The organism is uncultured Tyzzerella sp. (assembly GCF_963558545.1).
Classification (GTDB): Bacteria; Bacillota; Clostridia; order Lachnospirales; family CAG-274; genus Tyzzerella.
On the sequence record NZ_CAUWHO010000011.1, the window covers coordinates 1 to 54443 of the forward strand.

Genomic DNA, 54443 nt, shown 5'->3' on the forward strand with positions numbered 1-54443 from the left:
TCATTCGTTGATAATTCTATGGGAATATTGTCTAAAAGTGAATATATTTATCAATTTTATAAAGCTATAACAAATAAGCAACAATATGAAAAAAATAAAATATTAAAAATAAAGCAGGTATTAATAGATAAAGATTATCAAAACAAAGATATTGTTTTATTGCTTAGTTCAGATTATTATTTGGTAATAAATATATCTATAAATGGGGATATTTATTTTACAATAAATGAAAAAGTATTTTTAAACTATATACAAAAATATGGGATTAATGGTACAATATATAATGTGGTTGAAAATGTACTAAAATAAGACTAAAAATTTTATAAACATTACAAAAGATGGAGGGAAAATATGATAGATGAGATATTAATACAGGTAGAAAAACCTGCAAGATATATAGGTAATGAAATAAATATGGTTGTAAAGGACCCTAAAGATGTAGATATACGTTTTGCTTTTTGTTTTCCAGATAGTTATGAGGTTGGTATGAGCTATGTAGGATTACAAATATTATACTTTTTTATGAATAGAAGAGATGATGTATATTGCGAAAGAGTGTTTGCACCTTGGCACGATATGGAGCAAAAAATGAGAGAAAATAATATAGACTTATTTACTCTCGAAACAGGCACTAGTGTAAAAGAATTTGATTTTGTAGGCTTTACACTACAATATGAAATGACATATACAAATATTATAAATATGCTTAATTTAGGTAATATACCTATATGGAGTAAGGATAGAACAGAAGATGACCCTATAATTATAGCAGGAGGGCCTTGTGCATATAACCCAGAGCCTTTAGCAGAAATAATTGATATATTTTATATAGGCGAGGGTGAAGTTAAATATGATGAATTTTTTGATTTATATAAAGAAATAAAAAAACAAGGTGGAACTAAAGAAGATTTTTATATTAAATTATTAAAAATGGACGGTATTTATATACCTAAATTTTATGATGTAGAATATAAAGAAAATGGAGAAATAAAAGAGTTTAAACCTTTACACAAAGATGCATCTAAAAAAATAAAAAAAGTTATAGTTAAGGATATGGACAATGTTTTCTATCCGGATAAACAGCTTGTACCACTAATTGATGTAGTACACGATAGAGTTAGTTTGGAAGTATTTAGAGGGTGTATAAGAGGTTGTAGATTTTGTCAGGCAGGTTATGTTTATAGGCCTGTTAGAGAAAAATCGGCAGATGCTATACTTAAAAAGTCTAAAACATTAGTAGAAACATCAGGACACGAGGAAGTGTCTTTAACAAGCCTTAGCACTGCCGATTATAGCGATTTTAGAAACCTTTCAGAAGGACTTTTAGAACAATTTAAAGATGAAAAAGTAAATATTGCACTTCCATCTTTAAGAATAGATGCTTTTTCTATAGATTTGATGCAAAAAGTACAAGGTGTTAGAAAGTCTAGCTTAACATTTGCACCAGAAGCAGGAACACAAAGGCTTAGAGATGTTATAAACAAAGGTATAACAGAAGAAGAAATATTAAGAGGAAGTAGCCTTGCTTTTGAAGGTGGTTGGGATAGAGTTAAGCTATATTTTATGGTAGGGCTACCAACAGAAACTTATGATGATGTAAAAGGCATAGCAAAATTGGCATCAGATATAGTAGATAAGTTTTATGAGCTACCTAAAGAAAAAAGAAATAGAGGTGTATCTGTTACAGTTAGTTCATCTTGTTTTGTGCCAAAAGCATTTACTCCTTTTCAATGGTCTGCACAAGATACTTGTGAAGAATTTATAAAAAAACAATATTTATTAAAAGATAGTAATGAAAGAAAACAAGTGAAAGTAAACTATCACGAACCTGCAGTTAGCTCAATAGAAGGGATACTTGCTCGTGGGGATAGAAAAGTGGCTAAGCTTATTGTTAAGGCTTGGGAAAATGGAGCAAAATTTGATGGGTGGACAGAAAGCTTTAAATACGATGCGTGGCTTAAAGCATTAGAGCAAACAGGACTAAGCAGAGAGTTTTACGCTAATAGAGAAAGAAGTTATGATGAAATTTTACCTTGGGACCATATATCTATTGGTGTATCTAAAAGATTTTTTATAGAAGAAATGGAAAAAGCTAAAAATGTAACAATTACTCCAAATTGTAGGCAAGATTGTAGTATGTGTGGAGCAAAAGTTTTTGGTGGAGGTGTTTGCTTTGAATAAATATAGGCTTAAGTTTTCTAAAATAGGAAAGATAAAATATACAGGACATTTAGATTTACTAAAAATATTTCAAAGAGCTATAAAAAGGGCAAATTTACCTATATCATATTCTCAGGGTTTTAACCCTCATCAAATAATGAGCTTTGCAATACCTTTACCACTTGGTATGGAAAGTGAAGCAGAGTATATAGATATGCAGTTTGATGAAGATTTGACACCAGAGTATATAAAAGATACTTTAAATAAGGATATGCCAATAGGTATGGAAATTTTAAATGTAGTTAGATTAAAAGAAGGGCAAAAATCTGCACCGTCTATTGTATGTATAGGAGAATATGAAATATTATTAAACACTAGTATTAACAAAAATAATATAGAAGATTTTCTAAGCCAAAAAGAAATAAATATAGAAAGAATTACTAAAAAAAGAGGAAAAGAAATTACAAAAACAGTTAATATTAGGGAAGATATATTTAGTATACAATATTTAGATAGTAATAAAATAAAGGCTACAATATCAACAGGAAGTGCTAAAAACTTAAAGCCAGATGTTTTAATAGAAAGATTGTATAATTTTTTAAACATACCATATGAAAAATATAAAATTAATTATAAAAGAGTTGCTTTATTTGATGAAAATAAAATACAATTAGACTTTTTATAAGTAGGTGTTAAAATGAACAAAACTCTTGTTATAGATGCTCTTTTTAATTATGAAAGGGCAGGACTTTTAGAAAATAATGAGCTTAAAGAAGTTATAATAGAAGAAAAAGATAGTTTTCAAGTAGGGGATATATTTGTAGGAAAAGTAAAAAAAATATTACCTAATAAATTTGCATTTATAGACTTGGGATATAATAAAAATGCTTTTCTAGGGATAACAGATAAAAAGCAAAGAGGCCTATATATTTTTAATGAAAGGTCTAATAAATATGTTTTAGGGTTAAAAGAAGGTCAAGACATATTAGTACAAATAGATAAACAAGGTACAGAAATAAAAGGGGCAAGTGTTACAACAAATTTAACACTTACAGGTAAATATGTTGTTTTATTATTAAATGAAAAAAACATAGCCATATCTAAAAAGATAGACGATAAAGAAAAAAGGGAGTTTTTAAAACAGTTTGCTATTGAAAATTTGCCTAAAGATTATGGGATTATTTTTAGGACAAACTGTTACAATACAGATACAAAAATAATAAAAGATGAAATATTATATCTTATAAAAAAAGCTAAAGATTTAATGGATAAAGCTAATTATATAAAGCCACCTACAAGATTATTTTTTGCAAAAACAGAGATAGAAAAAATAATAATAGATATTTTAGATAAAGATGATAAGGTTATAACCAATAGTAAAGATAGCTATAATAGTTTAAAACAAATATTTGAAAATATAGATATGTATAATGATAAATTGCCAATATTTGAGGCTTATGGTATAGAATCTAAAATAGAAAAAGCTTTTAATAACAAAGTATGGCTTAAAAGTGGTGGTTTTTTAGTAATAGATTTTGCAGAGGCTATGACTATTATAGATGTAAACACAGGTAAAAATATTACAAAATCTTTTGATGATATGATTTTTAAAACTAATAAAGAAGCTTTAGAGCAAATATCTAAAGAAATAAGGATTAGAAATATATCAGGAATTATATTGATAGACCTTATAGATATGAAAAATGAAGAACATAAAAAACAATTGGAATTATATATGAGGCAATTAGCCAAATCGGATAGAATGCCTATAAATATATACCCTATAAATGAGCTTGGTATAATGCAGGTTACTAGAAAGAAATCTTTAAAGCCATTATATGATATAGTATCTAAAGTTTGCCCTATGTGTAATGGTACTGGAAAGGTAAAAAATGAAGTCTATATAGCCAATATTATAAAAAATCAGATATTGTCTATATTTTCAAATACTATTTATAACAAAGTAGTAGTTTCTGCCAATAATAATGTTATACAATGCTTAAAAAACATAGATATTAATAATATTGAGGATAAAAAAATAGAATTTAATATTATTTATCCTATTAGATTTGACTATTTTAATATAGAAAAATTTGTGGACTAAAAAAAGCTATGCTAAGGAAATTTACTTAGCGTAGCTTTTTAATATTTGCATAAAAATTATTTGTTTTTGTATATATTAATTTAATAATTAAACTATTTATATTAAAATTAAAAAATTAAATAGATAGGTGTATATCTTGACAATTTTATATAAAGAAGATACAATATAAATTGAGGTATCTTTATAATTAAAATTTAATGTATCTTAATAGTTTTTATAAATATAAGAAGCGTCTAAATTAAAATTAACTAAGGAGGTGTTTTTTCTGGGCGTTAAATATATAATAACTACTATAATAGTTGGAGCTATTTCAATTATAATTGGTGGTTTAATTGGGTTTGCTATGCGTAAAAAAGTTGCAGAGGCTACTATAGGTTCGGCAGAAAAAGAAGCTGATAATATATTAATAAATGCAAAGAAAGAGGCAGAAGCTAAGAAAAAAGAAATTTTACTAGAGGCTAAAGAGGAAAGCCTTAAAGTAAAAAATGAAATAGAAAAAGAAAGTAAAGAAAGAAAACAAGAAATTCAAAAATTTGAAAAAAGGCTTATACAAAAAGAAGAAGCTCTTGATAAAAGAACTCAAACTCTTGAAAAAAAGGAAGAACTACATCAAGAGAAAATATTAAAACTAGAAGAAGAAAAAGAAAACATAGAGCAAATATCTAGTAAAAAAATAGAAGAACTAGAAAGAATATCTGGTTTTACAACAGACCAAGCTAAAGATTACCTTTTATCATCTTTAGAAGAAGAACTTGTACACGAAAAGGCTGTACGTATAAAAGAAATGGAAGCTAGTGTAAAACAAGAAGCAGATAAAAAGGCTAAACAAATAATAGGTATGGCTATACAAAGATGTGCTGTAGACCACGTTGCAGAAAGCACAGTTTCTGTTGTTTCTTTACCTAATGATGAAATGAAAGGTAGAATAATTGGGCGTGAAGGAAGAAATATTAGAACTATAGAATCCCTTACAGGTATAGATATTATAATAGATGATACGCCAGAAGCTGTTATATTATCGGGCTTTGACCCTATGAAAAGAGAAATTGCTCGTATAGCTTTAGAAAAACTTATTTTAGATGGGAGAGTACATCCTGCTAAAATAGAAGAAATGGTTGATAAAGCTAAAAAAGAAGTAGAAACAATGATTAGAGAAGAAGGCGAGAGTGCTTGTTTTGAAATAGGTGTACACGGTGTCCACCCAGAGCTTATTAGACTACTTGGTAAAATGAAATTTAGAACAAGCTATGGGCAAAATGTTTTAAAACATTCTTTAGAGGTTGCACATCTTACGGGTATTATGGCAGGTGAGCTTGGATTAGACATTACACTTGCTAAAAGAGCAGGGCTTTTACACGATATAGGTAAAGCTATAGATTATGACGAAGAAGGCTCTCACGTTGAGCTTGGCTCAGCTCTTTGCAAAAAATATAAGGAAAATAGTACTGTTATAAATGCAATAGAATCTCACCACGGTGATGTAGAGCCAACATCTTTAATATCGGTGTTAGTTCAGTCAGCAGACGCCATTTCAGCAGCTAGGCCAGGTGCTAGACGAGAAACTTTAGAAACATACATAAAAAGGTTACAAAATCTTGAAAATATAGCAGAGAGTTTTAACGGAGTAGAAAAATCTTTTGCTATACAAGCTGGACGTGAGCTTAGAATAATGATTTCTCCAGAAAGTGTAGACGACGATGGTCTTGTTCTTTTAGCTAGAGAAATATCTAAAAAAATAGAAGAAGAGCTAGAATATCCGGGGCAAATAAAAGTAAATCTTATTAGAGAAACTAGGGCTATAGATTATGCTAAATAAAATTTAGCACATTAATAAAATGTGTTTGTTTACTTTAGATAAGTAGGCAGATACATTTTATTTTTTTAATATATTGTTTATAAAATGTTAATAAAAATAAAAAATAACAATTAATTTATGTTGATAAATAAGAAAGAGGTATATAATGAAAAGATTAGCAATATTTGATTTAGATGGAACTTTAGTAGATTCTATAGGTTCTATTGCAGGTGCTTGTAATGAAGCATTAATAAAAAATGGACTTAAGGAAAGAAGTATACAAGAGTATAAATATTTTGCAGGTGATGGTGCTTTAGAGCTTGTTAAAAGGGCAGTTTATGCCAGTGGAGATGTTAACTATGAAAAATTAGATGATGTTTATAAAGTATATAAAGATATATTTGTAAAAGACTGTACAAGAGGGGTTGTACCTTTTGAAAATATAGATAATATTTTAAAAAATCTTAAAGATAAAGGAATAATATTAGCAGTTTTATCTAATAAGCCTCACGAAAGAACAATAGATGTGGTGGAAAAAATATTTGGTAATGATAAATTTGATATGGTATTAGGATATAAAAGTGAAGAAACTAAAAAGCCAAATCCATACGGTGCATTGTTAATAGCTAATCATTTTAATATAGAGCCTAAAGATTGTGTATATATAGGAGATACAGATACAGATATGCAAACAGGTATAAGAGCAGGTATGTATACAGTAGGTGTTACTTGGGGATTTAGAGATAGAGAAGAGCTTATATCTAATAAAGCAAATGATGTAATTGATACACCTATTGATTTATTAAAATATTTTTAATAAAAGTATATATTACAAATGTCAAAATACATATTATACTTAGATATTATTGTTTAAAATAAATAAATATATGTAAAAATATAAATTATTTTACATAAATAATCATATAAAAAAAGTATTTTATTATTAAGATATACATTATATTAATAAAATACTTATATATATAGCCATTATTATAAACATTTTTTACAATAAATTTAACTTTCAAAAAAATTTGTTGAAATTATTCATATTTATATATATAATTACTTATAAGTTATATTTACAGGGTAGATATAAAGTATCTAAATAATAAATTAGAGGGAGTGGTTCTATGAAATTAAAGAAATTTATAGCCTTATCTACAGCAACAGTAATGGCTTTGTCTATGGTTGCTTGTGGTAACAAAACAAAAACTGAGGAAAATATGGAAAAAATAGTGATTGGTACAATGGGACCACTTACAGGGAGCAATGCTATTTATGGTATTAGCACTGCTAATGGTATAAGACTTGCATTAGAGCAAAGAGAAAATGTACTAGATAAACCAGTTGAGTTAATATCAGTAGATGATAAAGCAGACCAAACAGAAGCTGTTAATGCTTACAATAAATTTGTTAACAACGATGGCGTAGTAGCTGTGGTAGGTGCTACTACAAGTGGAGCAGCTTTAAGCGTTGCTATAACATCAGCAAAGTATAAAACACCAATATTAACACCTACAGGTACAGTGCCAGAGATTACAACATCAGGAGATAATGTATTTAGAGCTTGCTATACAGACCCATTCCAAGGAGAAATGATGGCAAAATTTGCTTTTGAAAATTTAGGACTTAAAAAAATTGCTATTATGGAAAATATAGATTCATCTTATTCTGAAGGGGTAAAAAACAGCTTTGTTACTAAATATGAAGAGCTTGGAGGAGAAATTATCACAGTAGAGGGATATAAAGAATCTGATAACGATTTTAAAGCACAGCTTACAAAAATAGCTTCATCTACACCAGAAGCTTTATTTATACCAGATTACTATACAAAAGCATATTTAATAGCTAGTCAAGCTAAAGATAGTGGACTTAAAGATGTAGTTTTATTAGGTTCTGATGGTTGGGACGGTATGAACACTATTGCAGAAGATACATCAGTAGTAGAAAATTCTTATTTCTCTAGTCATTTTTCATTAGATGACCAAGACCCTAAAGTACAAGACTTTATTAATGCATACAAAACAAAATATGGGGAAGAACCTAACGGTTTTGCTGCTTTAGGCTATGATGGAGCTAACATTATGTTAAATGCTATAGAAACAGCAGGTAGTACAGATTCTAAAGCTATTGTGGAAGCTATAGCAAATATACAATATGAAGGTATTACTGGAAACATTAAGTTTGATGAAAATGGAGACCCTATAAAAAGTGTATCTGTTATTCAGATAAAAGACGGACAGTATAAATTATTTGATAAAATAGAAAAATAATTTATTATATAAAATAAAAATGTAAAAATTAAGGGAGATTATATCTCCCTTAATTTTTATAAATATTTAAGTAAGGAGTTGGCTTATGGATTTTTTTAATCAATTAATAAATGGTATAAGTATAGGAAGTGTCTATGCTCTAGTTGCTCTTGGTTATACTATGGTTTATGGAATAGTTAAGCTTATAAACTTTGCACACGGAGATGTAATAATGCTAGGGTCTTATTTTATATTAATATTTACTAGAAGTATGGGTATGCCTTTTTGGTTATCTGTAATAGCATCTATGCTATTTTGTGCTATATTTGGGATATTAATAGAAAAAGTAGCGTATAAACCGCTTAGAAAAGCACCAAGAATATCTGCTCTTATAACAGCAATAGGCGTTAGTATATTATTACAAAATATAGTTATATTAATAAAACCAGACCCTCTACCTTTTCCTAATGCTTTAGCAGGTAGTGTTAGATTTTTAGGTATAGATATAGGATATGTAAATATTATTACAATTATAGTATCTTTTACTATTATGATTTTTTTAACATTGTTTATTAAATATACAAAATGGGGTAAAGCTATGAGAGCTGTATCTGAAGATGAAGGTGCATCTACATTAATGGGAATAAATGTAAATAATACAATAGCTTTAACGTTTGCTATAGGTTCTGCTTTAGCAGCAGTTGGTGGTGGTTTATATGGCGTATCTTATAAACTTATAGAGCCAACGATAGGTTCTGTTTTTGGACTTAAAGCATTTATAGCAGCAGTAATAGGTGGTATAGGTACAATACCTGGTGCAGTAATAGGTGGGTTAATAATGGGACTTGTAGAAACTTTTACAAAGGCATACATATCTACAAATCTTACAGATGTAATAGTTTTTGCAGTACTTATATTAATACTTCTTATTAAGCCATCAGGATTGCTTGGTAAAAATGTTAAAGAGAAAGTGTAGGTGTATTGTTTGAAGAAATTTAGTAATTATTTAATAAATATTATTTGTGTTTTAGTTTTATATGTAGTAATATTCTCTTTAATAAGCACAGGCGTACTTAATAATTATTACCAAGGTATAATAGTGCTTATAATGATTAGTATAATACTTTCAGTTAGCCTTAACCTTGTTACAGGATTTTTAGGGCAACTTACACTTGGGCACGCAGGTTTTATGGCTATTGGAGCTTATACATCAGCTATTTTTACAAAATATGTAGAGTTGCCAGCTGGTATAGAATTTTTGTTAGCCCTAATATTATCAGGGCTTTTAGCAGGAATTTTTGGTATTATAATAGGTATACCAGCTTTAAGGCTTAGGGGAGATTATATAGCTATTTTAACTCTTGGATTTGGTGAGATGATAAGAGGGATTATTATATATTTTTCTAACATAACAGGTGGTTCTAAAGGATTTATAGGTATAGATTATCATTCTAACTTTACTATTGTATTTATTATAACAGTTTTAACTATATATATATTAAATACATTGATTAATTCTAGACATGGTAGGGCTATATTATCTATTAGAGAAGATGAGATAGCAGCAGAATCATCAGGTATAAATACAGTATATTATAAAATATTTGCATTTTCTGTATCGGCCTTTTTTGCAGGTATTGCAGGAAGTTTATTTGCACACTATCAAATGGTGTTAGACCCAGTTAAATTTAATTATAATTACTCTATAGAAATATTAATAATGGTTGTTCTTGGTGGTATGGGAAGTATGACAGGCTCTATTGTAGCTACTATAGTATTAGTTGCTATACCTCAAATGTTAATAGAATTTTCTCAATATAGAATGCTTATATATTCTTTATTATTAATATTAATAATGATATTTAAACCATCTGGGTTATTTGGCAGATATGAATTTTCTATGACTAAGTTAATATCTAAAATAATTAAAAAAAATAAATAGGAAAGGAGGAATAAATATGTCTTTATTAAAAGCAACAGGTTTGGGTATAACTTTTGGAGGATTAAAAGCAGTATCAGATGTAGATTTTGATATAAAAGAAGGAGAACTGGTAGGACTTATAGGTCCTAATGGTGCAGGTAAAACTACTTTTTTTAACCTTTTAACAGGTGTATACCAACCAACAGAAGGCGATATAGAGTTTAATGGAAAAAGTATTTTAGGTAATAAGCCATATCAAATAAACAATTTGGGGATAGCTAGAACTTTTCAAAATATTAGACTTTTTAAAGATTTATCGGTATTAGATAATGTAAAAATAGCTTATAATTCTAGTATGAAGTATGGTGCATTTACAGGTATATTTAGGCTTCCTAAATATTTTAAAGAAGAAAAGGAAGCAGATGAAAGAGCAATAGAGCTTTTAAAAGTATTTAATTTAGATGGACTTATACACGAAAAAGCATCTAATCTTCCATATGGGAAACAAAGAAAGCTAGAAATAGCTAGAGCTTTAGCAAGTAATCCTAAATTACTTCTTTTAGATGAACCAGCAGCAGGTATGAACCCAAGTGAAACAGCAGAGCTTATGGAAACAATATCTATTATTAGAAAGAATTTTAATACAGCAATACTGTTAATAGAGCACGATATGGGGCTTGTTATGGGGATATGCGAAAGATTATTTGTTTTAGAGTATGGTATGCTAATAGCTAGTGGAGAGCCACAAGAGGTTATAAATAATCCTAGGGTTATAGCAGCTTATTTAGGTGATTAAAAGGGGTGAAATTATGTTAAAAGTAAATGATTTACAAGTTTATTATGGTGCAATACACGCTATTAAAGGTATAACATTTGAAGTTAATGAGGGAGAAATAGTATCATTAATAGGTGCAAATGGTGCAGGTAAAACTACTACTTTACACGCAGTTTCTGGTCTTTTAAAGTCTACTAGTGGAGAAGTTAGCTTTTTATCTAGTAAAATAGATAATCTATCGGCAGACAAAATAGTAAAAAAAGGAATTGCACATGTACCAGAAGGAAGACGTGTTTTTTCTCAACTTTCTGTACAAGAAAATTTAGAGTTAGGTTCTTTCTTAGTAAAAGATAAAAATTTTATAAAAAATGAATATGAGCGAGTTTTGACACTTTTCCCAAGGCTTAAAGAAAGGTTAAAACAAATGGCAGGTACTTTATCTGGTGGAGAGCAACAAATGCTTGCAATAGGTAGAGCTCTTATGAGTAACCCAAAAATGCTTTTAATGGACGAACCGTCTATGGGGCTTGCACCTATACTTGTTAAAGAAATATTTGAAATAATAAAAGAGTGTAATAGACAAGGTATGACTATTTTATTAGTAGAGCAAAATGCTAAAATGGCACTTAATATATCTCATAGAGCGTATGTTTTAGAAACAGGTAAGATTGTTATGTCTGACAATGCTGAAAATCTTTTAGGTAATGAGCAGGTTAAAAAAGCATATTTAGGTGGATAATACAAAATTAGTATAAATGAGGTTGTAGACAAAATCTACAACCTCTCCAAAAAAATAACAAGTTTATTTTTTTTGATATACTGTAAGAAAAAAGCTGATTTCTTCGTACAAGGGCTAAAGCCCTTAGAAATTTAGCTTTTACACAATCCAAGGCAAAGCCTCGTATTGTGATTAAAATTTTTATACCCTATAAATAGGATATAAAAATTAAAAAAATTACTTTAATATTATTTTTTTACATTCTGTATAAATTTATTATTATATAGCTAAAAATGAAAAAGACTATTAACTTTTAACTAATAGTCTTTTTCATTGTTTCATTATATAAAATTTTGTAAAGTTCATATGTAGCTAATACATCAGACATTGCTCTATGTGCATTTGGATTTGATATATTAAAATGATTGCATAAAAAAGCTAAATTATATTTTTTTAGCTCTGGGAATAGTATTTTTGTAGTTGAAACTGTATCTAAAGCAGGGTTATTTATACTAAGTGATAAATTTTTACAGTTATTTATTAAAAATCCCATATCAAATTTTGCATTATGTATAACCAATGGTAAATATTCTAAAAATTTTATAAAATCTTTAAAAATATCTTCGATAAAAGGTTTATCCTTAACCATCTCATTAGTAATATTAATTTTGTTTGATATAAAAGGTGGAATAGGCATTTTAGGATTTATTAATGTATCAAATTTATCTATTATAATATTGTCTTTTACTTTAATAGCTCCTATTTCTATAATTTTATCGTTAATAGGCGATAGCCCAGTAGTTTCAAAGTCTAGTACAATATAATCTTTAAAATTTGCTTTAGATAATTTATTAAATGTTATTTTTTCTACATCGGTAGACTTTTTTGTTTTAGACTGATTATATACAAAATAATCTGTATTTTTTAAGTCAGACTTTTTTATTAAATTGTTTAAAAAATCTTTGTGCATATTAAAAACTCCTAAAAAGACCTATTACTTTACCTAATATGGTGACATTATTAGATTTTATAGGCTCATATAAATCATTTTCTGGTTTTAAAATTATATTATTATCTTCTATAAAAAATCTTTTACAAGTTGTTTCATCATCTATTAGTGCTATAACAATATCTCTATTATTAGCAGTAGATTGTTTATTTACTAAAACTAAATCTCCATCATATATACCAGCATTAATCATACTATCTCCAAAGACTTTTAACATAAAAGCATCATTATTTTTTAAATATGAAATAGGTATAGGAAAATAGCTTTCTATGTTTTCTACTGCAAGAGTAGGTAATCCAGCAGATACATTACCTAATATAGGTATATTAGCTAACTCTTCAAAATTATTGTTGTAAAAATTTTTTTCTAAAATTTCTATATTTCTAGTTTTTGCTTGTTTCCTTCTTATGTATCCTTTTTTTTCTAAAGTTTCTAAATGAAGATGAACAGAAGATGTAGAAGACAGACCAGATGCTTTACAAATTTCTCTAATTGATGGAACAACACCATTTAATTTAACTTGAGTTTTTATATAATCTAGTATAAGTTGTTGTTTTTCTGTTAATGATTCCATATTTCACCTCCGTAAAATGTATAATATATAAACATTTTATCATTATTTATCAAAAAGTAAAGTATTTTATTAAAAAAAGTAAAATTAATGAGTTTAATTTAAGTTGATAAATATGGATATATTAAGTTATTATATATATATAAATAACAAAGGAGGAAATACATTGAAGATAGAATGTAAAAAAATAAATAGAACATTATTAGTTAAATTGTATGGCGAGATAGACCATCATTATACAGAAGATATAAGAGATAAAATAGATAGAGAATTTAATAAACAAGTTTGTAACAACATAATTTTAGATTTTGAAGATGTGGGATTTATGGACAGCTCTGGTATAGGTATGATTATAGGTAGATATAAAATGACACAAGAAAAAAATGGAAAATTATATGCATTTGGACTAAAAGATAATGCTAAAAGGATATTCGATATATCTGGTCTTAATAAATTAATTGTATGTTTTACAACAAAAGAAGAGGCTATAAAGAGTATATAGGAGGAGTTTTAAAATGCAGTATGATAATAAAATAAGCTTAATATTAGATGCTAATTCTAAAAATGAGGCCTTTGCTAGAGTTAGTGTAGCAGCTTTTGCTACACAGCTAGACCCAACTTTAGAGCAATTAGAAGATATAAAAATGGCAGTGTCTGAAGCTGTTACTAATGCTATAATACACGGATATGAAGGGATAGAAAATGGTAAGATATATATAGATTGTAAAATAGCAAGAGATATATTATACATAGATATAGAAGATAAGGGTAGAGGTATAGAAAATTTAGAAAAAGCAATGGAGCCTCTTTACACATCAAAACCACATATGGAACGTTCTGGTATGGGATTTACCGTTATGGAAGCTTTTATGGATAATATTAAGGTAGTATCAGAAGTAGGAAAAGGTACAAAAATTTATTTGGAAAAGAAAATAAATAAAAATTAGTGCAAGGGGGTTACCTAATGAATGGTGATATATTAGAACTAATAAAACTTGCACAGGACGGTGATGAAAAAGCAGTAGAAGCTATAATAGAAGAAAATTCTGGACTTATATGGAGTGTTGTAAGAAGATTTTTAAACAGAGGGTGTGATTTGGAAGATTTATATCAGATAGGTTCTATTGGTCTTTTAAAATGTATAAAAAATTTTGATACAAACTATGATGTTAAATTTTCTACATATGCAGTACCTATGATTATGGGGGAAATAAAAAGGTTTTTAAGAGATGACGGAATTATAAAAATATCTAGGTCTTTAAAAGAAACTGCTACTAAAGCAAAATATATGAAAGATGTTTTAACAAAAAAAAATAACGAAGAACCTACTATTAGTGAACTTGCCATAGCAATAGATGTACCTTTAGAGGATTTAGTATTAGCGCTAGATGCAGATAGAGATGTAGAATCTCTATATAGTACTGTTTATCAAAATGATGGAAAAAGCGTGTATTTAATAGACAAACTAGAGCTTAAAAATGATAATCAAGACAATATAGTAGAAAGTATTGTGCTAAAAGATATAATAAAAAACTTAGAACCAAGAGAAAGAGAAATAATAAATCTTAGATATTTTGAAGATAAAACGCAAAGTCAAGTTGCAAAAATAATAGGTGTATCTCAGGTTCAAGTATCTAGGATAGAAAAGAAGGTATTAGCTAAAATAAGAGAAAAATTTGGATAAAACTATATTAATTTTATATAGCTATAAAATTATAATTAGTCAGTTAGCACATATATTTTAATATATGGTGTGCAAACTAAACAAAAATAAAAAAATATCTTAAAGAAATGTTGACTTTTTACTAATTAAATATTATAGTAAATATAAATTAACAAAGTGTTTAAGTTAATTTTTAACTAAGCTAATGATAGCTGAGGTGAATTTTTTGAATAAGTTCTATGAACAATTTATAACAAAAGATTATGGTACATTGCCAAATACTATTAATATTGTTAGTAAAGCCATATTGTTAATAGGTGTTTTTATACTTGCTATGGCTGGTATATTAGGTATTTTCTTATCTATACCTGTTTTTATAGTTTTTATATTAATAGAAGTTTATACGTCTAAAAAATTTTTAGAATATGAATATGAATACTATGATAAAGACATAACAGTATCTAAAATAATAGGTAAAAAAAGAAGAAAAGTTATATGTAATATAAGAGTTGGTAATATATTAAGTGTATCTAACGTTAATAGTTATTCTAAAGAAGAAAAGGTTATAAGATGTACTATAAAAGGCTTAGACCTTAAAGAAGTTGTTATTTTTATTAATGATAAAAATGGCAAAAAGGTAGGGTATTTATTAGGTATAGATGAAGAATTATTATCTATACTAAAAAAAGATAATCCTACATTATTTAATTATATTTAAAAAGTTAAATCTTTTAGTTAATTTATATATTTTAGGAGGAAGTAAAAATGGCAGGATTAAAACTTAAAAATATTATAAAAAGATATGATAATGGCTTTGAAGCTGTTAAAGATTTTAATTTAAACATTGAAGATAGAGAATTTATCGTTTTTGTAGGTCCATCTGGTTGTGGTAAATCTACTACACTTAGAATGATTGCTGGTCTTGAAGAGATATCTGAAGGTGAATTATACATAGGTGATAGAATTGTAAATGATGTTGCACCTAAAGATAGAAATATTGCAATGGTTTTCCAAAATTATGCTTTATATCCACATATGACAGTTTATGATAATATGGCTTTTGCTCTTAAAATTAGAAAAGTAGCTAAAGATGAAATAGATAAAAAAGTTAAGGCAGCAGCAGCAATATTAGATATCGGACATCTTTTAGACAGAAAGCCAAAAGCTCTCTCTGGAGGACAAAGACAAAGGGTTGCTATGGGTCGTGCTATTGTTCGTAGCCCAGAAGTATTCTTAATGGACGAACCTTTATCAAACCTTGATGCTAAACTTAGAGGTCAAATGCGTATTGAGATTGCTAAACTTTATCACGAACTTAATACAACATTTATATATGTTACTCACGACCAAACAGAAGCTATGACACTTGGTACTAGAATTGTTGTTATGAAAGATGGTATTATACAACAAGTAGATTCTCCAAGAGAAATATATGAAAATCCACAAAATATATTTGTTGCTGGTTTTATTGGTATGCCTCAGATGAACTTCTTAGATGCTAGTATAGTTGAAAAAAATGGAAAAGTATTAGTTAATGTTTTAGGAAAAGATATTGAGCTATCTGCAGAAAAACAATCAGTATTAAAAGAAAGTGGATATATTGGTAAAGAAGTTATTTTAGGTATTAGACCAGAGAATATTAAATGTATTATAAATAATGTTACACCAGAAGGTAATACTGTATTTAAATCTAAAATAGAAGTTTATGAAAACTTAGGTGCGGAAACATACCTTCATATTGAAGAAAATAAAAAACAAATTCAAATTAAAACAGCTACTGTTGATAATGCACCAACAAGTGGAGATATTGAATATATGTTTGACTTAAATAAAGTATATCTTTTTGATAAAGATACAGAAGAAACTATTTTTAATAAAAAATAATATATTAATAAAAAAATGCAAGTGGAATTCTTGCATTTTTTTTATTAATATATTATAATTTTAGTTATAATTATATTGCAAAATTACATAGATAAAGAAAGTTGGAATATTAATATGGCTGATATATATAAACAGGTTATAGGGCATCATAATTTTTATGTGAATTTAGTTGGTGGAAGTAGTTTAGAAAGAAAATTTGATTTATATATGTATGAACCAGATATGGGTATAAATGAAGACACAGGTATACTTTTATTCATTACAGGCTTTGGCGCACATAGCAACAATAATGTATATAAGAAAATGAGAAGAGAGTTTGCAAATAAATACAACCTTTTAACTGTTCAATGTGATTATTTTGGATGGGAATTTATGCAAAGTGAAGTTAAAGAGGAAACTGTATATAATTTTTGCGATATGTCTTTTTTACAAACTATGGATAATATATATGCCACTTTATATGCAATAGACTACGCATTATCTAAAAATAAAAAAATAAATATGAAAAAGATTATTATATATGGGGATTCACATGGAGCATATTTAGCTCATTTATGTAATTTATATAGTGGTATATATACTCATATACTTGATAATTCGTCGTGGATATACCCAGTTTATTTAATAGGATATAGAAATATTACAATAAATGGAATTGATAAAAATTTTAAATATATGGCCAGAGAATTTATAGGGAATACTAAGTTAATAGATATTGGATTTTTATACACATATTTAGAAAATAATTGTTGTATAAAATTATATCATGGTATAGATGATACTCTAGTATTGTTTGAAGATAAAGAAAGGGTTTTTGGAGACGGTAAGGTAAACTTTGCAGAAATAATAAAAATATCTCAGCCAGATAATGAAGTTTTCTTTTCGACAGAACATTCTTTAGATGTAAACTATTTAAAATTATTTGATTTATTTTATAATAGTGTATCTTTTGAAAAAGGGGATAAAATTAACATAGTAGACGCAATTATATTTGAAAATGATGGTCTTATTTTAAAAATAGATTATACTAATTTATTTCCAGTTCTTAATTTTATTAATGTAAATGATAAATAATTATAGGATTTCTCCTTTTTGGTATTTCTTTTTTGTTAAATATACTATACTACAAGGGGAAATCTTTTTTTATTATTTTTGTTACCTATGTATTATACCTCAACAACAATTATTGCAATTTATAAAAATTATATTGACAAATAATAGGAAATGTGATAGAATTAAAAAACGTATCAATAGATATAAACAGTAATGACAAATTATAAAAAATGTACATTATTGCTAAAAAAATAAGTTTAAAACAAACAGAAATTATCAAAATATTAAAATTAGAAAAGGGTGTATTTATTTTATGTACTACAACCATTTGATTTAATTTTATATAATTTATTAGCCGAACACAAAATTTTTAAAAAAAGGTAGTATTCGGTGATTTTTTGTGTTTTAAATACTTATGTAAACAATAGGGCTTTTATATAAGCTTAAAATATATTTAAGGAGTGTAGTGCCGTGGAGAAAAGTAGAATACAGCCAATTAAGCTAGGCGACGTTGTTCGTATGAGCTACTCAAGGATTGACGAAGTTTTAGAAATGCCTAATCTTCTTGCTCTTCAAAAAGATAGCTATGATTGGTTTATTAAAGAAGGTCTTAAAGAAGTGTTTGAAGATATATCACCAATAACAGACCATAGCAACAACCTTATACTTGAATTTATTGGGTTTAAGCTAGATGATGAACCAAGATATGACATTGCAGAATGTAAAGAAAGAGATGCAAACTATGCAACAGCTTTAAGGGTAAAAACAAGGCTTACTAATAAAAAAGATGATGAGATAAAAGAGCAAGAGATATTTATGGGGGATTTTCCATTAATGACAGATACGGGCACATTTATTATAAATGGTGCAGAACGTGTTATAGTTAGTCAGCTTGTTCGTTCTCCTGGTATCTATTATGCTATGGAAAAAGATAAGGTTGGTAAAAACCTTATAAGCTCTACTGTTATACCTAATAGAGGTGCTTGGCTTGAATACGAAACAGATTCCAATGATGTATTTTATGTTAGAGTAGATAGAAACCGTAAATTGCCAGTTACATCTTTAATACGTGCTTTAGGTATTGGTACAGATGAAGAAATTATTAGTTATTTTGGAGAAGAAGGGAAAATATTTGCTACAATAGAAAAAGATATTGCCAAAACATACGAGGAAGGGTTACTGGAAGTATATAAAAAAATAAGACCGGGTGAGCCTCCAACAGTAGAAAGTGCTCAATCGTTACTTGCAAGTATGTTTTATGACCCAAAAAGATATGACCTTGCACGTGTAGGTAGGTATAAATTTAATAAAAAATTATCTTATAAAAATAGAGCTAGAGGTTTTAAACTTGCAGAAAATGTAGTAGATACATCTACAGGTGAAATATTAGCTAATGAAGGAGATAAAATAACTAATGAATTAGCTGATAAAATACAAAATGCAGGTGTACCTTATATTAATATATATGTAGAAGAAGATAAAATCTGTAAAGTTATAGGAAATCTTACTGTTGATGCTACAGATTATTTAAAATCTTATGATATAACAAAAGAAGAAGTTGGTATAAAAGAAGATGTTTATTATCCAGTTTTAATGGAATTATTAGAACTTGCAGATGATAAAGACGATTTAATGTTTAAAATAGAAGCTAATCTCCAAAGATTAATGCCAAAACATATTACCTTTGAAGATATTATGGCTAGTATTAATTATAATATACATTTAGATTATGGAGTTGGTGCTCCAGATGATATAGACCATCTTGGAAATAGACGTATTAGAGCGGTTGGCGAACTTTTACAAAATCAGTTTAGAATAGGGCTTTCTCGTATGGAAAGAGTTGTAAAAGAGAGAATGAACACCCAAGCTTTAGAGATGATAACGCCACAAGCTTTAATAAATATTAAGCCAGTAACAGCTGTTATAAAAGAATTTTTTGGTAGCTCTCAATTATCACAGTTTATGGACCAAAATAACCCTCTTAGTGAAATGACACATAAACGTCGTCTATCTGCTTTAGGTCCTGGAGGTTTATCAAGAGATAGAGCAGGGTTTGAGGTTAGGGACGTACATACATCGCATTATGGACGTATGTGTCCTATTGAAACTCCAGAGGGACCTAACATCGGACTTATAAACTCCCTTGCTACATTTGCTAAAATAAATCAATATGGATTTATAGAAGCTCCTTACAGAAAAATAGACAAATCTGGTGATACACCTAGAGTTGTTAATGAATTTATATATATTACTGCTGATGAAGAAGAAAACTATGTTATAGCACAAGCAAATGAGCCTTTAAATGAAAATGGCGAATTTGTTCACCCTAAAGTTACAGCACGTCTTGGTGAGGATAATGTAGAGATAGAGCCAAAAAAAATTGACCTTATGGACGTATCTCCTAAACAGCTTGTTTCTGTTGCAACAGCTTTAATACCTTTCCTTGAAAATGATGACGTTACAAGAGCCTTAATGGGTTCTAATATGCAACGTCAAGCAGTGCCTCTTTTAACAACAGAAGCACCAGTTGTTGGTACTGGTATGGAACATAAAACAGCCAAAGACTCTGGTGTTGTTATGGTTGCTAAAAATGATGGTATTATAGAAAAAGTTGACGCATCAGAAATTGTTGTAAAAACTAGTGACGGAAGAAAAGATAGGTATAAACTTAGTAAATTTAAAAGAAGTAACCAAAGTAACTGTATGAACCAAAAGCCTATTGTATCTAAAGGACAGGTTGTAAAATCTGGTGATATTATTGCAGACGGCCCTTCTACAAAAGATGGTGAGCTTGCTCTTGGTAAAAACCCTCTTATAGGATTTATGACTTGGGAAGGTTATAACTATGAAGATGCTGTTTTACTTAGTGAAAGACTTGTAGCAGAAGATGTTTATACATCTATTCATATAGAAGAATATGAATGTGAAGCTAGAGATACTAAGCTAGGCTCTGAAGAGATAACAAGAGATATACCAAATGTTGGGGACGATGCTTTAAGGGATTTAACAGAAAGTGGTATTATTAGAATAGGTGCAGAAGTTTCTCCTAATGATATTCTTGTAGGTAAAGTTACACCTAAAGGTGAAACAGAACTTACGGCAGAGGAAAGGCTTTTAAGAGCTATATTTGGAGAAAAAGCACGTGAAGTTAGAGATACATCTTTAAGAGTACCTCACGGCGAATGTGGTATAATTGTAGATGTTAAAATATTTACACGCGAAAATGGAGATGAATTACCACCAGGTGTTAATAAACTTGTGCGTGTTTATATAGCACAAAAAAGAAAAATATCTGTTGGAGATAAAATGGCTGGTCGTCATGGTAATAAAGGGGTTGTATCTCGTGTATTACCAGTAGAAGATATGCCTTTCTTGCCAAATGGTAGACCTCTTGACATAGTTTTAAATCCACTTGGGGTTCCTTCTCGTATGAACATTGGTCAGGTGTTAGAAATACATTTATCATTAGCAGCTAAAGTTTTAGATTGGAAAATAGCTACGCCAGTATTTGATGGTGCTAACGAAGAAGACATTATGGAAACTTTAGAGCTTGCAAATGATTATGCCAATAGCACTTGGGAAGAATTTGAAGCTAAATGGAAAGATAAGATAAATGAGGAAATATTTGAATATTTAGATAAAAATAAGGCTCATAGAGAAGAATGGCGTGGTGTTAAGCTTAACCATACTGGTAAAATAAAACTTAGAGATGGTAGGACAGGTGAGGAGTTTGACAATGCTACAACAGTAGGTTTTATGCACTACCTTAAACTACACCATCTTGTAGATGATAAAATACACGCTCGTTCAACAGGTCCTTACTCTTTAGTTACACAACAACCTCTTGGTGGTAAAGCACAATTTGGTGGACAAAGGTTTGGAGAAATGGAGGTTTGGGCACTTGAGGCTTATGGTGCATCATATACTCTACAAGAAATATTAACAGTTAAGTCTGACGATATAGTTGGACGTGTTAAAACTTACGAGGCTATTGTAAAAGGTGAAAATATACCAGAGCCAGGTATACCAGAATCATTTAAAGTATTATTAAAAGAACTTCAAGCCTTAGGCTTAGATGTTCGTGTTCTTTTAGAGGATTCTACGGAGGTAGAGATAAAAGAATCTATTGAAGAAGGGGATACTATTTCTGTAAATGTAAATATCGAAGGTACTGAAGACGATACAAAAACAGATATTTTAACAAACGTTTTAGAAAATAGCTTTAATATAGATGAAATACCAGATTATGATGAGGTTGACCCAGTAGAAGAAGATATGTTATTAGAAGAAGATATGGATTTAGACTTAGATGATTTTGATAGCGATATTTTTGCAGATTTAGAAAAAGATTTTAATAATGAAGATAATTTTGATGAATAATAGAAAGGAGAAAGGTGTTATATGAGTACACAAAGTAGTGAACAATCTATAATTTTTGATTCTATTAAGATTGGATTAGCATCTCCTGAAAAAATACGTGAATGGTCTAGAGGTGAGGTTAAAAAACCTGAAACTATAAATTATAGAACCTTAAAACCAGAAAAGGACGGTCTTTTTTGTGAAAGAATATTTGGTCCACAAAGAGATTGGGAATGTCATTGTGGAAAATTTAAAAGAGTTAGATATAAAGGTATCGTTTGTGATAGATGTGGTGTTGAAATAACAAAATCTAAAGTAAGACGTGAGAGAATGGGGCATATTGAGCTTGCTGCCCCAGTATCTCATATATGGTATTTTAAAGGTATACCTAGCCGTATGGGTATTATACTTGGTATGAGTCCACGTGCCTTAGAAAAAATATTATATTTTGCAAGTTATGTTGTTTTAGATGCGGGTAATACATCTTTATCTTATAAAGACCTTTTAACTGAAAGTGAATATAGAGAAGCTTATGATAAATTTGGAAATGCTTTTACTGTTGGTATGGGTGCAGAGGCTGTAAAAATTCTATTACAACAAATAGATTTAGAAAAAGAGTCTAAAGAGCTTAAAGCTCAATTAAAAGATAGTACAGGACAAAAAAGAATAAAAATAATAAAAAAATTAGAAGTTATAGAATCGTTTAGAGTTTCTAATAATAAACCAGAATGGATGATATTAGATAACCTACCTGTAATACCTCCAGATATTAGACCTATGGTTCAACTTGATGGTGGTAGATTTGCAACATCAGATTTAAATGACCTTTATAGAAGAGTAATAAATAGAAACAATCGTCTTAAAAGACTTTTAGACCTTGGTGCACCAGATATTATTGTAAGAAATGAAAAAAGAATGTTACAAGAGGCAGTAGATGCTCTTATTGACAATGGTAGAAGGGGTAGACCTGTTACAGGACCTGGGAATAGAAGTTTAAAATCTCTTTCTGACCTTTTAAAAGGTAAACAAGGGCGTTTTAGACAAAATCTTTTAGGTAAACGTGTTGACTATTCTGGACGTTCTGTTATAGTTGTTGGACCTAACCTTAAAATATATCAATGTGGGTTACCAAAAGAAATGGCAATAGAGCTTTTTAAACCTTTTGTTATGAAAAAACTTGTAGAAGATGGAATATCTCACAATATTAAATCTGCTAAACGTATGGTAGAAAGATTACAAAGAGAAGTGTGGGACGTATTAGAAGAAGTTATTAAAGAGCACCCTGTTATGCTTAACCGAGCTCCTACTCTTCATAGACTTGGTATACAGGCATTTGAGCCAGTTTTAGTAGAAGGGCGTGCATTAAAATTACACCCACTTGTTTGTACAGCTTATAATGCTGACTTTGACGGTGACCAAATGGCTGTTCACGTTCCTTTATCCGTAGAGGCACAGGCAGAATGTAGATTTTTATTACTTGCACCTAACAACCTTTTAAAACCATCAGATGGTGAACCAGTTACAGTTCCATCTCAAGATATGGTACTTGGTATTTATTATTTAACTCTTGAAAAAGATGGGGAAATGGGCGAGGATAAGGTATTTAAAGATGAAAATGAGGCTATTTTAGCTTATGATAACCATATTATTAGTTTACACGCTAAAATTAAAGTAAGAAGAACTATTAAAAATGAAGATGGTACTATTGAAAGTAAAATAGTTGGTACTACTGTTGGTAGAATAATATTTAATGAAATAATACCTCAAGATATAGGCTTTGTTGATAGAACAAAAGAAGAAAATAAATTTGATTTTGAAATAGATTTCTTATGTGATAAAAAGGCACTTGGTAAAATAATTAACCGTTGTATAAATAAACATTCTGCAACAGATACGGCAGAAATGTTAGATAATATTAAAAATTTAGGATTTAAATATTCTACAAAAGGTGCTTTAACTGTTTCTGTATCAGATATGGAAATTCCAGCAGAAAAAGAAGGATTCCTTGAAGAAGCAGATAAAGAAGTTGATAAAATTACTAAAATGTTTAGACGTGGTCTTATGACAGATGAGGAAAGACATTTTAAAGTAATTAAAGCTTGGGAAACAGCTGATGATAAAATAACAAATGCACTTTTGGCAGGACTTGGTAAATATAATGATATTTATATGATGGCTCACTCTGGTGCGAGGGGTTCTAATAGACAGATTAAACAGCTTGCAGGTATGCGTGGTCTTATGGCATCTCCTTCTGGAGAAACTATTGAGCTTCCTATTAAAGCTAACTTCCGTGAGGGTCTTACGGTTCAAGAATACTTTATATCTGCCCACGGTGCTAGAAAAGGTCTTTCAGATACAGCACTTAGAACTGCCGATTCTGGTTACTTAACAAGAAGGTTAGTTGATGTATCTCAAGATATTATTATTAGAGAATTTGACTGTGCAGAAGAAACTGGAGAAGTGCCAGGTATGTTAGTTAAAGCATTTATGGACGGTCAAGAAACTATTGAGCCTTTATCAGATAGAATAAGAGGAAGATATTCTGTTGAAGATATTAGAAATCCAGAAAATGGAGAAATAATAGTAGAATCAGATACTATGATTACACCTGACCAAGCAGATTTAGTAGAAAAATTAGGTATTGAAAAAGTGCTTATAAGGAATATTTTATCTTGTAGGTCAAGAAAAGGTGTTTGCTCTAAGTGTTATGGTGCAAATATGGCTAGTGGCCGAGTTGTTAGAATAGGGGAGGCAGTAGGTATTATTGCAGCTCAATCTATTGGTGAACCAGGTACACAGCTTACAATGCGTACATTCCATACAGGTGGTGTTTCTGGTGGTACTGACCTTACACAAGGTCTTCCTCGTGTTGATGAATTATTTGAAGCTAGAAAGCCAAAAGGCCTTGCAATAATAGCAGAGTTTGGTGGAAAAGTTTCTATTACAGAAACTAAAAACAAACGTGAAGTTACAGTTATGGCTGATGATGGGGAAATTAAAGAATATCTTATCCCTTATGGTTCTCGTATAAAAGTATTAAATGGTGATTATATACAAGCTGGTGATGAGCTTACAGAGGGTAGTATAAATCCTCACGATATCCTTAGAATAAAAGGTATTAGAGGCGTTCAAGATTATATGATACAAGAAGTTCAACGTGTATATCGTTTACAAGGGGTTGATATTAACGATAAACATATTGAGGTTATTGTTAGACAAATGCTTAAACGTACTAAAATTGAAGAACCAGGCGACACAGACTTTTTACCGGGTAGCTTAATAGACTGGTTAGAATACGATGAAACTAATAATCGTATGGAAGAAGAAGGCTTAGAAAAAGCTAATGGCTCTCGTGTACTTTTAGGTATAACAAAAGCAGCACTTGCTACAGAATCATTCCTTTCTGCTGCATCTTTCCAAGAAACAACTAAAGTACTTACAGAGGCAGCTATTAAAGGTAAAGTTGACCCACTTATTGGTCTTAAAGAAAATGTTATTATAGGAAAGCTTATACCAGCAGGTACAGGTATGCAAACTTATAGAAAAATAGATTTAAGATTATATAAAGAAAAATATTTAAAAGAAGAGGACGATTTATCAGAAGATATTTATATTGATGATACAATTATATAATAAAGAAAAAGGCTATATATATAGCCTTTTTCTTTATTTGTAAAATAGTTATTATAAATTATTTTATTAAAAAATATATTAATTTTGTGTACGACTTTTATATACGTACATCATTAATGTTAGTATTAAGAAAAATATAAAAACTACAATAGTTGCTTGATAGTTTTGTATAGCTATAAGTATAGCTATAATTGCACTAAATAAGCTAAGTCCATAAAGGATAACAACAGCTTGCTTATGAGAATATCCACTATCTATAAGCCTATGATGTAAATGGCCTCTATCAGGGCTCATTAAAGGTTTTCTATTTATAGCCCTTCTTATCATAGCAAATAAAGTATCTAATATAGGTAGTGCAACTGCTAATATAGATATAACAATAGATAAAACAGCATAACTTTTATATACACCTATACAAGATGTTACAGCTAGTACATACCCTAGAAACGTAGAGCCTGTATCACCCATATATATTTCTGCTGGGCTAAAGTTTCTTGGTAAAAATCCTAAGCAAGAACCAGCTAATATAGCTGTTAAAACAACAGCAAGATTACTACCAGATATTACACAAAGTATCATAAGACATAAAGATGCAATAGAAGATACTCCAGCAGCAAGACCATCTACACCATCTATAAGGTTTACGGCATTTATAAGCCCTATTATCCATACCATAGTTATAATAGCATTAAAAGGTCTTAAATATTGCCAAAAAGGCCAAGACATAACATCTATCCTTGTACCAGTAGATACAACAATAATAGCAACTAATACTTGAACAACAAATTTGATTTTTGGTGAAAGCTCATATATATCATCAAATATACCAAGTATAACTATTAATATGCCTCCAGTTAAAAATCCAAAAAATTGTTTTGTATGAAAATCCTCAACAAAAATAGATAAAACGGCAACAGATATTAAAAATCCTGAAAATATGGCTAGACCACCTATTCTTGGCATAGGTTCTTTATTTAATCCTCTAGACTTAGGATAATCAATGGCTTTTATTTTAAAAGCAACTTTTTTTGCAAAAGGTGTCATAAGCATAGACACAGCAAAAGCTATTGAAAAACCAGCTAAGTATAGCAACCAATCATGCTCCAAAAAAAAACCTCCTTAATAGCTAAAGATACTTATTTAAAGTATTTGATATAAATAAGTATCTTTAAATTAATAACTAAAAATTTAATTATTTTGTACCAAAAATTCTATCTCCAGCATCACCAAGACCTGGTATAATATATCCGTGGTCATTTAAATGGTCATCTAAAGCAGCAGTGTAAATATCTATATCTGGATGAGCTTCACTAACTTTTTTAACACCTTCAGGAGATGCTATTAAGCATAGAAATTTTATATTTTTAAATCCACGTTCTTTCATAAATTGCATAGCAGCAATAGCAGTACCTCCAGTAGCAAGCATAGGGTCTACAAGAAGTATATCTGTATTTATAGGGTCAGAAGATGGTAGCTTACAGTAGTATTCTACTGGTAAAAGTGTTTCTGGGTCTCTGTAAAGCCCAATATGACCTATATTAGCATTTGGTATTAAATTTAATATGCCATCAACCATACCAAGCCCAGCTCTTAATATAGGCACTATACCAACTTTTTTATTTAAAATATTACCTTTTGTTCTACAAAGAACAGATTCTACTTCTATCTCTTTAGTTTCTAAATTTTTTGTTGCTTCATAGCAAATAAAGCTAGCTATTTCAGAAACAAGTTCTCTAAATTCTTTATTGCCTGTTTTTATATCTCTAAGCTTAGTAACTTTACTTTGGACAACAGGGTGGTCTACTATGTATAAATTACTCAATAAAATCACTCCTATTCTTCTATCATATCAACTCTTTTTATATGCCTTGCATCATTAGAAAACGGTGTATCTAAAAATGCTTTAACTATTTCTAATGCTAAGCCAGGGCCTATAACACGCTCACCCATAGCTAAAATGTTAGCATTATTATGCTCTCTTGTTGCTTTTGCAGAAAAAACATCGTGGCAAAGAGCAGCACGAACACCTTTTACTTTGTTAGCAGCTATTGATATACCAATACCTGTACCACAAATTAATATACCTTTATCTAAAGTCCCATTAGCTACATCATTAGCTACTTTTTTGGAATAAATAGGATAATCAACTGCTTCTGTAGAATATGTTCCATAGTCTTTAAATGGAATATTATTTGCTTCTAAATATTTAATTACTTCTGATTTTAGATGAAAACCACCGTGGTCCGAACCTATACCTATCATAGTTACCTCCAATAAATTTTTAAAGTTTATTTTTGATATAAGACTATAAATCTCATTAAAGCATTGAGTATATTTGCTTATATCTAAGCCAAAAGGGTCACGTATGTCTAAGTTTTTATTTAGCACATATTCATATAATGTAAATATTTTATTATTATTTAAATTATTAGTTTTACCAAATTGTATTAATATATTTTTATGTTCTTTTTCCATAGTTAATATTAAATCAGCATTTTTAAAATCTGTAATAGTAATAGGTCTTGAAATGTGAGCAGGTATATTAATTTTATTATCTGATAAAACTTTTTTTGAATTTTCATTAATAGGTAAATTATTATATACAAATATCCCTCTAGATGATATACTTATATCTTTATTTTTACATAAAGATTTAGCTATTGCCTCGGCCATAGGGCTACGACAAGTATTACCAGTACATACAAATATTATATTTTTCATAAAAATCAACCTTACACGTTTATTATTTTATAGCTAGCTGCTTTTTTTAACCTATTCATAACAGCTAGTCCAACACCTTGTTCTAAAAATGATTCTATATATATTTTATCTATATTAAGATTATCGCATTCTCTTAAAGTATTAAAAAGATTTTTGGCTATTAAGTTTAAGTTTTGTCTACTACCAATATTTAAAGTATTAAATGATGAATAATTATTTATAGTTTCACTAGATGCAATTACAATAGATTTTATATTATTTTCTTTGTCATTTTTTAAAGATTTTAATATATAATGTACAATATTGTTAATTTCTCCATCAACTATAAAGACATCTCCTAAAGGAGCATAATGTTTATATTTCATACCTGGTGATTTTGGTAATAGATTAAGATTAGTATCTGTAATAGCTTTATCAATAGTAACATTAGTTATAACAGTTTCCAACATTTCTTTTGTTATACTACCAGGTCTTAGAATATTTATATTATCATAAAAAACTTCAACAACAGTAGATTCTATGCCAAAGGCACAACTACCACCATCTATAATCATATCTATTTTACCATTTAAGTCTTTATAGACGTGGGTTGCTAGGGTAGGGCTTGGTTTTGTAGAAGTGTTTGCACTAGGGGCTGCTAAAGGAAAACCACATTCTTTTATTAAAGATAGTGCAATTTTGTTATTAGGCATTCTTATAGCTACAGTGTCCAAACCACCAGATGTTGTTATTGGTATTATAGAGCTTTTTTTTAATATAATTGTTAAAGCACCAGGCCAAAATTTATCCATTAAAATAAGAGCATTTTTAGGAACACTATCTACAAGAGGGTAAATATCATTTTTATCTGCTATATGGACAATAAGTGGGTTGTCAGAGGGACGCCCTTTTGCTATATATATTTTTTTTACAGCATCTTCTTTTAGAGCATTTGCTCCAAGTCCATATACAGTTTCTGTAGGGAAAGCCACCAATCCATTATTTTTTAAAATATTAGCCGCCTTTTTTAAGGCGACTATATTTTTACTAGGATTTAAGCTATCAACTTTTTCAAATACTGTATTATGCAATTTAGTTAGCACCACAACATTTTTTATATTTTTTACCACTTCCACAAGGACAAGGGTCATTTCTTTCTATTTTTGGCTCTCTAACAAATGTAGTAGAGCTTCTTTGACCTTTAAATAGTGTTTTTAATTGCTCTTCTGTAAATATATTTTTCCATTCTGGAAGGTTATAAAGATGGTCTGCTTTATATTCTACCATTTTTTTATATAAAGTTTCAAAGTCTATATTTATACAAACTTGGCTATCTTCTGATAATTCTTCTAATTTAACTTTTTCAGGTTGGATATCGTTAATACCATCAACAAAACCTATAAAATATTCAATAGGCATATCAAATTTTTCTGCAAGTTGTTTTACAGTGCCTTCAATTTTTTCAACTTTTTCATTTAAGATATATTCATATATTTTTTGTTCTTTTGGCATAAAGTCATTCCAAAAGGCATTGTTAATTCTACCATCTTGTGTATATGCTTTTTTAAACCAGCTTTCGTATAAGTTCATTTTTTATCCTCCTTAAAATACAACTATAATGATAATTAGCTTTGTTAGGTATATTTATAAAAGCGTATATATTGTATTTACAAAATTTAAATCTTATATATTTTACAATAAAAATTGAAAAATGTCTATATAAATATACTAAATTTAATAAATTTAGATATAATAATAAATATTATACCCTATTTTTAGCGATTATACAATATAAAAATTAGCCTAGAGCAACCTTTAAAAGTTCATTTATATTAGAAACAGGCGATATTTTTATATCTTTTATAGAAGAAACTTCCTTTAAGTTATCTTTTGGTATAATAACTTTTTCAAAACCTAGCTTTAGAGCTTCCATAACACGTTTTTCGCAAAAAGATACTGCTCTTAGCTCGCCTGATAATCCAATCTCTCCAAATATTAAAGTTTTTGCATCAATAGGTTTGTTTTTATAGCTAGATACAATAGAGCAAGCAACAGATGCATCTAATGCAGGCTCTAATATTTTTATACCACCAGCTAAATTAACATAAACATCATATGAGCCTAGCTGTAAATTTAATTTTTTTTCTAAAACGGCTATAAGCAGGATAATACGGTTAAAATCCATACCTGTTGCCATTCGCCTTGGAATATTAAAAGTTGTATAGCTAACAAGAGATTGAACTTCTGCAAGTATTGGTCTTGTACCTTCTATGCTACAAGTTACAGAAGAACCATTAGCACCAATAGGACGCCCAGATAGCATATATTCTGATGGGTTGTTTATTTCTACAAGTCCTATTTGACGCATTTCAAACACACCAATTTCATTTGTAGAGCCAAATCTATTTTTTACAGCCCTTAGTATACGATAGCTTGCAAGCCTTTCTCCTTCAAAATATAAAACAGTATCTACCATATGCTCTAATATTCTAGGTCCTGCTATTGCACCATCTTTAGTAACGTGTCCAACTATAAATATAGAAATGTTATCTCCTTTACCTATACGCATTATCCTTGCAGTACATTCTCTAACTTGTGTTACGCTACCAGGGGCAGAAGATAAATCATCTAAAAATACAGTTTGTATAGAGTCTATAATAACTAAATCTGGAGATAGCTCTTTTATAGTATTCTCTATTATATTAAAGTTTGTTTCTGACAAGAGTAAGAGATTTTTGGTTGATATATTTAGCCTAGTAGCTCTAAGCTTTATTTGTTGTGCAGATTCTTCTCCAGATACATATAATATTTTTTTGCCAGATTCTCCTATTGCCTCACATATTTGTAAAAGTAGGGTAGATTTACCAATACCAGGGTCACCACCTACAAGTGTTAAAGAACCTTGTACTATTCCACCACCTAAAACTCTATCTAGTTCACCTATTTTTGTTTTTGTCCTCACTTCGCTAATAGGGGCTATACTTTCTAAATCAAGTGCTTTATTTGTAGCAGAAATTTTATTAGATTTAGACGTTGTATTTTCTATAATTTCTTCAGAAAATGTAGAAAAGTTATTACAAGATGGGCATCTACCGAGCCATTTACCTGTTTCGTACCCACATTCTTGACATATATATTTTGTTTTAATTTTTGCCATAAAAACTCCTTATGATTTAATTATAATATTAATATTTCCATTGTCTAGTAGTATTAAATCTGCTAATTTTTCTTTTTTATCTTTTGGGTCTATAATTTTTTTATTTGTAATTTTTTTATCTTGTATAATAGATTTAGCAATTTCTTTATGGATAAAAATATTATATTTTTCTAAATGATTTTTCCAGATAGTAAATTTGCAACCACTTTTCCAATTTGAACAATAAAATGCTTTACTGTTTTCTAGAATATCATTATTACATTTTGGGCATAAACCAAATTTTTCTAAAGATTTATATTTATCAGATTTTTTGTAGTCGGAATATTTTTTTTCATCAAATATAATATTATCATTAGATTTTTTGGCATAGTCTACAATAAAATTTACATATCTTCCTATACTATCCATAAACATTTTTGGTTGCATACTTCCTTTAGATATAGATGATAACCCTTTTTCCCATTTTCCTGTTGTTTCTGGAGATTTTAGCTCTTTTGGTACAATTTCTATAAGTTTTACACCTTTTTGTGTTGGGATAAGGGATTTTCCTTTTCTTTGCACATACCCAACTTTTATTAAACGTTCTATAATAGAAGCTCTTGTAGCAGGTGTACCAAGTCCAGATTCTTTTAAATTTTCTTTTAATTCTTCATTTTCTATAAATCTTCCAGCATTTTCCATAGCGGAGAGTAATGTTGCCTCATTATATGGTTTAGGAGGGGTAGTTTTTTTAGTTAATATATTAGATTTTTCGTTAAAGACTTCTTTCCCTATTTCTACATTTGGCAAAATTATTTCTTCCTTTTTATCTTTTTCTGTTTTTATATTAAGTTTTGTAAAGCCTTCATTTATTATAGTTGTACCTTTTGTTAAAAATAAATGATTATCTATTTTTGTAGTAATTTTGGTAATGCTATATACATAGGCAGGGTAAAATACAGCTATAAAACGTCTTACTATAAGGTCATATACATTAAATTCGTCTTTAGATAAAGAAGAAATATTTATGTTTTGTAATGTAGGTATAATTGCGTGGTGGTCAGTTACCTTGTTATCATCTATTATACGGTTTGTTATAGGAAGATTATCTAATGATAAAACATATTCTAAAAAGTGGTTATAATGGTCAGTATTTTTTAAAACTTGTAATATAGGTTTAAGCTTAGATGCCATATCTTTAGATAAATATCTACTATCTGTTCTAGGATATGTAATAAGCTTTCTTTTTTCATATAAATCTTGTGCTATTGACAAAGTTTTTTGGGCAGAATAGGAAAATTTTTTATTACAATCTCTTTGTAGCTCTGTCAAGTCATATAATAGTGGTGGAGGTTGTTTTTTTGTTTCTTTTTCTATATTATTTACAATACCATTTTTATTTTTTATATAATTTAAAATATTAGTAGCTTTTGCTTTATCTAATATTTTAGTTTCATTTTTATTATCTATCCATATTCCCTTATAAAATTGAGAATTTTCATCTAATGTTTTAAAATGTGCCTCTATCTCAAAGTATTCTTGTACATTAAAATTTTCAATTTCTTTATATCTTTCTACAATTATAGCAAGGGTAGGGGTTTGAACACGCCCAATAGATAGTAAAGAATGAAATTTTATAGTAAATGCACGTGAGGCATTTATACCAACTAGCCAATCGGCTTCTGACCTACATTTTGCAGATAAATATAGGTTGTCATACTCTTTACTGTCTTTTAAATTTTCAAATCCTTCTTTAATAGCTTCATAAGTCATACTAGATATCCAAAGTCTTTTAAAAGGTTTTTTACATTTTGTTAGCTCATATATATATCTAAATATAAGTTCTCCCTCACGACCACTATCTGTTGCACATATAAGCTCTGTTACATTTTTAGAATTTATAAGGGTTTTTAATACTTTAAATTGTTGTCTAGTATTTTTTATAGATTTTAGCTTTAATTTATCAGGAATTATAGGAAGTGTAGACATATCCCATTTTTTTAAAGTTTCGTCATATTCCTCTGGTTCGTAAAGTGTAACAAGATGTCCAATTGCCCAAGATATAATATATTTATCATTATAAAAGTATCCATCACCTTTTTTTGTACAATTTAATACCTTTGCTATATCTCTAGCTACAGAAGGTTTTTCTGCAATAACTAAACAATTCATATATTTCTCCTTAAATATAAACTATTTATTTAAATTTTGTATAAATTTTTTTATGCGAGATAAAGCTTCTTTTATTTCTTCTATAGAATAGGCATAAGAGCATCGTATAAAGCCTTCGCCACATTCTCCAAATGCAGTACCAGGTACAATAGCTACTTTTTGTTGGTATACAAGTTTTTCACAAAATTCTTGAGAAGAAAGTCCAGTAGATTTTATACAAGGGAAAAGATAAAAAGCACCTAAAGCTTCAAAACATTCAAGCCCCATTTCTCTAAAACCATTTAACATAAATTTTCTTCTCATATTATATTCTTTACGCATTTTATGAACATTTTCTATACAAGATGATAAAGCCTCAATACCAGCATATTGGCTCATAGTAGGAGCACACATTATAATGTATTGATGTATTTTTGTCATAGCAGATATAATATCCTTAGGGCCAACTGCAAATCCAAGACGCCAGCCAGTCATAGCAAAAGATTTTGAAAATCCATTTAAAACTACTGTTTTTTCATACATACCGTCAAACTGTGATATAGAGGTATGTTTTTTATTTTCATAAGTAAGCTCTGAATATATTTCATCGCTAATAACTAAAATATTTTTGTCTTTTAAAATATTAGCTATTTTTTCTAAATCTTCTTTTTCCATAATAGCACCAGTAGGGTTATTAGGATAAGAAATAATAATAGCTTTAGTTTTACTAGATAGCTTAGGAAGTATATCTTCAGGTGTTAGTTTAAAGTTATTTTCTGATTTTGTGTTTATAACAACAGGTATACCACCACACATAGTTATACAAGGTTTGTAAGACACAAAGCAAGGTTCTACTACCAAAACTTCGTCATTAGGGCAAACTACTGCTCTAAGTGCAAGGTCTATACCCTCGCTAGCACCCACAGTAACCAAAACTTGACTTTTAGCACAATAGTCAACATTTATTGTATTTTTTATATAATTAGATATTTTTTCTCTAAGCTCTATAAGCCCAGCGTTAGACGTATATGTTGTTTTACCTTGTTCTAGTGTATATATTGCTTTTTCTGTACAAGCCCAAGGAGTGTTAAAATCTGGCTCTCCCACACCAAGAGAGATAACTCCTTCTACTTCGCTTGCTATATCAAAAAATTTTCTAATACCAGAATAAGGTATATCTTGTATATGCTTTGATACCAAACTCAAGGTGATATTATAATCCTTTCGTCATTTGGTGTGTTTTCGTCTATTATAACTCCGTGGTCTTTATATTTTTTTAATACAAAATGTGTAGATGTACTAAGTACACAATCTAATGTAGCTAATTTGCTAGATACAAAAGATGATATATCTTTAATGTTTTTTCCCTCTACTACTATTAATAAGTCGAATGTACCAGACATAAGATATAAAGATTTAACCTCATCAAAACTATATATTCTTTTTGCTATTTTATCGAAGCCTTGCTCTCTTTGAGGAGTAACTTTAACCTCTATTAATGAGGTAATATATTCTCCTTCTTTATTTGTTTTATCCCAGTTTATAAGGGTTGTATAACCACATATAGTTTTATTTTTTTCTAAATTTTTAACAGTATTTTCTATATGTTCTTTTGTAGTACCTAGCATATTTGCCATATCTTCAAAGGAAATTCTACTGTTTTTTTCTAATAATTCTAGTATATCATTTTCCATAAAAATCTCCTTATACATCAAATTTTTTAATAAATCCAATACCTATAGCAGTAGCACCTGTATGTGCTCCTATTGTTATACCAATATCAAATATAGGGTAGCTTAGGCTAATATCATATTTTTCTTTTAGTAGTTTTTCAAGCTCTATAGCTTCATCTTCGCAATAGGCGTGTGCTATTGCTATTTGATAGTTGTTAATATCTTCTTTTATATATTCATTAAATATCTTTAAAATTTCTGAAAGGGATTTTTTTCTACCACGAACTTTAGAATGGGGCTGTAAAACACCTTCATCTAATAATAAAATAGGCTTTATATTAAGTAAGTTTCCAGCAAGGGCAGAGGCTTTTCCTATTCTTCCACCTTTTTGAAGGTATTCTAATGTGTCTATTGTAAAAATTATAATGCCTTCATTTTTTAATATTTCCATTTTTTCGTATGTTTCTTCCAAAGAAAATCCTGCTCTTTGCATTTTAGCTGCTTCTACAACTAATAATCCTTGAGCAACAGTAGCTTTTCTGGAATCGATTACTAATATTTTTCTATCTGGGTAATCTTCTAACATTATATTAGCAGCATTTACAGCACTTTGATAAGAACCACTAAAGTCAGATGTTAGTGTAAAACATAAAATATCTAATCCATTGTCAAGATGTTTTCTAAAATGGTTACAATAGTCTTCCATAGACGGTAAAGATGTTTTTGGAATTATTTTTTCTTTTGTAATTTTTTCATAAAAGTCATTTATATTAATATCTATATTTTCTCTTAAATAATTTTCTTTATCAAATGAAACGTAAAAAGGTACTATATCTATGTTATATTCATTTTTTAAATTTTCTGGTAAGTCACAAGAACTATCTGATAGAATAATAAAATTTTGCATATAAACCTCCTATATTAAATAGATTATACTATAATTTTAAATATATGTACAAACAATGTCAATAATTTATTTATATATTAACAAAATAGAATAAAATTAAAGTAGACTGAAGACAAAATATCATTAAATCAAATTATTTTTCATTTTTATATTCTATTTATAGGGTATAAAAATTTTAATCACAATATGGGAATTTGCCTTTCATTGTGTAAAAAGCTAGATTTCAAGGGGCTTTAGCCCTTGTGCGAAGAAATCAGCTTTTCTACCCTAGATTATCTCAAAAAAATAAATTTGTTATTTTTTTGAAGGGATTGTAGACTTTGTCTACAACTTAAAATTAAAGTAAAGTAGATAAATATTAAAAATATAATTATGGTAAAAGTAGTGAAAAAAGCCATTACTATAAAAAAATAGACAATACATTTATCTTATATATAAATAAAAGATAAAAAATAGCTAAATAAGTTAAAAATCATTTAATTTAGGTCTTTTAATTATGATAATTATATGGTATAATACATATGATTTTTTGATAATGTTGTTTATATCATTAAAAAAATTATAATTAATATTAATTTTTAGGAGAGTGATTTTACTTGGATCCCGCCAATTTGCAGATTATAATTTTAATAATCTTAATTGTGTTATCAGCTTTTTTCTCTATGTCAGAAACAGCTCTTACATCTATTAGCAAAATAAGACTTAGAACTATGGTTGATGAAAACGTAAAAAATGCTAAACTTATACAAAGTGTTTTAGAAGAACCAGGCAAGCTATTAAGTGCAATATTAATAGGTAATAACCTTGTTAATATTGGTGCATCTTCTCTTGCAACAGCCATTATTGTGGACAAATATGGTAGTAAAGGTATTGGTATTGCAACTGGTGTACTTACAATAGTTATACTTATATTTGGAGAAATTACACCAAAAACTTTTGCTACAAAAAATGCAGAAAAAATTTCTCTTGTTGTTATAAAATCTATAAAATTTTGTATGGTAATTTTTACACCTTTTATATTTGTTTTAAATATTGTTACTAGTTTTATATTAAGAATTTTAGGTGTAAAAAAAGATGATAAAACACCAATTATTACAGAGTCTGAGCTTATAACAATGGTTAATGTTAGCCACGAAGAAGGTGTTTTACAAATAGATGAAAGAGAAATGATTAACAATGTGGTGTATTTTGCAAATAGTGATGCAGAAGATATTATGACACCTAGGACAGATATTATAGCAGTTAGTGTAGATGTAACAGAAGATGAGCTTAGAGCTTTGTTTAAGGAAGAAACATTCTCTAGAATGCCTGTATATGAAGATACAATAGATAACATCATAGGTATAATCTCTTTAAAAGATTTACTATTTGTAGATGAGTCTAAACAATTTGATATAAGAGATTATATGAGAGAGCCTTTCTTTACTTACGAATCTAAATGTCTTAGAGAGCTTTTTGCAGAAATGCGTGTAAATAGAATACCTATGGCTATTATTTTAGATGAATATGGTGGTACATCTGGTATAGTTACTCTTGAAGATTTGCTAGAGGAAATAGTAGGAGATTTAGCAGATGAATATGATGAGCACAATGAAGAAATAAAATTGGTAAAAGATAATGAGTATATTATAGAAGGTGCTACAAAAATAGAAGATGTAAATGATATTTTAGGGACAAAATTTGCATCAGAAGATTTTGATTCTATTGGTGGACTTATAATAGAGAGTTTTGGAAAGTTTCCAGATAAGGGTGACTCTATAAATATAGAAAATGTTAAATTTATAATAGAAGAAATAGAAAAAAATAGAATAGAAAAGGTTATAGCTTTAATAGATGTTAAAGATAGCCAAGATAATGCAGAATAAAATAAAAGGTGCTAAAAACTAGCACCTTTTATTTTTAAATACAAAGTATTTAAAAAATTGATTGAAAACTTTATATTAATTTTTAATTTTTTTGTTTTCATATAAATATCTTGCTATGTATATAGCAGGCGTATCTAATATACTTGTTATTATAAATATAATGTAGCTAGATTTAAAGATACTAATTAGCGTAGGCATATCATATGTACCATAAAAAGCAAATAGTGTAAATAATAAAGAATTTATAAGCTGAGATATTAATGTAGAGCCATTATTTCTAAGCCAAAGATACCTTTTTTTATCACCACTTATTTTTTCTGTAAAAGCCCACCATTTATGGTATACCCAAACATCAAAAAATTGGCTTATAGCATATACTACTAAGCTAGCTATCATAATTCTAGGAGTATTAGAAAATAGTACTTTAAAATGCTCATCTAAACCATTAGTAACATCGTATAACAGCCAACTTTGTGATAAAATAACAAACGATATAGATGTTAATATCCCTACTAAAACAGCCTTTTTAGATTCTTTTTTACCATAAAATTCGCTTAATATATCTGTTGCTAAAAAGCTAGCTCCAAACAGTATATTGCCAAGAGTTTGCTCTAAAGAAAATGCTTTTATAACCAATAAAACTTCTATATTAGCAGTTATTGTAGCGAAAACTGTAAAGCATAAAAGACCTTTATTTCCAAAAAGGTAAAACCATAATAAAACAAAACCATAAATAACAAATACGGATAATATTAAAAGAACTTCATTACTAATCATTTTTATTACCTCCCACACCAAAATCTGTATTATTTAATAAAATATCTACCCTAGTATTATTTTTATATATAGGATAAATATGATTTATAAAATTATTGATTGTATTAGGGTCTGGCTTAATTTTAGTTTTATTTTCAACCATTATGTTTACACATATTCTTTCAAAATGTTCAAGACCTATTGCTATATCTTTAAGCATAAAGTCTAAACTTTGTCCTGGTAACCCTTGTAGCAAGCATACTTCGTCAAAATATTCTTTTATTATAGTTACATCTTTTTCTTCTATACCTTTATTTAAAAAGCTTTCCCTATAATAATAATCAAATGTTTCCATACCTATTTTAGTTTTAATTTTTATTCCAATATTATTAAAATGCTCTTTTAAAGGTGCTATTTCATCTTTATGTGCCCAATGGCATTCAAAATGTAATGTATTAATATTTTTTTGTATACACACATCTTCAATTTTTTTCATAGTTTTTTTATCTAAATCTACAAAGCTACCAGAGTTAACAACTTCTAAAGTATTATATTTACCAGTAACTTTATTTAGCTCTTGTTCATTTATTTTAAAACAGTATTCTTCATCTTTGTTAAAATCTGTATGATAATCACAAAAGCTACATTTTTTCCATTTACAACCACTACCCATAAGAAGTAAAATTTCACGTTTATTTTTATCTTCTATGGTGGAATACCTAATTAAATTATCCATAAAATCCTCCATTTTTAAAGACAGTTACCCAAAAACTAAAATCAAATTAAAAATAGAAAATTTTATAAATATTTTATTATAAAATATAAGTTATATATTAATTTAAAATAAAAAAGAGCTACATACATAGCTCAAATTAACATAAAAAATAAACCAAAATAATGGCTTATGTAAAAAATTTAATTTGACCTAGTTTTGTTTAAAGACAGGAGGGTTTCGAACTGTCTATTAATAATTTTAACGATAATTTTATAATTATCGTTAAAATTATACCATATAAATTATATAAAAACAATATATAATTACATCATTTTTATAAATTCTTTTTTTAGTCTATTAATTATCCTTTTTTCTAGCCTAGATATATAAGATTGAGATATGCCAAGTATATCTGCAACTTCTTTTTGAGTTTTTTCTATACCATCAGTAAATATACCATACCTAAGTTCTATAATAATACGTTCTCTATCATCTAATTTTTTTATAGCTTTTTTTAAAAGGTCTCTATCTACTTCTTCTTCTAAATTTTTATAGATAATATCTACCTCTGTACCTAGTATATCAGATAGTAATAGCTCGTTACCTTCCCAGTCAACATTTAAAGGTTCGTCTATAGATATTTCTGTTTTTGTTTTAGTATTTCTTCTAAGATACATAAGTATTTCATTTTCTATACACCTAGTGGCATATGTAGCTAATTTTATATTTTTATCACATTTAAAGGTGTTAATAGCTTTAATAAGACCTATACTCCCTATGGAGATTAAATCTTCTACATTAACACCTGTATTTTCAAATTTTCTAGCTATATATACAACAAGTCTTAAGTTTCTTTCTATAAGTTTAGACTTAGCCATTTCATCTTCATCTGTACCTAAAAGAGATATCATTTCTGCTTCTTCATCATTGGTTAAAGGGGGAGGTAGTACATCTGCACCACCTATATAAAATATACTATCCTCATCTTGCTCTCTAAATATATTTATAATATTTTTTAATATACTTTTCATACCAAGCATAACACCACCTCCATTTTTATATTTAGTTAAATATTAGCTCAGGGTTTAAAAGGGCATTATAAAAATTATCATTGGATAGGTTAAAATTTGATATAGCAATAATAACATCTTTTAATATAATTTTATTTTCTATATGTATTTCTAGCTTATCTATTTTTGTACCAATTAAAAGTCCATTTTCTTTACCAACGCTTTTAAAAGGTATAAGACGTATGTCAGATGTGTATCCTAGCTCTAGTAGTTTATTTAAATTATCTTCTTGTTTTTCATAAAAAATAGCTTTTAATTTTTCTGGAAGTATCGGCTTTATAGCAACAAATTCTGCTATTATAACAGGTTTTTTTGTTATAGGTTCTTTTAAATTATTGCCAGTATCTAAAAGTGCATTTAATGTTACATTAGTATCATTTTTATATAGAGTAATATTGTAAAAGCTTTGTTTTTTTATAAAAATTCTTTTATACCAGTTTAAAAAAACTTTAATAATTATGTATGTACATACAATAGATAAAACTAAAAATTTTAATGGGAAATTATGTAAAGTATTGGTTAAAAAATAGTTAAAATTGGTATAATAAAATATAGCTATACTACCTCCACCAACGCAAAATGCTACTATATTTACCAATAAAAATAATTTAAAAAAATCTTTAATATTTTTAGGCTTAAAGCTAATAAAAATAGATAAAATAAAAATAAGTGATATTACAAAAATGCTTAAAAACTTATTATATGGTATAAAAATAATGGTTAATATATAAAGGAGTGTTGCAAAAATTGCACCAAATGCAATTCTTTTTAAAGAAATTTTATTTTTAATAAGTTTGTTTACTATGAAAAATATAAAATATACCATAATAAAATTTATTAAAAATAAAACGTCTACATAAATTTCTATTTGCATTAAATCCCCCCAAAAGCTTTTATACATAAAATTATATAAACAAAGTAAAGAAAAATTTGCTATATTTTGGGCTTAAAATATAAAAATAGCTCGACATTTAGATAAAAAAAAAGAGCTATAAGCTCTCTTTTTTACTACGTTCATCATAATCATCTAAAAAGTTGTAGGAAGTACCATCTTTATGATAGCCAATAATTGTACTTAAATTTACATTTTCTACACTATTAAAGATATTTTTTTCTATATTAGGGTTATCTTGTCTAAGTTTTCTTATAAGATTTTTAATGTTTTGGCGTGTAGAACCGCTGTCATCGCTGTTTGTGTATGCTATATTTTCTGTAAACCTACAACCACATCTTAAAAAGTTTAAGTTATGGTATTTAGCCCAAGCTATAATATCTTCTTCTCTAACCATATATAAAGGTCTTATAAGCTCCATACCTTCAAAATTAAGGCTATGAAGCTTTGGCATCATAGTTTGTACTTGTCCACCATATATCATACCCATAAGTATTGTTTCTATAACATCATCGAAGTGATGTCCTAGTGCTATTTTGTTACAACCAAGCTCTTTAGCTTTACTATATAAGTGGCCACGACGCATTCTGGCACAAAGGTAACAAGGGTTTTCTTCTATATCTACCACTATATCAAAAATATCTGTATCAAAAACATTAATAGGTATATTTAAAGTTTTAGCATTTTGCAAAATCATATTAAGATTCTCTTGGCTATATCCTGGGTTCATAACTATAAATTTTAAATCGAAATGGAACTTACCGTGTTTTTGTAGCTCTTGCATAAGCTTAGCTAAAAGCATAGAATCTTTACCACCAGATATACAAACAGCTATTTTGTCGTTTTCTTTTATAAGGTCGTATTTTTGGACTCCTTTTATAAATCCACGCCATATAGTTTTTCTAAATTTTTTTATTATGCTTCTTTCTATTTCATTAAGTTTTTCTCTTTCCAAAGTATTTCTCCTAATTTTATTCTATAATAATATTTTTAAATTTTTTACAAATTTTATTGGTATTTTTAGTATCATTAGATAAAATTTTTATTATTTTATCGTCATAAAAATTAAATAATATATGCTTGTTAGTATCTAAAAAAAATACTGATGAAGATAATTCATTAAATCCAGCATTATTTAAAAATAAAATTTCTTTAATAAGATTTTTTATTTTTATACGTTCATTAGATAAGTCCCAGCAGAAAGCTATTGTTTCTGTTAAAATATTATCTTCGTTATTATAGAGGTATTTTTTCATAATAGCAGGTTTTTTTAACTTGCATATATTAATAAATCTATTTAAAATATTTATTGATTGTTCTAAATCCAAATCATTATTTTTTTTATATAAAAAGTCTACTTTAAATAATAAAGTATCAAATTTAAAAGATTTATATAATTTTAAGCTATTTTTAAGACCATTTTTATAATTTGTTATATTATCACACATTAAAACATTTAAATAATTAGATGTATAGTCTATAGGGAAATTTATATCTAATTGTTTAAAAGTATATTTTATTTTAGATGACAGCATATTTATCCTTTCTTATGTTATCTAGTTATTAATGCTACACATTCTATATGAGTAGTCATACAAAACATATCTACAGGTTGTATTTTAGCTAGTTTAAAGCCAAAATTAGATAAATAATCTATATCTCTAGCTAGAGTAGCATTATCACAAGATACATATACAAGTTTTTTTATAGATGTTTTAGATATTGCATCTAATAATATTTTATCACAACCCTTTCTTGGAGGGTCTACAACTATAACATCTGGACATATATTTTCTTTAAATATTAGCTTTGGTATAACGTCTTCAGACTTTCCTACAAAAAATTCTGCATTGTTTATGTTATTAAGCTCTGCATTAGATATAGCATTTTTAATAGCATCTGGTACAATTTCTATACCATATACTTTTTTGCAATTTTTAGCCAAAAACAGAGATATAGTGCCTATACCACAATAGGCATCAAATACAATTTCATTACCAGTTAAATTGCAAAAGTTTAAGGCTATTTCATATAAAACTTCTGTTTGAATAGGGTTTACTTGGTAAAAGGATAGGGGGGATATATTAAATTTTAAGTCTTTTATATAGTCTACAATATATCCTTTGCCCATAATGGTTTCTGTTTTATCGCCTAAAATAACATTGTTATTGATAGTATTGTAGTTTATAACAATGCTATCTAGATTAGGTATAGTTTTAAAATTTTCTATTAGTAAATCTTTATATAAAAATTTATTATTATTTACTACAATACATATTAAAAGTTCGTTTGTTTTATTTCCTACCCTAGTTACTATATGTCTTAAATCACCTTTACCTGTGTTTTCATCATATATAGAAATATTACTTTCTTTTATAAAATCTTTAAATTTTTGTATAATAACGTTATTTATAGGATTTTGTATTATGCAATTATCTATATTTATTATATTGTGAGAACGAGGTTTATAAAAGCCTATATTAACGTTATCGGTAAAATTTATAGGAAAGCTAGCCTTATTTCTATAATTAAAAGGTATATCCATACCAATAGCTTTAGGAACTTTTACATTATCTATTTTTGCAATTTTTTTTAGGTTAGATTGTACAAATTTAGATTTTATTTTAAGTTGTTCATCATAAGAAAGATGAAGAAGATTACAACCACCACATTTGCCAAAATGTTTACAATGTGGATTTTGTCTATAAGGAGATGGTTTTATTATATTTATAATTTTGCCATATCCATAGTTTTTTTTGACTTTAATAATTTTTATATGAACAGTTTCATTAGGTAATGCTCCATCTACAAATATAGTAAAATTATCTATTTTTCCAATACCTTCTCCATTTATGCCAATATCTATTATATCTATATCAAAATAAACATTTTTTTTAATTTCCATTTTTAGTACCTTTTTTATTATCTATTTTATCTGAGTTTAAATATTGTTGTAAAGCTTTAGCTAAAATTTTTTCATCTGTTATATTTAACACTCGTTCTATATTTTTTTTATCAAAATTTTTATTGGTTTCATTCATAAAATCACCTTTTAAGTATTAAAGATTATCATAAAAATCACAAACAGTTTGTCTACACATACAATATTTACAATGGGAAAAACTACAAGTAGCTTCTCCTTTACCTGTTTTTAACATATAACGCATATCTTCTAAAACATTTAAAAGATATTTTCTTAGATACCTTGTATTTTTTACAACAAAACAATAGTCATTATATATAAGTTTACCTTTTTTTACCTTATATCCATATAAATCTTCAATAATAAGGAAGTATGCTACAAGCTGTAATAAATCTCCAGTATGAGGCATAGGGTCATCTTTTATGCTACCACTTTTAAGCTCTATTACATAACATTTATTAAATTTTTTGTACACAAAATCTGGTTTACCTTGTATATTATATTTTTCGGAAAAAAGTAACTTTTTGTATATAACATTAGGTTTTTTGTTTTTTGTATTTTGGTCTGTATAAAAAAGGATATAACCAAAAGGTGTTAAACTTTTAGATTTGCTTTTTTTTATAGGCTTAGGTCTTATTAAAAGTAAAGATATAAAGATTAATATTATTATAATATACCACATATTTTAAGCCCCAATAATAATAAAATAGTAAGTATAGTTAGTAATAAAAACTTAATTGTTAGTTTAATTTTTCTTTTAATAAGAAAAGTATCGTGAAAATTTACACCTTTTTTAAAGTTATCTATTGTTTTGTATGTAAACCCCAATTCTTCGTTTCGCTTTTTGTACCTTTCTCTAATATATTTTTTACCATATAGCCTTTCGTAGTACCAGCTATATTGACAATAACAATATTTATTTATCTCACTAGCAGATATTTTTTCATTGCTATTATTCATTAAAAATTAGACTTTCTAAGATTTCTAGCTAACATTTTATGATAGCCAACCCAGTTGCCAGTTGTATTATCAGAAAAGATAGCTTCTTCGTACATTTTAATTTTTGCATCTAGTTCATCTGCACAATGTAAGATAAATGCTTCAATAGTTTTTGGTCTTTTTGGAGAGCCAAATTCATATTCGCCGTGGTGAGAAAGTACACTGTGTTTTAAAAGCGATTGTAGTTGATGAGGAAAGTCTGGTATTTTACTACATTCTTTTGTTATAAGCTCTGTACCTATTATTATATGTCCTAAAAGCTGTCCGTCATCTGTGTAGTCGTTATCTGGAAAAGGAGAAAGCTCAAACATTTTGCCTACATCGTGTAAAAGAGCAGAGGCTATTAGTAAATCTCTATTTACATAGTCATAATGATTAGATAAAAAGTTACATATTTCACATATAGATAAACAATGCTCTAAAAGTCCACCCATATAGTTATGGTGCATACTTTTAGCAGCAGAATGTGTCTTAAACCTTTCTCTTAGTTGGTCATTTTTTATATAAATATTTTCTAATAAAGTTTTTATATGATTATTTTGTAAACTAGATATAATGTTTACTATTTTTTGGTAAAGCTCTTCTATATTTTTGTCAGTAGAAGGAATATAGTCCATAGGGTCATATTCACCTTCTTGGCTACGTCTTATTTTTCTTATAGTCAGCTGAGGTTCGTTTTGATATGATAAAACACTAGCATCTATTTTTATAAAGTCGTTTTCTTCAAAACTTTGGATATTGTTATTAAGCTCCCAAACCTTTGCATTAATAGTGCCTGTTTTATCTTGAAGCAATAAAGAAAGGTAGTTTTTTCCAGAACGAGATTTTAAAGTTTGCTTTTTTTTGCAAAGATAGTGTTCCACTACTGTTTCATCTATTTTTAAATCTGATATATATCTCATTAATAGTCCTCCAAATATTTTATAATATAAATATACTATGTAAATAGGAATTAGTCAAACTTTTTAAGGGCTTTATTGCTAGAATAATTGAAAAGTTTGCCTTGAAATCTGTTTTCATTAATCATTTTTTGCTCTATCATATCTTTTATTTTCCACCAGCTCATACCCCAGTTTGAAAATAGAGTAAATTCTTCAGGAGCTCTTCCTATAATTCTTTGTATAGCTATATTAGGGGATAGATATTCTAAAAATGTAATAGTTTTTTCTATATAGTCTTCAACGGGTAACATAGAAAATTCTTTGTTTAAATACTGATTTGCAAGGAGAGTATTTTTTTCTATATATAGGGCGTGTAATTTAACAAAATCTGTATTTAACACACTTAAAATTTTGGCCGTTTCTATTGTATCTTCTATTGTATCCCAAGGTAAATTTAATATAACGTGTGTGCATACATTAAATTTATAAGATTTTATAAGATTTACAGACTGGATATATTCTGCTAAAGTGTGTCCTCTATTTATTTTATTTAATGTTTTATAGTTGGCAGTTTGTAAGCCTAGCTCTATTGTTATATCAATATTGTATTTATTTTTTATATCTTTTAAAATATCTAAATAATCTGTGCTTATACAATCTGGCCTAGTAGATATAGAAATATCTACTATATCATCTATTATTGCTTCGTTTACATATTTTTTAAATAATGGCAATGGTATATATGTGTTTGAATAACTTTGAAAATATGCTATATATTTTTTTGCTTTATATTTTTTTTCTATAAGCTCTTTATTTTTTAAAAGTTGCTCCTTAACAGATAGATTAGCAGATAAGTTTTCAAAGCCTACGCCTTCATCTCCACAATAGGTGCAACCTCCAAAGGCTACATTGCCATCTCTATTAGGGCAATTAGTTTCTTTTAATGATATAGGGAGTTTATATACCTTTTCTCCATATTTTTCTTTTAAATATTTTGAATATTCTTTATACATAAAATTCCTTTCTATTTTATAATAATTAATATGAAATATAGTATAATTTTATATAATTATATTAAATTTAAATTATATTTGCAATAAAACTATTGCAATAAATATGATTTTTTGTTAATCTAAAAAACAGAGTAATTTTTTTGTTATTTATAAAAATAAAAATATAAAGAGGTAGGAGCTTTATGGCAAAAAATAATATAAAAAAAACATCTGAATATGGTAATGAGAGTATTACATCTTTAAAAGGTGCAGATAGAGTAAGACTAAGACCAGCCGTAATATTTGGCTCTGATGGTATTTTAGGTTGCAAACACTCTATTTTTGAAATATTATCAAATTCTATAGATGAGGCAAGAGAAGGATTTGGTAGTTTAATTAAAATATCTTATTTTAAAGATAAATCTATATGTATAGAAGATAATGGTAGAGGAATACCAGTAGATTACAATTCTAAGGAAGATAGATACAACTGGGAACTTTTATTTTGTGAACTATATGCAGGTGGTAAATATCTTAATAATAGTGGAGAAAACTACGAATTTAGTTTAGGGCTTAATGGGCTTGGGCTTTGCTCTACACAATATAGCTCAGAGTATATGGACGTAGAAATAATAAGAGATGGGTTTAAATATACACTACATTTTGAAAAGGGCGAAAATGTAGGAGGATTAAAAAAAGAAAAAACTAATTTAAATCATACAGGAAGTAAAATACATTGGCGTCCAGACACAGAAGTTTTTACAGATATAAATATAGAAATAGACTATTTTAAAGAAATATTAAAAAGACAATGTGTTGTAAATGCAGGGCTTAAATTTGAACTTTATGATGAACAAACAAACGAAACATTTAATTTTTGCTACGAACAGGGTGTAAAAGATTATATAAAAGAAATTTCAAATGATAAAAACTTTACAGAACCAGTTTATTATAGCCACGAAACAAAAGGTAAAGACAGGGAAGATAAAGAAGAATATAAGTTAAAATTTGAAATGGCATTTGCTTTTAATAATGAGATAAACTTAGTAGAATATTATCATAACTCTAGCTTTTTAGAATATGGTGGTTCTCCAGATAAAGCTGTAAAATCGGCTTTTGTATTTGCTATTGATAAATATATAAAAGCTAATAATTTATATAAAAAAGATGAAAAGAAAATAGTTTATTCTGATGTGGAAGATAGTTTGATTATGGTTATAAATTCTTTTTCTACACAAACAAGCTATGAAAATCAAACAAAAAAAGCTATAACAAATAAGTTTATACAAGATGCTATGACAGACTTTTTAAAAGAACGCCTTGAAGTTTATTTTATAGAAAATAAGGCAGATGCAGATAAAATAGCAAATCAAGTGCTGATAAATAAAAGAAGTAGAGAAACAGCAGAAAAAACTAGAATAAATATTAAAAAGAAACTAACAGGCTCATTAGATATGAACAATAGAGTAGAAAAGTTTGTTAATTGTAGGTCTAAAGATGTTAACAAAAGAGAAATTTATATAGTGGAAGGGGACTCTGCTCTTGGTGCTTGTATGCAAGGGCGTGATGCAGAATTTCAAGGGATAATGCCTGTAAGAGGGAAAATACTTAATTGCTTAAAGGCTAATTATGATAAAATATTTAATAGTGATATTATAACAGATTTATTAAAAGTACTTGGGTGTGGCGTTGAGCTAAAAACTAAGCATAATAAAGAGCTTAATAGTTTTGATTTAAGCCAACTTAGATGGGATAAAATTATAATATGTACAGATGCAGATGTAGATGGGTTTCAAATAAGAACACTTATTTTAACTATGCTTTATAGATTAGTACCTACATTAATAGAAGAAAAGAAAGTATTTATTGCAGAATCACCTTTATATGAAATTACGGCAGGTAAAAAAACATTTTTTGCTTATTCGGAAAAAGAAAAAGCAGACATAATAGGTAAAATAGATGGTAAATACCATATACAACGCTCTAAAGGGCTTGGGGAAAATGAGCCAGAAATGATGTGGCAAACTACTATGAACCCTAAAACAAGAAAGCTTGTACAAGTTTTACCAGAAGATGTAGAAAAAACAAAAGAAATGTTTGAAATGCTACTTGGAGATAATTTAAAAGGCAGAAAAGAATATATAGAACAAAATGGATATAAGTATATAGACCTTACAGATGTTTAAAATATATAATATAAAGGAGATTTTATGAATAATTATATAGAACAACCAATAACAAAAACATTAGAAACAAACTATATGCCATATGCTATGAGCGTTATTATCTCTAGAGCTATACCAGAAATAGATGGATTTAAGCCCTCTCATAGAAAGCTATTATACACTATGTATCAAATGGGACTTTTAAAAGGGAATAGAAGAAAGTCTACTAATGTTGTTGGAGAAACAATGAAACTTAACCCTCACGGAGATATGGCTATATATGAAACCCTTGTAAGATTAACAAGAGGTAATGACTCTTTGCTTACACCGTTTATAGACTCTAAAGGAAATTTTGGTAAACAATTTTCTAGAGATATGGCTTTTGCAGCATCTAGATATACAGAGGTTAAGTTAGATAGTATATGTCAAGAAATATTTAAAAATATAGACAAAAATACAGTAGATTTTGTAGATAATTATGATGGAACTATGAAAGAACCTGTGCTTTTTCCTACTACTTTTCCTAATATATTAGTTACCAATAATCAAGGGATAGCAGTTAGTATGGCTAGTTCTATATGTAGCTTTAATCTTAAAGAAGTTTGCGATGCTACTATAAAATTTATTAAAAATGAGAAAGTAGATATTAAAAAATATCTTAAGGCTCCAGATTTTTCTAGTGGTGGAGAGCTTATATACAATGAAAAAGAAATAGAAAATATATATAAAACAGGAAGAGGTAGCTTTAAGCTTAGAGGAAAATACAGGGTTGATAAGAAAAATAGCCTTATAGAAATTTATGAAATACCTTATACTACAACTATAGAGGCTATTATTGATAAAATTATTAGCCTTGTTAAAAGTAACAAAATTAAAGAAATAAACGATGTTAGAAATGAAACAGATAAGAATGGACTAAAAATAACTATTGATATTAAAAAAAGCGCTAATCCAGAGCTACTTATGCATAAGTTATATTCTATGACTACTTTAATGGATAGTTTTAGTTGTAACTTTAATGTACTTGTTGGTGGTGTACCTAAAACTATAGGTATAAAACCAATCCTTACAGAATGGCTTAAATTTAGGATAGAATGTATAAAAAGGCAAACGGCTTATGATTTACAAAAGAAAAAAAATAAACACCACCTTTTATCTGGTCTTGCTAAAATATTATTAGATATAGATAAAGCTATTAGAATTATTAGAGATACAGAAGAAGACAGTATGGTTATACCTAATCTTATAAAAGGATTTAAAATAGATGAACAGCAAGCAGAATATATAGCAGAAATAAGGCTTAGAAACCTTAATAAAGAATATCTTTTAAACCGTATAAAAGAGCGTGAACAATTAGAAAAAGATATGAAAGCTTTAGAAGAAATATATGAAAGTGAAGAACTTATTAAAGATATAATATGTACAGAGCTTAAAGAAATAGGTAAAAAATATGGTAAACCTAGAAAAACAGAAATAATATATCACGAGGAAGTAAAAGAAATAGAAGAACACGAGCTTATAGAAGACTATACAGCTAGATTTTTCTTAACAAAAGAAAATTATTTTAAAAAAGTTACTTTAGTTTCTTTACGTTCTTCTGGAGAGCATAAGCTAAAAGATGAGGACACTATCATACAAGAAATAGAAGCTATTAATAAATCTGAAATAATATTTTTTTCTGATAAAGCTAATGTGTATAAAATAAAGGCTTATGATATACCAGAGGTTAAAGTTAGTAATATAGGGCATTATTTACCTAACCTTTTAAATATGGAAGATGATGAAAATATAATATATTTTACTATAACAAATGACTATAAAGGACATATGCTATTTGTGTTTGAAAATGGTAAAATAGCTAAAGTACCTTTAGATGCTTATCAAACAAAAGTAAACAGAAGAAAGCTAATAAATGCTTATAATGATAAATATAAACTTATAAATATTAAGTATATTTTAGATGATATAGACATAATCTTAATTAGAGATAATGACAAGGCTATTCTTTTAAATACTGATAAAATAGAGGAAAAGTCTACAAAATCATCTATGGGGGTTAATATTTTAAATCTTAAGAAAAACAGTAAAGTTACCTATTTTTTGGAAAAAGATGATTTTATATCTGATGATATAGAATATTATCGTTCTAAAGATATACCATCTACAGGGCATTTTATATTAGATAAGGATAAAAATAAAAATAACTTTTTAAAATAAAGTTATAAAAAAAGACCTTTTTACATATATTTTTATAAAAATAGAATATATGGGAGGTCTTTTTTTATGGAAATTTTGAAAAAAGATATTACAATAGATAAAAAAATAGGAAAAGAAACTAGTCAAGTTTTGATAGAAGGAGATATTATTGTACCTGATACAAAGCCAGATATAGACGTAGTATTAGAGGCTAATGGTTCTGCATATATAGATAGTAAAGATATAGTAAATGATAGAATTACTTTTAAAGGTAATTTAGATATAAATGTTTTATTTATTGCAAAAGGGGATAACAAACCTATATACAATATGCAATCTACATATCCTATTAATGATTTTATAAATATGGAAGGCATAGACAAAGATATGACTGTCTTTACTACTTGTAATATTACAAACTTAGATTATAAACTTATAAATGATAGAAAAGTAAGCTTTAGGGCTATTTTAGATGTTACATCTGAAGTTTTGGCTAAAGAAAACATAGAGGCTGTAACTACAATAGATGGACTTGATGAAAATCAAATGAAAGTAACTAATATAAACGTAAATAAAGTTGCTTGTACAAAATTTGACCGTTTTAATATAAAAGATGATATAGAAATATCTAGCGGTAGACCTAATATAAGAGAAATATTAGATATAAATTTTAATATTATTAATAAAGATGTTAGAACTCAGTTAGAAAAAATAAACATATCTGGAGATATTAGAGCTTGTGTTCTTTATAAAAGTGACGAAGAAGATAGTATTATTACATATTTTGAACAAGATATACCTTTTAATGGGTCTATAGAAATAGATGGTGCTACTGATGATATGATAGGCGATGTATATTTAGATATACAAGAGAAAAATATTCAAATTTTAGAAGATGTAGATGGAGAGCCTAGATTAATAGGTATGGATATTTATATTGGTTGTAATATTAAAGTTAGCTATGAAAATGAAATGAATATTTTAGAAGATGCCTATGCTCTTGATAAAAAAATTAATATAGAAAAAAATATACAGAGCTATCCTATGCTTGTTTGCAAAAATAAAAATCAAGCATCAATTAAAGAAGTTGTAAAATTAGATGAAGATTGTCCACCAATTTTACAAGTTTTAAAAGTTTCTGGTAAACCTATTTTAGACAACGTAGAAATTTTAGAAGATAAAATAATTGCAGAGGGGATTTTAGATTGTAAAATACTTTACATTACTAATAATGATGAATATCCTATTCATTGTTTTAATACTATTATACCTTATAGACAAGCTATAGATGCTAAAGGTACTAATCCACAAATGGCTAAAGTAGATATTAATTCTTATATTGAACATATAGGAGTTAATATGATGTCTGATAAAGATGTAGAAATTAGATGTGCTATTAACTTTGATACTTGCGTTTTAAAAGAAAAAGAAGTGGCTTTTATTACAGATGTTATATTTGAAGAAATAGATGAAGAATTTTTAAATAGTATTGCTAGTATGATTATTTATGTTGTACAATCTGGTGATACTCTTTGGGATTTAGCTAAAAAATTTAATACAACAGTAGATGATATAGTAGAGCTTAATGATATAGAAAATCCCGATTTAATTTATCCAGGGCAAAAATTATTAATACTTAAAAAAGTGTGTTAAAATATTATAATTTATATTATGTAAAGTCACCCATTAAATAGGTGGCTTTATTTTAATATTATAAAATATACAAATGTATGAAATTTATATTATATTTTAAAATGTTTGTAATAAGTGATACGATTAATATTTAAAATTCTATATAAAGTTTTAATAGAATTATGAAAACGAAGGGTATGTACAGCATCTAATCTTTTGTTTGAGGAAAGCGTGAATATGGCAATAGCTTTTTTATATTAAATTCTCCTCTTCAAGAAGAGCATTACCCTTTTGTAATTTATGAATTTGTTTAGCATAAATAATAGTAGCACCATAAATTTTAACAGAGAAAATTGCTTTATACATTTAGCAATACCACAAAAATAGACACCATATTTACAACTAAGCTAGGATTAAGACTTACCATTTTGATATAAATTGCATACTTGTTATATCAGATTTATTTTGATACACTAGAATACATAGAATAATAATTATAGAATATCAAGATAGAGGTGTTTTAAATGTCAAAAAATTTAGGTACACTGTTGTATAATTTAAGAAAGGAATTAGGGATTAATCAAAAAGAGTTAAGTAGAGGAATTTGCTCCATAACAACATTATCAAGATTTGAATCTGGAGAAAGAGAACCTAGTAAAATAGTATTTGATACTTTAATTTCTAAACTAGGAAAGAATAGTAATAAATGGGAAATAATTTCAAGTGAAAATGATAAATCATTAATAAGATGTAAAAATTATATAGATTATTTAATAAAATCTGAAAAATGGTTACAATTAGAAGAAGCTATAAAAGATTATAAAAAATTGATAAAAATAGATAATAACTTAAATGAACAATATATATGTTTTATAAATGCTATTATTTATAAG

Annotated in this window: 48 protein-coding genes; 24 read left to right on the forward strand and 24 right to left on the reverse strand. The window is 27.8% G+C overall.

The window, feature by feature from the left end:
* From R5Z65_RS02695 to R5Z65_RS02745, 11 genes are all read left to right on the forward strand, one after another.
* Window positions 1–309, forward strand: a 309-nt coding sequence (locus R5Z65_RS02695; protein ID WP_317366920.1) for a hypothetical protein, incomplete at its 5' end; no start/stop codon positions are given.
* 42 nt (window positions 310–351) lie between these two features.
* A complete protein-coding gene (locus R5Z65_RS02700; protein WP_317366921.1) occupies window positions 352–2181 on the forward strand; it encodes a TIGR03960 family B12-binding radical SAM protein in 1830 nt (609 codons plus the stop codon).
* Window positions 2174–2845: a TIGR03936 family radical SAM-associated protein gene (locus tag R5Z65_RS02705; RefSeq protein ID WP_317366922.1), complete on the forward strand. Its 672-nt coding sequence runs from the start codon at window positions 2174–2176 to the stop codon at window positions 2843–2845. Before R5Z65_RS02700 ends, R5Z65_RS02705 begins: the two co-directional genes overlap by 8 nt.
* A 12-nt stretch (window positions 2846–2857) precedes the next feature.
* The gene (locus R5Z65_RS02710; RefSeq protein ID WP_317366923.1) at window positions 2858–4264 is read left to right on the forward strand and encodes an Rne/Rng family ribonuclease; all 1407 of its coding nucleotides are present in this window, start codon (window positions 2858–2860) and stop codon (window positions 4262–4264) included.
* 280 nt (window positions 4265–4544) lie between these two features.
* Window positions 4545–6080, forward strand: a complete 1536-nt coding sequence (rny, locus tag R5Z65_RS02715) for a ribonuclease Y (RefSeq protein ID WP_334309014.1) — start codon at window positions 4545–4547, stop codon at window positions 6078–6080.
* A gap of 145 nt (window positions 6081–6225) precedes the next feature.
* The gene (locus tag R5Z65_RS02720) at window positions 6226–6876 is read left to right on the forward strand and encodes an HAD family hydrolase (RefSeq protein WP_317366924.1); all 651 of its coding nucleotides are present in this window, start codon (window positions 6226–6228) and stop codon (window positions 6874–6876) included.
* A gap of 313 nt (window positions 6877–7189) precedes the next feature.
* Entirely contained in the window at window positions 7190–8332 is a 1143-nt protein-coding gene (locus tag R5Z65_RS02725) for an ABC transporter substrate-binding protein (protein WP_317366925.1), read from the forward strand.
* 85 nt (window positions 8333–8417) lie between these two features.
* Window positions 8418–9287, forward strand: a complete 870-nt coding sequence (locus R5Z65_RS02730; RefSeq protein ID WP_317366926.1) for a branched-chain amino acid ABC transporter permease — start codon at window positions 8418–8420, stop codon at window positions 9285–9287.
* A 9-nt stretch (window positions 9288–9296) separates the two neighbouring features.
* On the forward strand, window positions 9297–10253 hold the full coding sequence (locus R5Z65_RS02735) for a branched-chain amino acid ABC transporter permease (protein ID WP_331677998.1): 957 nt from the start codon (window positions 9297–9299) through the stop codon (window positions 10251–10253).
* 16 nt (window positions 10254–10269) lie between these two features.
* Complete coding sequence (locus R5Z65_RS02740) at window positions 10270–11028, forward strand: ABC transporter ATP-binding protein (protein WP_317366928.1); 759 nt, start codon at window positions 10270–10272, stop codon at window positions 11026–11028.
* Window positions 11029–11041: 13 nt separating this feature from the next.
* The gene (locus tag R5Z65_RS02745) at window positions 11042–11746 is read left to right on the forward strand and encodes an ABC transporter ATP-binding protein (protein ID WP_317366929.1); all 705 of its coding nucleotides are present in this window, start codon (window positions 11042–11044) and stop codon (window positions 11744–11746) included.
* Window positions 11747–12038: 292 nt separating this feature from the next.
* On the opposite strand, the gene R5Z65_RS02750 is transcribed toward R5Z65_RS02745, so the two are convergent.
* Both R5Z65_RS02750 and lexA read right to left on the reverse strand, forming a co-directional pair.
* Window positions 12039–12695: a 3'-5' exonuclease gene (locus R5Z65_RS02750; RefSeq protein WP_317366930.1), complete on the reverse strand. Its 657-nt coding sequence runs from the start codon at window positions 12693–12695 to the stop codon at window positions 12039–12041.
* A 1-nt stretch (window position 12696) separates the two neighbouring features.
* The gene (gene lexA / locus R5Z65_RS02755) at window positions 12697–13308 is read right to left on the reverse strand and encodes a transcriptional repressor LexA (protein WP_317366931.1); all 612 of its coding nucleotides are present in this window, start codon (window positions 13306–13308) and stop codon (window positions 12697–12699) included.
* Window positions 13309–13471: 163 nt separating this feature from the next.
* On the opposite strand from lexA, the gene R5Z65_RS02760 reads away from it, so the two are divergent.
* From R5Z65_RS02760 to rpoC, 8 genes are all read left to right on the forward strand, one after another.
* The gene (locus tag R5Z65_RS02760; protein WP_317366932.1) at window positions 13472–13807 is read left to right on the forward strand and encodes an anti-sigma factor antagonist; all 336 of its coding nucleotides are present in this window, start codon (window positions 13472–13474) and stop codon (window positions 13805–13807) included.
* 13 nt (window positions 13808–13820) lie between these two features.
* Window positions 13821–14252, forward strand: coding sequence for an anti-sigma F factor (spoIIAB, locus tag R5Z65_RS02765; protein ID WP_317366933.1), 432 nt, complete (start codon window positions 13821–13823; stop codon window positions 14250–14252).
* Window positions 14253–14269: 17 nt separating this feature from the next.
* Window positions 14270–14989 (forward strand): RNA polymerase sporulation sigma factor SigF, encoded by a 720-nt coding sequence (gene sigF / locus R5Z65_RS02770; protein WP_317366934.1) that lies wholly within the window; start codon window positions 14270–14272, stop codon window positions 14987–14989.
* A 205-nt stretch (window positions 14990–15194) separates the two neighbouring features.
* Window positions 15195–15686, forward strand: coding sequence for a DUF6106 family protein (locus tag R5Z65_RS02775; protein WP_317366936.1), 492 nt, complete (start codon window positions 15195–15197; stop codon window positions 15684–15686).
* 47 nt (window positions 15687–15733) lie between these two features.
* Complete coding sequence (locus R5Z65_RS02780) at window positions 15734–16852, forward strand: sn-glycerol-3-phosphate ABC transporter ATP-binding protein UgpC (RefSeq protein ID WP_317366937.1); 1119 nt, start codon at window positions 15734–15736, stop codon at window positions 16850–16852.
* Between the two features lie 114 nt (window positions 16853–16966).
* A complete protein-coding gene (locus tag R5Z65_RS02785) occupies window positions 16967–17926 on the forward strand; it encodes a hypothetical protein (protein ID WP_317366938.1) in 960 nt (319 codons plus the stop codon).
* Between the two features lie 450 nt (window positions 17927–18376).
* Window positions 18377–22285, forward strand: coding sequence for a DNA-directed RNA polymerase subunit beta (locus R5Z65_RS02790; RefSeq protein ID WP_317366939.1), 3909 nt, complete (start codon window positions 18377–18379; stop codon window positions 22283–22285).
* Window positions 22286–22306: 21 nt separating this feature from the next.
* The gene (gene rpoC / locus R5Z65_RS02795) at window positions 22307–25897 is read left to right on the forward strand and encodes a DNA-directed RNA polymerase subunit beta' (RefSeq protein WP_317366940.1); all 3591 of its coding nucleotides are present in this window, start codon (window positions 22307–22309) and stop codon (window positions 25895–25897) included.
* A 78-nt stretch (window positions 25898–25975) separates the two neighbouring features.
* Here the strand turns inward: rpoC and R5Z65_RS02800 are convergent, their stop codons facing one another.
* From R5Z65_RS02800 to R5Z65_RS02845, 10 genes are all read right to left on the reverse strand, one after another.
* Window positions 25976–27004, reverse strand: a complete 1029-nt coding sequence (locus R5Z65_RS02800) for an MraY family glycosyltransferase (protein ID WP_317366941.1) — start codon at window positions 27002–27004, stop codon at window positions 25976–25978.
* 85 nt (window positions 27005–27089) lie between these two features.
* Window positions 27090–27719 carry a uracil phosphoribosyltransferase gene (upp, locus tag R5Z65_RS02805; RefSeq protein WP_317366942.1) on the reverse strand — a complete coding sequence of 210 codons (630 nt, stop codon included), beginning with the start codon at window positions 27717–27719 and terminating at the stop codon, window positions 27090–27092.
* Window positions 27720–27730: 11 nt separating this feature from the next.
* Window positions 27731–28618 (reverse strand): ribose 5-phosphate isomerase B, encoded by an 888-nt coding sequence (gene rpiB / locus R5Z65_RS02810; protein ID WP_317366943.1) that lies wholly within the window; start codon window positions 28616–28618, stop codon window positions 27731–27733.
* A gap of 11 nt (window positions 28619–28629) precedes the next feature.
* Window positions 28630–29733 (reverse strand): L-threonylcarbamoyladenylate synthase, encoded by a 1104-nt coding sequence (locus tag R5Z65_RS02815; RefSeq protein WP_317366944.1) that lies wholly within the window; start codon window positions 29731–29733, stop codon window positions 28630–28632.
* Window positions 29690–30187, reverse strand: a complete 498-nt coding sequence (locus tag R5Z65_RS02820) for an SEC-C metal-binding domain-containing protein (protein WP_317366946.1) — start codon at window positions 30185–30187, stop codon at window positions 29690–29692. Before R5Z65_RS02820 ends, R5Z65_RS02815 begins: the two co-directional genes overlap by 44 nt.
* Before the next feature lie 208 nt (window positions 30188–30395).
* On the reverse strand, window positions 30396–31754 hold the full coding sequence (radA, locus tag R5Z65_RS02825; protein WP_317366947.1) for a DNA repair protein RadA: 1359 nt from the start codon (window positions 31752–31754) through the stop codon (window positions 30396–30398).
* 9 nt (window positions 31755–31763) lie between these two features.
* Entirely contained in the window at window positions 31764–33905 is a 2142-nt protein-coding gene (locus R5Z65_RS02830) for a DNA topoisomerase III (protein WP_317366948.1), read from the reverse strand.
* Between the two features lie 21 nt (window positions 33906–33926).
* Window positions 33927–35090, reverse strand: a complete 1164-nt coding sequence (locus R5Z65_RS02835) for an aminotransferase class I/II-fold pyridoxal phosphate-dependent enzyme (RefSeq protein WP_317366949.1) — start codon at window positions 35088–35090, stop codon at window positions 33927–33929.
* The gene (locus R5Z65_RS02840; RefSeq protein ID WP_317366950.1) at window positions 35087–35578 is read right to left on the reverse strand and encodes an Lrp/AsnC family transcriptional regulator; all 492 of its coding nucleotides are present in this window, start codon (window positions 35576–35578) and stop codon (window positions 35087–35089) included. The genes R5Z65_RS02835 and R5Z65_RS02840 overlap by 4 nt, the downstream gene beginning before the upstream one ends.
* A gap of 10 nt (window positions 35579–35588) precedes the next feature.
* Window positions 35589–36464 (reverse strand): DegV family protein, encoded by an 876-nt coding sequence (locus tag R5Z65_RS02845; protein ID WP_317366951.1) that lies wholly within the window; start codon window positions 36462–36464, stop codon window positions 35589–35591.
* Between the two features lie 611 nt (window positions 36465–37075).
* Between R5Z65_RS02845 and R5Z65_RS02850 the strand changes: the two genes are divergently transcribed.
* The gene (locus R5Z65_RS02850) at window positions 37076–38329 is read left to right on the forward strand and encodes a hemolysin family protein (protein WP_331677999.1); all 1254 of its coding nucleotides are present in this window, start codon (window positions 37076–37078) and stop codon (window positions 38327–38329) included.
* Window positions 38330–38404: 75 nt separating this feature from the next.
* Here the strand turns inward: R5Z65_RS02850 and R5Z65_RS02855 are convergent, their stop codons facing one another.
* The 12 genes from R5Z65_RS02855 to R5Z65_RS02910 all read right to left on the reverse strand — a co-directional run bounded on the left by R5Z65_RS02855 (window position 38405) and on the right by R5Z65_RS02910 (window position 47578).
* Window positions 38405–39106, reverse strand: coding sequence for a queuosine precursor transporter (locus R5Z65_RS02855; protein WP_317366953.1), 702 nt, complete (start codon window positions 39104–39106; stop codon window positions 38405–38407).
* A complete protein-coding gene (locus R5Z65_RS02860) occupies window positions 39099–39821 on the reverse strand; it encodes a radical SAM protein (RefSeq protein WP_317366954.1) in 723 nt (240 codons plus the stop codon). The genes R5Z65_RS02855 and R5Z65_RS02860 overlap by 8 nt, the downstream gene beginning before the upstream one ends.
* Window positions 39822–40123: 302 nt before the next feature.
* Window positions 40124–40831 carry an RNA polymerase sporulation sigma factor SigE gene (gene sigE, locus R5Z65_RS02865; protein WP_317366969.1) on the reverse strand — a complete coding sequence of 236 codons (708 nt, stop codon included), beginning with the start codon at window positions 40829–40831 and terminating at the stop codon, window positions 40124–40126.
* Window positions 40832–40862: 31 nt separating this feature from the next.
* On the reverse strand, window positions 40863–41744 hold the full coding sequence (locus tag R5Z65_RS02870; protein WP_317366955.1) for a sigma-E processing peptidase SpoIIGA: 882 nt from the start codon (window positions 41742–41744) through the stop codon (window positions 40863–40865).
* Window positions 41745–41859: 115 nt separating this feature from the next.
* The gene (locus R5Z65_RS02875) at window positions 41860–42717 is read right to left on the reverse strand and encodes an ATP-binding protein (protein WP_317366956.1); all 858 of its coding nucleotides are present in this window, start codon (window positions 42715–42717) and stop codon (window positions 41860–41862) included.
* A 16-nt stretch (window positions 42718–42733) separates the two neighbouring features.
* Window positions 42734–43297: a hypothetical protein gene (locus tag R5Z65_RS02880; protein ID WP_317366957.1), complete on the reverse strand. Its 564-nt coding sequence runs from the start codon at window positions 43295–43297 to the stop codon at window positions 42734–42736.
* Between the two features lie 17 nt (window positions 43298–43314).
* Window positions 43315–44667, reverse strand: coding sequence for a 23S rRNA (uracil(1939)-C(5))-methyltransferase RlmD (gene rlmD / locus R5Z65_RS02885; RefSeq protein WP_317366958.1), 1353 nt, complete (start codon window positions 44665–44667; stop codon window positions 43315–43317).
* Window positions 44657–44803 (reverse strand): hypothetical protein, encoded by a 147-nt coding sequence (locus R5Z65_RS02890; RefSeq protein ID WP_317366959.1) that lies wholly within the window; start codon window positions 44801–44803, stop codon window positions 44657–44659. The genes rlmD and R5Z65_RS02890 overlap by 11 nt, the downstream gene beginning before the upstream one ends.
* An 18-nt stretch (window positions 44804–44821) precedes the next feature.
* On the reverse strand, window positions 44822–45367 hold the full coding sequence (gene cas4 / locus R5Z65_RS02895; RefSeq protein WP_317366960.1) for a CRISPR-associated protein Cas4: 546 nt from the start codon (window positions 45365–45367) through the stop codon (window positions 44822–44824).
* Window positions 45352–45645: a hypothetical protein gene (locus R5Z65_RS02900; RefSeq protein ID WP_317366961.1), complete on the reverse strand. Its 294-nt coding sequence runs from the start codon at window positions 45643–45645 to the stop codon at window positions 45352–45354. The genes cas4 and R5Z65_RS02900 overlap by 16 nt, the downstream gene beginning before the upstream one ends.
* Entirely contained in the window at window positions 45645–46586 is a 942-nt protein-coding gene (locus tag R5Z65_RS02905) for an HD domain-containing protein (protein ID WP_317366962.1), read from the reverse strand. The genes R5Z65_RS02900 and R5Z65_RS02905 overlap by 1 nt, the downstream gene beginning before the upstream one ends.
* A gap of 50 nt (window positions 46587–46636) precedes the next feature.
* A complete protein-coding gene (locus R5Z65_RS02910) occupies window positions 46637–47578 on the reverse strand; it encodes a TIGR01212 family radical SAM protein (protein WP_317366963.1) in 942 nt (313 codons plus the stop codon).
* Between the two features lie 182 nt (window positions 47579–47760).
* Between R5Z65_RS02910 and R5Z65_RS02915 the strand changes: the two genes are divergently transcribed.
* From R5Z65_RS02915 to R5Z65_RS02930, 4 genes are all read left to right on the forward strand, one after another.
* A complete protein-coding gene (locus R5Z65_RS02915; RefSeq protein ID WP_317366964.1) occupies window positions 47761–49743 on the forward strand; it encodes a toprim domain-containing protein in 1983 nt (660 codons plus the stop codon).
* A 24-nt stretch (window positions 49744–49767) separates the two neighbouring features.
* Window positions 49768–51939 carry a DNA topoisomerase (ATP-hydrolyzing) subunit A gene (locus tag R5Z65_RS02920; RefSeq protein ID WP_317366965.1) on the forward strand — a complete coding sequence of 724 codons (2172 nt, stop codon included), beginning with the start codon at window positions 49768–49770 and terminating at the stop codon, window positions 51937–51939.
* Window positions 51940–52005: 66 nt separating this feature from the next.
* The gene (locus R5Z65_RS02925) at window positions 52006–53571 is read left to right on the forward strand and encodes an SPOCS domain-containing protein (RefSeq protein ID WP_317366966.1); all 1566 of its coding nucleotides are present in this window, start codon (window positions 52006–52008) and stop codon (window positions 53569–53571) included.
* Window positions 53572–54074: 503 nt separating this feature from the next.
* Window positions 54075–54443 (forward strand): helix-turn-helix transcriptional regulator (locus tag R5Z65_RS02930; protein ID WP_317366967.1); only part of this gene is annotated, 369 nt, incomplete at its 3' end.

Coding starts and splice junctions, on each gene's coding strand:
- R5Z65_RS02700 (WP_317366921.1), top strand. CDS start 352: ATGATAGATGAGATATTAATACAGGTAGAAAAACCTGCAAGATATATA.
- R5Z65_RS02710 (WP_317366923.1), top strand. CDS start 2,858: ATGAACAAAACTCTTGTTATAGATGCTCTTTTTAATTATGAAAGGGCA.
- R5Z65_RS02720 (WP_317366924.1), top strand. CDS start 6,226: ATGAAAAGATTAGCAATATTTGATTTAGATGGAACTTTAGTAGATTCT.
- R5Z65_RS02725 (WP_317366925.1), top strand. CDS start 7,190: ATGAAATTAAAGAAATTTATAGCCTTATCTACAGCAACAGTAATGGCT.
- R5Z65_RS02730 (WP_317366926.1), top strand. CDS start 8,418: ATGGATTTTTTTAATCAATTAATAAATGGTATAAGTATAGGAAGTGTC.
- R5Z65_RS02740 (WP_317366928.1), top strand. CDS start 10,270: ATGTCTTTATTAAAAGCAACAGGTTTGGGTATAACTTTTGGAGGATTA.
- R5Z65_RS02745 (WP_317366929.1), top strand. CDS start 11,042: ATGTTAAAAGTAAATGATTTACAAGTTTATTATGGTGCAATACACGCT.
- R5Z65_RS02750 (WP_317366930.1), bottom strand. CDS start 12,695: ATGCACAAAGATTTTTTAAACAATTTAATAAAAAAGTCTGACTTAAAA.
- lexA (WP_317366931.1), bottom strand. CDS start 13,308: ATGGAATCATTAACAGAAAAACAACAACTTATACTAGATTATATAAAA.
- spoIIAB (WP_317366933.1), top strand. CDS start 13,821: ATGCAGTATGATAATAAAATAAGCTTAATATTAGATGCTAATTCTAAA.
- sigF (WP_317366934.1), top strand. CDS start 14,270: ATGAATGGTGATATATTAGAACTAATAAAACTTGCACAGGACGGTGAT.
- R5Z65_RS02780 (WP_317366937.1), top strand. CDS start 15,734: ATGGCAGGATTAAAACTTAAAAATATTATAAAAAGATATGATAATGGC.
- R5Z65_RS02785 (WP_317366938.1), top strand. CDS start 16,967: ATGGCTGATATATATAAACAGGTTATAGGGCATCATAATTTTTATGTG.
- rpoC (WP_317366940.1), top strand. CDS start 22,307: ATGAGTACACAAAGTAGTGAACAATCTATAATTTTTGATTCTATTAAG.
- rpiB (WP_317366943.1), bottom strand. CDS start 28,618: ATGAAAAATATAATATTTGTATGTACTGGTAATACTTGTCGTAGCCCT.
- R5Z65_RS02820 (WP_317366946.1), bottom strand. CDS start 30,187: ATGAACTTATACGAAAGCTGGTTTAAAAAAGCATATACACAAGATGGT.
- radA (WP_317366947.1), bottom strand. CDS start 31,754: ATGGCAAAAATTAAAACAAAATATATATGTCAAGAATGTGGGTACGAA.
- R5Z65_RS02830 (WP_317366948.1), bottom strand. CDS start 33,905: ATGAATTGTTTAGTTATTGCAGAAAAACCTTCTGTAGCTAGAGATATA.
- R5Z65_RS02840 (WP_317366950.1), bottom strand. CDS start 35,578: ATGGAAAATGATATACTAGAATTATTAGAAAAAAACAGTAGAATTTCC.
- R5Z65_RS02845 (WP_317366951.1), bottom strand. CDS start 36,464: ATGCAAAATTTTATTATTCTATCAGATAGTTCTTGTGACTTACCAGAA.
- R5Z65_RS02855 (WP_317366953.1), bottom strand. CDS start 39,106: ATGATTAGTAATGAAGTTCTTTTAATATTATCCGTATTTGTTATTTAT.
- R5Z65_RS02860 (WP_317366954.1), bottom strand. CDS start 39,821: ATGGATAATTTAATTAGGTATTCCACCATAGAAGATAAAAATAAACGT.
- sigE (WP_317366969.1), bottom strand. CDS start 40,831: ATGAAAAGTATATTAAAAAATATTATAAATATATTTAGAGAGCAAGAT.
- R5Z65_RS02870 (WP_317366955.1), bottom strand. CDS start 41,744: ATGCAAATAGAAATTTATGTAGACGTTTTATTTTTAATAAATTTTATT.
- R5Z65_RS02880 (WP_317366957.1), bottom strand. CDS start 43,297: ATGCTGTCATCTAAAATAAAATATACTTTTAAACAATTAGATATAAAT.
- rlmD (WP_317366958.1), bottom strand. CDS start 44,667: ATGGAAATTAAAAAAAATGTTTATTTTGATATAGATATAATAGATATT.
- R5Z65_RS02890 (WP_317366959.1), bottom strand. CDS start 44,803: ATGAATGAAACCAATAAAAATTTTGATAAAAAAAATATAGAACGAGTG.
- cas4 (WP_317366960.1), bottom strand. CDS start 45,367: ATGTGGTATATTATAATAATATTAATCTTTATATCTTTACTTTTAATA.
- R5Z65_RS02900 (WP_317366961.1), bottom strand. CDS start 45,645: ATGAATAATAGCAATGAAAAAATATCTGCTAGTGAGATAAATAAATAT.
- R5Z65_RS02905 (WP_317366962.1), bottom strand. CDS start 46,586: ATGAGATATATATCAGATTTAAAAATAGATGAAACAGTAGTGGAACAC.
- R5Z65_RS02910 (WP_317366963.1), bottom strand. CDS start 47,578: ATGTATAAAGAATATTCAAAATATTTAAAAGAAAAATATGGAGAAAAG.
- R5Z65_RS02915 (WP_317366964.1), top strand. CDS start 47,761: ATGGCAAAAAATAATATAAAAAAAACATCTGAATATGGTAATGAGAGT.
- R5Z65_RS02920 (WP_317366965.1), top strand. CDS start 49,768: ATGAATAATTATATAGAACAACCAATAACAAAAACATTAGAAACAAAC.
- R5Z65_RS02925 (WP_317366966.1), top strand. CDS start 52,006: ATGGAAATTTTGAAAAAAGATATTACAATAGATAAAAAAATAGGAAAA.